Annotated in this window: 54 protein-coding genes and 1 pseudogene; 18 read left to right on the top strand and 37 right to left on the bottom strand. The window is 66.0% G+C overall.

Translation table 11 applies throughout. The annotated features are described in order from the left end of the window. Both FPZ61_RS12880 and FPZ61_RS15605 read right to left on the bottom strand, forming a co-directional pair. Positions 1 to 124 (bottom strand): annotated as a pseudogene (locus FPZ61_RS12880) (photosystem II q(b) protein); the annotation flags it as partial. A gap of 571 nt (positions 125 to 695) precedes the next feature. Next, positions 696 to 998, bottom strand: coding sequence for a hypothetical protein (locus FPZ61_RS15605; protein WP_255441604.1), 303 nt, complete (start codon positions 996 to 998; stop codon positions 696 to 698). A 15-nt stretch (positions 999 to 1,013) separates the two neighbouring features. Between FPZ61_RS15605 and FPZ61_RS15610 the strand changes: the two genes are divergently transcribed. Further along, positions 1,014 to 1,115, top strand: coding sequence for a thiamine-binding protein (locus tag FPZ61_RS15610; RefSeq protein ID WP_255441605.1), 102 nt, complete (start codon positions 1,014 to 1,016; stop codon positions 1,113 to 1,115). Positions 1,116 to 1,123: 8 nt separating this feature from the next. Here the strand turns inward: FPZ61_RS15610 and FPZ61_RS12890 are convergent, their stop codons facing one another. The 3 genes from FPZ61_RS12890 to FPZ61_RS12900 are packed head-to-tail and all read right to left on the bottom strand — an operon-like array spanning position 1,124 to position 3,097. Then, positions 1,124 to 1,525: a PPC domain-containing DNA-binding protein gene (locus FPZ61_RS12890; RefSeq protein ID WP_255441606.1), complete on the bottom strand. Its 402-nt coding sequence runs from the start codon at positions 1,523 to 1,525 to the stop codon at positions 1,124 to 1,126. 23 nt (positions 1,526 to 1,548) lie between these two features. Next, positions 1,549 to 2,715, bottom strand: coding sequence for a lipase family protein (locus FPZ61_RS12895; protein WP_255441607.1), 1,167 nt, complete (start codon positions 2,713 to 2,715; stop codon positions 1,549 to 1,551). Next, positions 2,693 to 3,097 carry a hypothetical protein gene (locus FPZ61_RS12900; RefSeq protein ID WP_185466994.1) on the bottom strand — a complete coding sequence of 135 codons (405 nt, stop codon included), beginning with the start codon at positions 3,095 to 3,097 and terminating at the stop codon, positions 2,693 to 2,695. Before FPZ61_RS12900 ends, FPZ61_RS12895 begins: the two co-directional genes overlap by 23 nt. Before the next feature lie 339 nt (positions 3,098 to 3,436). On the opposite strand from FPZ61_RS12900, the gene FPZ61_RS12905 reads away from it, so the two are divergent. Beyond that, the gene (locus tag FPZ61_RS12905; protein WP_185466995.1) at positions 3,437 to 4,492 is read left to right on the top strand and encodes an AI-2E family transporter; all 1,056 of its coding nucleotides are present in this window, start codon (positions 3,437 to 3,439) and stop codon (positions 4,490 to 4,492) included. On the opposite strand, the gene FPZ61_RS12910 is transcribed toward FPZ61_RS12905, so the two are convergent. Both FPZ61_RS12910 and FPZ61_RS12915 read right to left on the bottom strand, forming a co-directional pair. After that, complete coding sequence (locus FPZ61_RS12910) at positions 4,482 to 4,907, bottom strand: heavy metal-responsive transcriptional regulator (protein ID WP_255441608.1); 426 nt, start codon at positions 4,905 to 4,907, stop codon at positions 4,482 to 4,484. The genes FPZ61_RS12905 and FPZ61_RS12910 overlap by 11 nt on opposite strands. A gap of 151 nt (positions 4,908 to 5,058) precedes the next feature. Next, entirely contained in the window at positions 5,059 to 5,805 is a 747-nt protein-coding gene (locus FPZ61_RS12915) for a DUF305 domain-containing protein (protein WP_255441609.1), read from the bottom strand. An 89-nt stretch (positions 5,806 to 5,894) separates the two neighbouring features. Here FPZ61_RS12915 and FPZ61_RS12920 point away from each other — a divergent pair, with 89 nt between their 5' ends. After that, a complete protein-coding gene (locus FPZ61_RS12920; protein ID WP_185466997.1) occupies positions 5,895 to 7,340 on the top strand; it encodes a multicopper oxidase family protein in 1,446 nt (481 codons plus the stop codon). 21 nt (positions 7,341 to 7,361) lie between these two features. Here the strand turns inward: FPZ61_RS12920 and FPZ61_RS12925 are convergent, their stop codons facing one another. Beyond that, on the bottom strand, positions 7,362 to 8,435 hold the full coding sequence (locus FPZ61_RS12925) for a mechanosensitive ion channel family protein (RefSeq protein WP_185466998.1): 1,074 nt from the start codon (positions 8,433 to 8,435) through the stop codon (positions 7,362 to 7,364). Positions 8,436 to 8,550: 115 nt separating this feature from the next. Here FPZ61_RS12925 and FPZ61_RS12930 point away from each other — a divergent pair, with 115 nt between their 5' ends. Next, complete coding sequence (locus FPZ61_RS12930) at positions 8,551 to 8,958, top strand: hypothetical protein (protein WP_185466999.1); 408 nt, start codon at positions 8,551 to 8,553, stop codon at positions 8,956 to 8,958. An 11-nt stretch (positions 8,959 to 8,969) separates the two neighbouring features. On the opposite strand, the gene FPZ61_RS12935 is transcribed toward FPZ61_RS12930, so the two are convergent. Genes FPZ61_RS12935 through FPZ61_RS12945 form a run of 3 tightly spaced genes read right to left on the bottom strand, consistent with a single transcriptional unit; the run spans position 8,970 to position 11,199 of the window. Continuing rightward, a complete protein-coding gene (locus tag FPZ61_RS12935) occupies positions 8,970 to 10,190 on the bottom strand; it encodes an NAD(P)-binding protein (RefSeq protein WP_221630161.1) in 1,221 nt (406 codons plus the stop codon). Positions 10,191 to 10,240: 50 nt separating this feature from the next. After that, a complete protein-coding gene (locus FPZ61_RS12940) occupies positions 10,241 to 10,480 on the bottom strand; it encodes a hypothetical protein (RefSeq protein WP_185467000.1) in 240 nt (79 codons plus the stop codon). A 23-nt stretch (positions 10,481 to 10,503) separates the two neighbouring features. Further along, entirely contained in the window at positions 10,504 to 11,199 is a 696-nt protein-coding gene (locus FPZ61_RS12945; protein WP_185467037.1) for a methyltransferase domain-containing protein, read from the bottom strand. Between the two features lie 166 nt (positions 11,200 to 11,365). On the opposite strand from FPZ61_RS12945, the gene FPZ61_RS12950 reads away from it, so the two are divergent. Together FPZ61_RS12950 and FPZ61_RS12955 are read left to right on the top strand one after the other, a co-directional pair. Further along, entirely contained in the window at positions 11,366 to 11,842 is a 477-nt protein-coding gene (locus tag FPZ61_RS12950) for a LexA family transcriptional regulator (protein WP_255441610.1), read from the top strand. A gap of 8 nt (positions 11,843 to 11,850) precedes the next feature. Further along, positions 11,851 to 13,131 (top strand): Y-family DNA polymerase, encoded by a 1,281-nt coding sequence (locus FPZ61_RS12955; protein WP_185474859.1) that lies wholly within the window; start codon positions 11,851 to 11,853, stop codon positions 13,129 to 13,131. Between the two features lie 10 nt (positions 13,132 to 13,141). On the opposite strand, the gene FPZ61_RS12960 is transcribed toward FPZ61_RS12955, so the two are convergent. The 4 genes from FPZ61_RS12960 to FPZ61_RS12970 all read right to left on the bottom strand — a co-directional run bounded on the left by FPZ61_RS12960 (position 13,142) and on the right by FPZ61_RS12970 (position 16,090). Further along, positions 13,142 to 14,512, bottom strand: coding sequence for a Rieske 2Fe-2S domain-containing protein (locus FPZ61_RS12960; protein ID WP_370593458.1), 1,371 nt, complete (start codon positions 14,510 to 14,512; stop codon positions 13,142 to 13,144). Further along, on the bottom strand, positions 14,418 to 14,756 hold the full coding sequence (locus tag FPZ61_RS15615; protein WP_255441611.1) for a hypothetical protein: 339 nt from the start codon (positions 14,754 to 14,756) through the stop codon (positions 14,418 to 14,420). Before FPZ61_RS15615 ends, FPZ61_RS12960 begins: the two co-directional genes overlap by 95 nt. 140 nt (positions 14,757 to 14,896) lie before the next feature. Beyond that, a complete protein-coding gene (locus FPZ61_RS12965) occupies positions 14,897 to 15,619 on the bottom strand; it encodes a putative 2OG-Fe(II) oxygenase (protein ID WP_185467039.1) in 723 nt (240 codons plus the stop codon). Positions 15,620 to 15,676: 57 nt separating this feature from the next. Continuing rightward, complete coding sequence (locus FPZ61_RS12970) at positions 15,677 to 16,090, bottom strand: hypothetical protein (RefSeq protein WP_185467003.1); 414 nt, start codon at positions 16,088 to 16,090, stop codon at positions 15,677 to 15,679. Positions 16,091 to 16,590: 500 nt separating this feature from the next. Here FPZ61_RS12970 and FPZ61_RS12975 point away from each other — a divergent pair, with 500 nt between their 5' ends. Then, entirely contained in the window at positions 16,591 to 17,235 is a 645-nt protein-coding gene (locus FPZ61_RS12975) for a phosphoribosyltransferase (RefSeq protein ID WP_185467004.1), read from the top strand. 22 nt (positions 17,236 to 17,257) lie between these two features. On the opposite strand, the gene FPZ61_RS12980 is transcribed toward FPZ61_RS12975, so the two are convergent. Next, positions 17,258 to 17,776: a phycocyanin subunit beta gene (locus FPZ61_RS12980; RefSeq protein WP_185467005.1), complete on the bottom strand. Its 519-nt coding sequence runs from the start codon at positions 17,774 to 17,776 to the stop codon at positions 17,258 to 17,260. Between the two features lie 113 nt (positions 17,777 to 17,889). On the opposite strand from FPZ61_RS12980, the gene FPZ61_RS12985 reads away from it, so the two are divergent. Together FPZ61_RS12985 and FPZ61_RS12990 are read left to right on the top strand one after the other, a co-directional pair. Continuing rightward, positions 17,890 to 19,152, top strand: coding sequence for a glutathione S-transferase family protein (locus FPZ61_RS12985; protein ID WP_185467006.1), 1,263 nt, complete (start codon positions 17,890 to 17,892; stop codon positions 19,150 to 19,152). Continuing rightward, positions 19,149 to 19,718 carry a DUF2808 domain-containing protein gene (locus FPZ61_RS12990; protein ID WP_185467007.1) on the top strand — a complete coding sequence of 190 codons (570 nt, stop codon included), beginning with the start codon at positions 19,149 to 19,151 and terminating at the stop codon, positions 19,716 to 19,718. The genes FPZ61_RS12985 and FPZ61_RS12990 overlap by 4 nt, the downstream gene beginning before the upstream one ends. Here the strand turns inward: FPZ61_RS12990 and FPZ61_RS12995 are convergent. After that, a complete protein-coding gene (locus tag FPZ61_RS12995) occupies positions 19,712 to 20,155 on the bottom strand; it encodes a VOC family protein (protein WP_185467008.1) in 444 nt (147 codons plus the stop codon). The genes FPZ61_RS12990 and FPZ61_RS12995 overlap by 7 nt on opposite strands. A 225-nt stretch (positions 20,156 to 20,380) precedes the next feature. Then, positions 20,381 to 20,854, bottom strand: a complete 474-nt coding sequence (locus FPZ61_RS13000) for a hypothetical protein (RefSeq protein ID WP_185467009.1) — start codon at positions 20,852 to 20,854, stop codon at positions 20,381 to 20,383. A gap of 210 nt (positions 20,855 to 21,064) precedes the next feature. Between FPZ61_RS13000 and FPZ61_RS13005 the strand changes: the two genes are divergently transcribed. After that, positions 21,065 to 21,763: a BMC domain-containing protein gene (locus FPZ61_RS13005; protein ID WP_185467010.1), complete on the top strand. Its 699-nt coding sequence runs from the start codon at positions 21,065 to 21,067 to the stop codon at positions 21,761 to 21,763. A gap of 15 nt (positions 21,764 to 21,778) precedes the next feature. Here FPZ61_RS13005 and rdgB read toward each other — a convergent pair whose 3' ends face one another. From rdgB to FPZ61_RS13030, 5 genes are all read right to left on the bottom strand, one after another. Further along, a complete protein-coding gene (gene rdgB / locus FPZ61_RS13010; RefSeq protein WP_185467011.1) occupies positions 21,779 to 22,378 on the bottom strand; it encodes an RdgB/HAM1 family non-canonical purine NTP pyrophosphatase in 600 nt (199 codons plus the stop codon). Between the two features lie 3 nt (positions 22,379 to 22,381). Then, the gene (locus tag FPZ61_RS13015; protein WP_185467012.1) at positions 22,382 to 22,771 is read right to left on the bottom strand and encodes a hypothetical protein; all 390 of its coding nucleotides are present in this window, start codon (positions 22,769 to 22,771) and stop codon (positions 22,382 to 22,384) included. Positions 22,772 to 22,857: 86 nt separating this feature from the next. Further along, the gene (locus tag FPZ61_RS13020; RefSeq protein WP_185467013.1) at positions 22,858 to 23,556 is read right to left on the bottom strand and encodes an SDR family NAD(P)-dependent oxidoreductase; all 699 of its coding nucleotides are present in this window, start codon (positions 23,554 to 23,556) and stop codon (positions 22,858 to 22,860) included. Continuing rightward, positions 23,557 to 23,766, bottom strand: coding sequence for an acetyltransferase (locus FPZ61_RS13025; protein WP_185467014.1), 210 nt, complete (start codon positions 23,764 to 23,766; stop codon positions 23,557 to 23,559). Positions 23,767 to 23,851: 85 nt separating this feature from the next. Continuing rightward, entirely contained in the window at positions 23,852 to 25,435 is a 1,584-nt protein-coding gene (locus tag FPZ61_RS13030) for an NCS2 family permease (RefSeq protein ID WP_185467015.1), read from the bottom strand. Between the two features lie 108 nt (positions 25,436 to 25,543). Here FPZ61_RS13030 and FPZ61_RS15810 point away from each other — a divergent pair, with 108 nt between their 5' ends. Continuing rightward, positions 25,544 to 28,357 carry a hypothetical protein gene (locus tag FPZ61_RS15810; protein WP_185467016.1) on the top strand — a complete coding sequence of 938 codons (2,814 nt, stop codon included), beginning with the start codon at positions 25,544 to 25,546 and terminating at the stop codon, positions 28,355 to 28,357. 26 nt (positions 28,358 to 28,383) lie between these two features. Here FPZ61_RS15810 and FPZ61_RS15625 read toward each other — a convergent pair whose 3' ends face one another. Together FPZ61_RS15625 and FPZ61_RS15630 are read right to left on the bottom strand one after the other, a co-directional pair. Next, positions 28,384 to 28,659: a nitroreductase family protein gene (locus FPZ61_RS15625; protein WP_370593459.1), complete on the bottom strand. Its 276-nt coding sequence runs from the start codon at positions 28,657 to 28,659 to the stop codon at positions 28,384 to 28,386. A 14-nt stretch (positions 28,660 to 28,673) separates the two neighbouring features. Then, positions 28,674 to 29,030, bottom strand: coding sequence for a nitroreductase family protein (locus tag FPZ61_RS15630; protein WP_255441613.1), 357 nt, complete (start codon positions 29,028 to 29,030; stop codon positions 28,674 to 28,676). A gap of 159 nt (positions 29,031 to 29,189) precedes the next feature. On the opposite strand from FPZ61_RS15630, the gene FPZ61_RS13045 reads away from it, so the two are divergent. Further along, positions 29,190 to 29,399 carry a hypothetical protein gene (locus FPZ61_RS13045; protein WP_185467017.1) on the top strand — a complete coding sequence of 70 codons (210 nt, stop codon included), beginning with the start codon at positions 29,190 to 29,192 and terminating at the stop codon, positions 29,397 to 29,399. Positions 29,400 to 29,409: 10 nt separating this feature from the next. On the opposite strand, the gene FPZ61_RS13050 is transcribed toward FPZ61_RS13045, so the two are convergent. Both FPZ61_RS13050 and FPZ61_RS13055 read right to left on the bottom strand, forming a co-directional pair. Further along, on the bottom strand, positions 29,410 to 29,781 hold the full coding sequence (locus tag FPZ61_RS13050) for a hypothetical protein (protein ID WP_255441614.1): 372 nt from the start codon (positions 29,779 to 29,781) through the stop codon (positions 29,410 to 29,412). A gap of 21 nt (positions 29,782 to 29,802) precedes the next feature. After that, on the bottom strand, positions 29,803 to 30,075 hold the full coding sequence (locus tag FPZ61_RS13055; RefSeq protein WP_185467018.1) for a high light inducible protein: 273 nt from the start codon (positions 30,073 to 30,075) through the stop codon (positions 29,803 to 29,805). Positions 30,076 to 30,184: 109 nt separating this feature from the next. Here FPZ61_RS13055 and FPZ61_RS13060 point away from each other — a divergent pair, with 109 nt between their 5' ends. Beyond that, complete coding sequence (locus tag FPZ61_RS13060; RefSeq protein ID WP_185467019.1) at positions 30,185 to 31,744, top strand: NAD(P)/FAD-dependent oxidoreductase; 1,560 nt, start codon at positions 30,185 to 30,187, stop codon at positions 31,742 to 31,744. A 41-nt stretch (positions 31,745 to 31,785) separates the two neighbouring features. Then, the gene (locus FPZ61_RS13065) at positions 31,786 to 32,475 is read left to right on the top strand and encodes a hypothetical protein (protein ID WP_185467020.1); all 690 of its coding nucleotides are present in this window, start codon (positions 31,786 to 31,788) and stop codon (positions 32,473 to 32,475) included. A gap of 33 nt (positions 32,476 to 32,508) precedes the next feature. Here FPZ61_RS13065 and FPZ61_RS13070 read toward each other — a convergent pair whose 3' ends face one another. Genes FPZ61_RS13070 through FPZ61_RS15635 form a run of 5 tightly spaced genes read right to left on the bottom strand, consistent with a single transcriptional unit; the run spans position 32,509 to position 34,488 of the window. Further along, entirely contained in the window at positions 32,509 to 32,835 is a 327-nt protein-coding gene (locus FPZ61_RS13070) for a hypothetical protein (protein WP_185467021.1), read from the bottom strand. Between the two features lie 34 nt (positions 32,836 to 32,869). Beyond that, a complete protein-coding gene (locus FPZ61_RS13075; protein ID WP_185467022.1) occupies positions 32,870 to 33,091 on the bottom strand; it encodes a hypothetical protein in 222 nt (73 codons plus the stop codon). Positions 33,092 to 33,107: 16 nt separating this feature from the next. Further along, the gene (locus FPZ61_RS13080) at positions 33,108 to 33,359 is read right to left on the bottom strand and encodes a hypothetical protein (protein ID WP_185467023.1); all 252 of its coding nucleotides are present in this window, start codon (positions 33,357 to 33,359) and stop codon (positions 33,108 to 33,110) included. Positions 33,360 to 33,402: 43 nt separating this feature from the next. Further along, complete coding sequence (locus tag FPZ61_RS13085; protein ID WP_370593460.1) at positions 33,403 to 34,311, bottom strand: amino acid ABC transporter substrate-binding protein; 909 nt, start codon at positions 34,309 to 34,311, stop codon at positions 33,403 to 33,405. A 42-nt stretch (positions 34,312 to 34,353) separates the two neighbouring features. Continuing rightward, entirely contained in the window at positions 34,354 to 34,488 is a 135-nt protein-coding gene (locus FPZ61_RS15635) for a hypothetical protein (protein ID WP_255441615.1), read from the bottom strand. A gap of 194 nt (positions 34,489 to 34,682) precedes the next feature. Here FPZ61_RS15635 and gltS point away from each other — a divergent pair, with 194 nt between their 5' ends. The 3 genes from gltS to FPZ61_RS13100 all read left to right on the top strand — a co-directional run bounded on the left by gltS (position 34,683) and on the right by FPZ61_RS13100 (position 37,206). Beyond that, positions 34,683 to 35,879: a sodium/glutamate symporter gene (gltS, locus tag FPZ61_RS13090; protein WP_185467024.1), complete on the top strand. Its 1,197-nt coding sequence runs from the start codon at positions 34,683 to 34,685 to the stop codon at positions 35,877 to 35,879. A 68-nt stretch (positions 35,880 to 35,947) separates the two neighbouring features. Further along, a complete protein-coding gene (gene gap / locus FPZ61_RS13095) occupies positions 35,948 to 36,943 on the top strand; it encodes a type I glyceraldehyde-3-phosphate dehydrogenase (RefSeq protein ID WP_185467025.1) in 996 nt (331 codons plus the stop codon). Between the two features lie 65 nt (positions 36,944 to 37,008). Further along, entirely contained in the window at positions 37,009 to 37,206 is a 198-nt protein-coding gene (locus FPZ61_RS13100) for a hypothetical protein (RefSeq protein ID WP_185467026.1), read from the top strand. A 5-nt stretch (positions 37,207 to 37,211) separates the two neighbouring features. On the opposite strand, the gene FPZ61_RS13105 is transcribed toward FPZ61_RS13100, so the two are convergent. After that, on the bottom strand, positions 37,212 to 39,953 hold the full coding sequence (locus FPZ61_RS13105; protein WP_185467027.1) for a cyclic nucleotide-binding domain-containing protein: 2,742 nt from the start codon (positions 39,951 to 39,953) through the stop codon (positions 37,212 to 37,214). Positions 39,954 to 39,984: 31 nt separating this feature from the next. Between FPZ61_RS13105 and FPZ61_RS13110 the strand changes: the two genes are divergently transcribed. Next, complete coding sequence (locus FPZ61_RS13110) at positions 39,985 to 40,725, top strand: phytochelatin synthase family protein (protein ID WP_255441616.1); 741 nt, start codon at positions 39,985 to 39,987, stop codon at positions 40,723 to 40,725. Positions 40,726 to 40,769: 44 nt separating this feature from the next. Here FPZ61_RS13110 and FPZ61_RS15935 read toward each other — a convergent pair whose 3' ends face one another. The 4 genes from FPZ61_RS15935 to FPZ61_RS13130 all read right to left on the bottom strand — a co-directional run bounded on the left by FPZ61_RS15935 (position 40,770) and on the right by FPZ61_RS13130 (position 44,873). Further along, entirely contained in the window at positions 40,770 to 42,824 is a 2,055-nt protein-coding gene (locus FPZ61_RS15935) for a mechanosensitive ion channel family protein (protein ID WP_185467029.1), read from the bottom strand. Between the two features lie 266 nt (positions 42,825 to 43,090). Next, complete coding sequence (locus FPZ61_RS13120; protein ID WP_221630162.1) at positions 43,091 to 43,492, bottom strand: DM13 domain-containing protein; 402 nt, start codon at positions 43,490 to 43,492, stop codon at positions 43,091 to 43,093. A gap of 215 nt (positions 43,493 to 43,707) precedes the next feature. Next, complete coding sequence (locus FPZ61_RS13125; RefSeq protein WP_255441617.1) at positions 43,708 to 44,136, bottom strand: thermonuclease family protein; 429 nt, start codon at positions 44,134 to 44,136, stop codon at positions 43,708 to 43,710. A 59-nt stretch (positions 44,137 to 44,195) separates the two neighbouring features. Beyond that, on the bottom strand, positions 44,196 to 44,873 hold the full coding sequence (locus tag FPZ61_RS13130; RefSeq protein WP_185467032.1) for a hypothetical protein: 678 nt from the start codon (positions 44,871 to 44,873) through the stop codon (positions 44,196 to 44,198). Between the last annotated feature and the right edge of the window lie 947 nt (positions 44,874 to 45,820).

The raw sequence follows: 45,820 nt of genomic DNA on the forward strand, positions 1-45,820 counted from the left end.
GCAGGGTGGGGATCATCAGCACACCGAACCAACCGACGTAGAGACGGTTGTTGGTGGAGGTGACCCACTCGCAGAACTGGCTCCAGGCAGACGCGCCCTGGCGCTGCTGAAGGGTGGTGGTCATGAGGACGGAAATGTGTGCCCCGGAAGGAGCGGGTATGTAGGCCAGGCGATGCAGGAGGGGATCGAAATCCACCCGAGACGTCGATTGGAATTTTCATAATAGCACGAAATTGAGTTTTGTAAAGCCGTCACCGGCTCAGCAGCCCAAGACCGGTCCACCAAGGCGGATCAACCAGCTGAGCTGGGCTCACAGCCCGTGTGAGGGCGGAGGGCCCACGAAAGGGCCACGGAAAAAGCAGATTGTTTCGCAACAAACGCCATTGCGGTGGCGAGCTTTTCCTCGAATCCATCTCGAGCGGTGTCATCACCCACACGGAACTGTTCTGGCTCACCGACCAGCAGGACAATTCCTGCGTTGAAGAGGCCACGGCCCTTCGGCTCGGATGGCTTCTGGACCAGGGGTCCATCCAGCCGGGCTGCCGGCTGGACCCAGCGAAGCTTCGCCGCGACCTGTTTCGGGAACAGTGGATCGAACCCTTCGGCCGCAGACGGCCATCACTGATCCGGGCCTGCGGACGTCCATTCCGCCAATCTCCGACACTTGCGTTGTCGTCAGTTCATCAGCTGCCCTGTCACAGAACTGTTGATTGGCTTGCTGGTTGAGGACGAACGATCACGCAGCCATGGATTGCGCCGTTGACAACGGCCCTGAATCCCAAGGCGGCCAGAGAAACCAGGGTCTGCAATCCCAGCAAGCCATGCTTCGGTGAGGGGCTGGGACTGACCCGGAGCGTCAGGCCCTGATCCGATTCCAGCACCACCGTCAGCGGGAAGAGCATCCCCTCAACCAAGTTGTCGAAGGTGAACGTCGATCTCTGCGTCCTGCCGATCGAGGTGAATGGGGCCCGCTGTTCGACGCCATTGAGGCCTGCCATGGGGCGGTGCCTGCCATGGGCTGCCCCGGGACCTACACCACCGTGAAAATCAACACCCGCACCGACCGGGATCAATCGCTTGATGACAAGGTGGCCAGCATCGAGGCCATGCACTGAAGCACCCGCTACCGGCGCCTGATCTCCAGCTCCCGGAACCCTGTGGCCGGATCGATCTGGCGGCGGAAGCACCATTCCGGCAGCAATCCCACCACGATCTCGGCGGTGGTGCGCACCAGAGAACCCCCGCAGAGGTGACCACCGACCAGGCGGCCCTCGGCATCTGCGATGCTGAGATGCAGGTGAGCTCCATCCAGCGAAAGGGTTCCAGCCAACGAGATGATCTCGAGATCCCCCGTCATCCGGGTGGGCGATTCGCGTCCGGCCAGGCGCAGGCAGGCCGTCGACAGGCTGCCGATGCCGCTGATCACACACCCCGCCTGCTCTCCCCGCTCGACCAGCAGCTGCTCCAGGCCGAGGCGCAGATCAGTGCCAGGCTTCAGGCGGATCGGCACCAATGGCAGGCCCAAGCCTGCTGATGGAAGGACCGGCCTCACAGGCGAGCCTGGCGCTTCACCAGCTGTTCCTGCTCCGCCTCCACAGCATTTCGATAAGCACTGATGAAGTGGTTGGGTCCCACATCGCTGCTCATGGGAGGAAACACCCATTGCTCTCCAGCATGGACGTAGGTCAAGGATCTGGCTCTTGTCGGTGGCAGTGATGGCACCAGATCGCCGAGATTTACAACCCGATAGGTGTTGGGCAGAGTTAGGCTGAAGTGTTCAGCGAATTCGGGATCACCCAACCTGGGTCCTGCATAGCTGTAGAGGCGTATCCGATCTCTTAAAGAAGGCAGCTTCTGAGCAATATCAAGGGCTGCGAGCATCGCCAGAGGCGACCCAAGACTGTGACCAGACACATAGAGTGGCTTTGATTGATCCAATCGCTTCGCGGCAGCGATGATGGGCTTGGACAACTCAGAATAGATTGTCGCGAAGCCATGGTGAATGGCACCTTTGAAGTCGAAACGTGGAACAGCATCCGATCGAACCTGATTGGCGCGCAGCGTGTCCAGCCATTCGTTTGCGCGCTGGGTTCCCCGCAGAACCAGTATATTTCTTGTTTCACCACGAAGAATAAACCCCCAGAAGACGGGGTAACTCCACTTGATCACCAGGGCTTGGCCCGCAAGATGCTGAACCAGACTCTTGAGCCTCATTGTTCTTGCCACAAGAGGATCATTCAGGAGATTGCCATCAATATCGATGGTGCGCTTGGCTGTGACTGTGTCAGGTCCTTTGATGGAAGCCACCTGGGTATACTGATCCAGGCGAGGGCTGTGGCTTGGCAAGCCAGCGATAGTGCCATTAAAGCGCAAGTCAAACTTCCCCGTTAAATACTGCTCCGTCGCCAGGCGACTGCATTGGATCAGGATCTTTGAAACAGTGCGGTCGTAGGCCGTATTAGGCGACTGCAGGTTCAGCGATGCGTGGATCTTTTCAATTTCAGCCGAAGACTCCAGGTCACCTTCGATAGCCCGATTTACGGAATTCTGCACATAGTCTGGATTGCCAAGCAAGGTGTCTGTCAGGTTTTTCTGCTCGGCTTCCAGAAGGCGGCGACGCCGTTGCTCCTGAAGGCCGGAAAGCAACCCACCGGCGCCAAGACCTGCCAGCAGAACTTGCCGACGCGATAGTTTACTCATGACTTCTTGCGGCAAGCTTATGTGAGTTTTGCCGGATAAAGCCGAGAAAGAAAAATTGGTTCACTGCCGCTCCGAATGTCCATGTTCCGCTCATCAGGGCCCCAGATGTGGCGAAGTGGTCGACAAGTGGAATGGAAACACCCAGTACAACAAGGAGTAGCCAGGTCAGCGATCCAATCGCCAATGCTCCCAGAATGTTCAAGGCTACACCAGCAATGGTGATGGGATTAATCGAGACTGCAAACTGCCAACATCTCCCGACATGCCAGATCATGGTCAGCAGGAGACCAGCAGCGATGGTCAGAACAGGCGTCAAAAGCATAGGAGCAAGGCCTAGGATCGCAAGCCCGATGGCATAGTCCACAACCAGCCGTTGCCCGCGTTGATAACGGCGCATCAGGGTCGGAAACCCAGCCTCTGAAGAGCTTGCTGAAGGTGGCATCGCGTTCTTGATGAGAATCTGGCTTCCTGAGAATCTGGACCCAGGAAGCTTGTGTACCAGTTGCCCACTCTCGAGGGCAGTTGTCGTATTGCTGTTGAAAGGATCCTAGTGGGTCTTTCAGTCTTTGCTTCATCCAGCCGAGCAGCCAAACTGCCCAGAGGTGAGTTCTCCCCTGCTGAGGCTGGCGAACCGGAACCTTGAGCACGTTCAGACGGTGTTGCCGGCAGACCGTTGAGGTCGGTGGATGGTCTCAGTCATCATGCGCTGACCACCCCGAGTCCCAGAGGCCAGCCTTTGTCCTTTCCCTCCCGTCTGCCCCGTTCTCTGGTGCTGGGCCTGTCCTTCCCGCTCATCGTGCTGAATCTGTGGGTGGTTGCCGCGCTCTACCGGGCTTTTGAGGGCATCGCCTCCACCTTCATCCTGGCCGGGGTGATCGCCCTGATCCTCAACCTTCCGGTGCGGCTTCTGCAGCGTCGCCTGGGAATGGCCCGCAGCTGGGCAATCGGCTCGGTCTTTGCCCGCTTTCTTGGCCTTGTGGGCCTTGCGGCGGCCACCTTGCTGCCAGTTCTGGTCATTCGCTTCTTCGCGTTGACGCAGGTGGTGCCGGAATGGATCTCGACCACCGCCGACCGGCTGGCGTCAGTCACCGGCCAGGTCTCCTATCTGGGCGTACCGATCGACGAAGGAGAGATCATCCGTGGAATTGCGGGGAACCTCATTGCTCAGCTGGAGGGGCTGTTGCTGAACATTCCCGGATTCATCGCGGGGTCGCTGGGTAACTTCTTCAGTCTCTTCTTTCTGTTTGTACTCACCATCTTCTTCCTGATCTATGGCGGTGAACTGGTGCGCAACTGCCTGGTGTCTTGGCTGCCAGAGGAGAGTGGCCTGAGGGTTCTGGGTGTGCTTCGGCGCAACTTCAACAGCTACATCTTCAACCAGCTGATTCTCTCAGCGGTGCTGATCGGCGTTCTCACGCCAACCCTGTGGCTGCTGCGGGCTCCATTCCCGCTCCTCTCGGGAGTCACGATCGGTCTGATGGGATTCATCCCCTTCGGCGCCATCCTCGGCATCCTGGTGATCAGTGTGCTGTTCATGCTCAAGAGCTTCTGGCTCGGGCTGCGAATCTTCACGGTGCTGATCGTGGTGGATCAGGTGATCGAGAATGTGCTGCCGCCGCGTCTGCTGGGCAAGCTCACAGGCCTCAACCCGATCGTGATCCTCTTCTCGGTGATGGTGGGAGCCACGCTGGCTGATTTCTACGGCGTGATCACCGCTGTGCCGATCGCCGCCACCATCAAGGCCCTTGCCCTGGATCCCGCTCCGGATCGGGCCCTGGGGGTCAGAGCCTGAGATTCGGACAGATCAGATCGGCTTCCCGGGCGGGATCGCTGCGCCAGCCCGCGAGCAAGCCCTCCAACTCGGTCCTGAGTTGTCCCAGGTCGCTGATCTGTCGCTCGATGCGCTTGATCTGATGCTCGAGCATCGCCTGAATGTCCTGGCAGGGCAGCTCGCCGGCATCGTGCACCGCCAGACAGCTCTGGATCTCCTCCAGGGAGAGGCCCAGGGTCTTGAGCCGGCGGATGAACTCCAGACGCCGCAGGCTTTCTTCGGCGAACAGGCGGTAGCCACCCTCGCTGCGGCCGATTGCCGGCAGCAGTCCGAGGTCTTCGTAGTAACGGAGGGTCTTGACCGGCAGTCCGCTGCGGGCGGCCAGGGCACCGATCTTCATGGCGCTGACTGGCGTCGGGCGCAGGGTGGTCCCCATCGGCTTGACTCTCCATTTCTGTGGAGACCTTAAATCCGCCCCGGCTGCAGGGATGTCCTGCCATGGCGTGCTCTGGCCTGGTTCAGCTCATGGGGGCGGCTCCGATCATCCTCAGCGCTCCCTCCGGCTCCTTTTCCAGCCCAGGCCAGCGTCAGAGCCGGAAAAGGGCGTCGAACTTGTGATAGTCGGGCTTGCGCAATCCCTCCACCGCCAGCATGCGACGCAGCTCGATGATCTCGACCCGCTGGGCGAGAATCACCTCCCGGGCAAAGCGGAGGATGGTGGTGTTGTTGCTCTTGGCCAGGGCGTCATGGGCCATCATCAGCGCGCCGCCGTGGTGCTCCAGCATGCCCTCAAGGAACCACACCACCCGATTTTCTTTGGTGGGGCCGTTGCCCATCATCCGCATGGCATCGATCTGGGGCTGGCTCATGCGGGTCAGGCCCGAGAGGCTGTCGGGATCCCCACCTGGAGCCAACGCCACGGGGTACACCGGGGCCTCGGGATACCAGGCCTTGCGCCACAGTCCCATGGCCCGGATCTCGTCGGCCTGATCGCGCCAGATCGTCTTCCCCAGGGCCCCGACGCCGGGCTCGCCGATGCCGAAGACGAATTCACTCATGCGCAGGGCACCGGTGTGGTGCTGCACCATGCCGTCGATGAAGCGCAGGTCGTAGGTGGCACCGGCTGGGCCCAGGTCATGGTCATGGTCATGGTCATGGGCGCCTTGGTCCATCGGCTGGTTTTCTTCGGCTCCTGGTGCAGGGGAGGCCATCGGCATCGTGTGGTTGTGATGCCGGTGATCCGCGGCCGGATCCATCTGGGATCGTGCGGGCGGAGCCGTGATGGTCAGCACGCCAAGACCGATCAGGACGGTAGGGAGCAAGGGGTGGCGCATCGCCGGAAAGCGGATCGCGCCAACCGTATGGTCTCCTGCCCACTGGAGAGTCAAGCTTTCGCGCCGGTTGGAGGTTCTACGGTCAAGGAATGGACACCGACATCAGGCGCCGTCAGGTTCTCGCCCTGGGTCTTGCCGGCCTGGGCTCCACCCTTCTCGGCCGACGGCTATGCGCCCAGCAGGCGACAACCCCTGGCCTGGCGGATCTGGAGCTGGTGGCACGCCCCGTCGCGGGGAGGATCCCCGGCGGACCCAGCGCCCCGCTCACCTACAACGGTCTCACCCCAGGCCCCTTGCTGGAGCTGCAACCCGACGTTCCCCTGCGCCTGCGCCTGCGCAATGAGCTCGATCAGCCCACCAACCTGCACTTCCACGGCCTGCACATCCCCCCCAGCGGCAGCGCCGACAATGTCTTTCTCTCGGTGCTGCCGGGGGAAAGCTTCGACTACGCCTTCACCCTGCCCGCCGATCACCCGGCCGGTCTCTTCTATTACCACCCGCACCACCACGGCACCACGGCCGATCAGGTGTTTGCCGGGTTGGGCGGCGCCCTGGTGGTGCGCGGGGCGCTCGATCGAATCCCGGAGGTGGCAGCCGCCACCGAGGCCATCCTGGTGCTCAAGGATTTCGCCAGCGCCGACGCCCCCCAGGGCCAGAGCCAACGCATGGGGATGGGAATGGGAATGGGGCGTGCGCTGGGTCGCCAGGGGCCCCTGCTCACGGTCAACGGCCAGCTTCAGCCCTCCCTCGAGCTCGCCAGCGGTGGTCTGATCCGCCTGCGCCTGCTCAACGCCTCCAACGCCCGCATCTACCGTCTTGCCCTGGAGGGTCACCCCCTGGTGCTGATCGCCACCGACGGCGGTGCCATCGGCGCCCCCCAGACGCTCAAGGAGCTGGTGCTGGCACCGGGCGAGCGGGCCGATCTGCTGGTGCAGGGCAACCAGCCCCCCGGCACCTACCGCCTGCTCGACCTGTGGAGTGCTGGGCGGCCCCAGACCCTGGCGAGGGTGAACTACCGGGGATCCGTGGCGCCCCTGCCGCTGCCGACGACCCTGATCCCCGTGCCGGCCCTGCCGGAGCCCCAGCGGACCCGCCGCTTCGTGCTCTCCCATGGCATGGGGAGGGGTGGTGGCGGCATGGGCATGGGCATGGGCATGGGTGGCATGGGTGCTGGCGGCCGGATGGGCGGGATGGGGATGATCTTTCTGATCAATGGCCGGGCCTTTGCCCACGCCCGCACCGACACCCGCGTGACCCTGGGCGACACTGAAGACTGGCTGATCGTCAACGGCGACCCCCATCTCGATCATCCTTTTCACCTGCACATCAATCCGTTTCAGGTGATCAGCCGCAACGGCCGGCCAGAACCCCAGCGGCAGTGGAAGGACACGGTGCTGGTGCGTTCAGGCGAGGAGGTACGCCTGCGGGTGGCCTTCAGGGATTTCCCGGGGCGCACCGTGTACCACTGCCACAACCTCGACCATGAGGAGATGGGGATGATGGGAGTGCTTCAGATCGAGGAGGCCCGCGGCTGAGGCCCGGCTCCCAGGCCCAGCTCAGCCAACGGCGAGGGCCTCCTTCCCCTTGGTCTGAGTGGATTCCAGGAAGAGAGTCTGACTGGGATAGGCGAAGTCGATGTTGTTCTGCTGGAATGTTTCCATGATGCCGTGGTTGATCTGCTGCTGCATATCAAGAAACAGAACGATATCGGAATCGGGAATGAAATACACGAACTCGAACTCCAGAGCGCTGTCGGCAAAACGTGTGAAATGGCAGCGATCGAATTCCGCCGGTGGATTGGAGCGAATCACAGCCTCCACAAGGCCAGGAATCGCCTTGACCGTTTCCAGTGGTGTTTGATAAAGCACGCCGATGGTGGTGGCCACACGCCGCTTGGGCAGATCTCCATAGTTCTGGATCACTTTGCCCAGCAGGTCTTCATTGCTGATCACAATTCGCTCCCCACTGAGGCTGCGGATAGCCGTGGAGCGGATCCCCACCCTTTCCACGGTTCCGAGCACATCCTCAAAGCAGATGAAGTGCCCGATTCTGAACGGCTCATCGAGGAGGATGGTGAGGTAGTTCAGGAAGTTGGAGATCGGTCCCTTCAGGGCCAGGCCTACCCCGATCCCGGCACCTGCCAGGGAGGCATAAATGGCACCCATCTGAACGCCCTGGTTCTGCAGAAACACCAGCAGACCCAGAATCCACACAAATGAGCGGATCATCGGCTCAAGGCCTTGCAGCAGTGTGAGCTGGTTGTGGCGGCCGAGACGGCGCAGCGAGCGATCCAGCAAGATCAGCAGCACCCGATTGAGCAGCCGCACAATCAGCACGATGGCCAGGAACAGCGCCACGGATTCCAGAAACCGATCGATACCCTCTCCAAAGTTGAGCACTTCGACTTCCGCCACCAGCGACCGCCAGCCCCACCAGAAGACAGCGAGGTAACCGATGGGTGCAGCCGTGCTCAGCACCGAGCGAATCAGATGATCATCGGTGGAGCTGGGAGTTCTCCTGGCCAGACGCATCAACCATCGCCCGATCAACTTCAGCGACACCATCACCACGGCGCTGCCCAGCAGAACTTTCGCTGCGACAATCAGCAACGACCAACCGAATTCCGGCATAGGTAAGCGTTAATAATTTGTCAGGGTAACAAACCTTCCCCGTCACTGCGTTCGTGCCACCCCAGCAGTTGGCAGTCGCCCATACAGTTCACTGGCACAACCTGAGACTGCTGCGGTGCTGAGCCGACTCCTCGGCGTGATTGCCGCCACCGCCTGGCTGTCGAGCCCTCTGGGCCTGGCCCAGGAGAGCCCGAACTGCACGGCCCTGCAGGAGCGCCACCGGGCCCTCTCCGCCCAGGCCCTGCAGCAGGAGATTCTTCTGCTCAAGGCCGTGCGGCAGAGGCTCTGCCCCGCCATCAGCCAGCAGGCGGACAACCCTCAGCCGAACAAGGCGGCGGTGGAGCCGCTCGACTTCGACGCCCTGCTCAGCTGCCGCCATCGCGCCGAAGCCGAGCTCAAGGCCACACGCACGCCGCTTTACCGCAACCGGAAGCGCCTTGTCTTCTACACACCCCAGGGTGCGTCCCTGGCCAAGGCCGGCGATGACTGGCTGGAGCGCAAGGACCAGGCCGGCTGTCCCTGAACCAGCGGGAGTCAGCCAGGGGCTGCCCCCATGGCCGCCAGCAGCCGTGGCGCCAGCCCCTCGCCGCTGCGCAGGGCACCCTCGATCCGGCCGAAACCGGGGCCGCTGATGAAATCCCCGCAGAAGCCGATCCGGCTCTGCGGGCAGAGTGTCAACCGGCTGGGAAGCCCGGGGCCTTCGGGGAAGGCTGCCCCCCAGCGCATCAGCTGAGGCTCGGCGCCCTCCAGTGCCGGTGACGTGATCCAGGGTTTCAACACCGCCAGGAGGGCCGCGCTGAGCGCTTCGATCAGTTCCTGCTCCCGCTGAAGCGAGGGGGTGACTCCAGGCAGCCGGGCCACCGACGATCGCGACCCGATCACATCCGCATGGAGCGTGGCGACCTCGGCCGTGGAATGGGCCACCACCACGCAGCGTCCATCCTCCAGGGGCTGAATCGAGAGCCGCGAGAGACCCCAGCGCGCCTGGGCCGCTGTGTCGAAGCTCAGCAGGCGAAAGGGAAGCCGCCGCCAGGCTTCAGCCAGCGGTGGCTGGATCAGCAGCATCAGCGCGCAGCGCGGACTGCACTCGATCGAGGCGATGGCCGCAGCAGCCTGCTCCAGCAGCCCGTCCCCCAGCTGCCTGACCAGCGGCTGCAGCGGTGGTTCAGACCAGCCCAGCAGCGCCTGACAGCGGGGATGCGCCAGCAGGGTGCCATTGAGCACCAGCCAGTCGGCAACTCCCAGCCGCTGCTGCTGGTGATCGAGCAGGTCCCAGCCGCCGGCTGCGCTCCGCTCCAGATGCCGCACCAGGCAGCCGCCATTCAGCTGAAGGTCGGCGCCGCCGAGCTCCAGCATCCCCCGGCAGAGCTGGTCCATGCCGCCACGGCCCCGGTAGAGCGCCCCCTGCGTGAGCGGATCGGTGGCCCCGGCGATGAGCTGACCCTGGCCATCGAGCTGTGCCAGGGGACCTGACCACGGCTCGATCCACCCCCCCTCCAGCAAGGGAGCCAGCAGCGCCGGCTCCGTGGTCGTGGTGATCGAGAACAGCGGTGCTCCGTGATCGAAACGCAGCAGGGGGTCATGGCGGGAACGGCGGCTGCTGGCCCGCCCCCCGGGTCCCCGGCCAGATTCCCAGAGGCCGATCGGACCACGCCAGCCCAGCTGACGCACCCGGGCGGCCAGGGCACAACCACCAATCCCGGCACCGATCACCGCCAATGACGGGGCAGCCGGATCACAGCCGCGTCCCGTCATCAACTCCAACGGTCTCAGATCAGGCTCAGGTCACAGTTTCGGCCACGCTCTCAGGCGCCCTGGCCCGCCGAGGAGGCCTGCTGGTAGAGCTGCTCGAGTCGCTCACGGCTGAGGTCCACCATCATCACTTCTTCGCCGGGGCTTGGGGCCTCGGGGTGGCGCCGACGCGGAGAGGCGGTGCGCTCGCTGCTGCGCAGGTTCTGGGTCATCAGGGCGAAGGCGCCGCCCAGGATGACGGCGAAGCAGACCATATAAATCAGTGGGGCAATCACGTTGATCAGGGTGGTCATGGGTCTCAGGCGTTCAGGGCATCCTAGTGTGAAGAACTGTTAAACGTGGTTGGCTCCTCGCGGCGGCCGGGTCCCGGCTTCTGGGCGATCACTGCAAAGAACGGATCCCCGTGGCCCCCCAGCCAGCCCAGCGCCCCCTGGGCCCGGGTCGACTCGGCGACCAGCTTCGGCAGCGGCCAGCCCTGGGCCACCAGCACCCGCACCACGTACTCCAGGTGATCCCGGTCACTGCCGTCGGTCCAGATCTGGGGAGCTTTCTGCATGAACATCCGATTGGAGAAGGCCACGATCAGTTGCCCCTGCGGCCGCAGGATCCGCAGCAGCTCTGCCGCGATCGCCTCCGGTTGCTGCAGGTACTGCCATCCCGCCACGATCAGCACCGCATCCACGCTCGCGTCCGCCAGGGGCAGAACCTGGTCGCGGTTGAGGTTCTGCAGCCAGTGCTGATCCAGGCGCGGGTTCGCCTCCAGCTCCCGGGCGTTGAGGCCATGGCCGATCACCCGCTCGTAGCGGACCTCCTCGGGGAGATGGCTGACCCAGCTGCTCATCAGGTCCAGCACCACCGCGCAGGGCGGAATCCGCTCGCGGTAGAGCGCTGTCAGCCGGTCGCGGAAGCCGCCGTCGAGGTGCTGCACGAAGCGGGGCTCGGCGTAGAAGGCGGCGTCATCGGAGCGATCCAGCTTGAACCGCTCGGCCTCGCTCAGCACCTGCACCGCCATCGCCCGTCCTGCAACGTCATTGATGTGCCCCATGCTGGCCACAACAAGCGCCCCACGATCGATCAGATCGTCGGATGGGCATGGAGACCATGCCGTCATGAAGCGGCCGCCACGCAACAGGGATCAGTACACCTGAACTACTCTGGCAATTCCTGAGTGGCTGCCCATGACCACCGACCCAGCCGGCAACCCAGCCGCCATCACCGCAGGGTTCAGCGATCCGCTCACGCCCCTGCCGCTGCGTGAGCGGCGCCGGGCCCTGACGCTGCCCCTGGCCGGCGGCAGCGTGGCGGCCGGCTTCCCCAGTCCCGCCGACGACTACGTCGAAACCGGCATCGACCTCAACGAGCAGCTGATCGCCCGCCCCAGCAGCACCTTCTTCCTGCGCGTCAGTGGCGATTCGATGATCGGCGCCGGCATCCACCACGGCGACCTGCTGATCGTCGACCGCAGCGTCGAGCCCCGCCACGGCCGGGTGGTGGTGGCAGCGGTTGAGGGGGCCTTCACGCTCAAGCGCCTGGTGCGTCACCAGGGCCGGCTGCGGCTGGAAGCCGCCCATCCCGCCTACCCGCCCCTGGAGCTCAGCGATGCCGACGACACCCGCCTCTGGGGTGTGGCCATCCATGTGATCCACCCGCTCTGAGGGCGCCGATGGGCTGGGCCACCGTGCTGATCGACGGCAACAACTTCTATGCCTCCTGCGAAGCGGCGCTCGACCCGTCCCTGATCGGCCGGCCGCTGGTGGTGCTCTCCAACAACGACGGCTGCATCGTGGCCCGCAGCGCCGAGGCCCGCGCCCTGGGCATCCCGATGGGCAAGCCCTACTTCCAGGTGCGGCGGGAGCTGGAGTGCCTCGGCGTGGTGGTGCGCAGCTCCAACTACGCCCTCTACGCCGACATGAGTCAGCGGCTGATGCTCACCCTGGAGCCCTGGGTGGAGGAGCTGGAGGTGTATTCGATCGACGAGGCCTTCGGCCGGCTGCACCGGCCCGCCGCCGGCGACCTCAGCGCCTGGGGCCGCGCCCTGCGCCAGCAGGTGCGACGCCACCTGGGACTGCCGGTGGCGGTGGGCATCGCCCCCTCCAAGGTGCTCGCCAAGCTGGCCAACAAGCTGGCCAAGGGCGATCCGGCCCACGGTGGTGTGTTCGATCTGGGGGCCCTGGCTGATCCCGACCCCTGGCTGGAGGCCGTGGCGATAGAGGACGTCTGGGGCATCGGCCGCAAGCTCTCGCGCTGGTGCCGCCTGCGCGGCGTGGCCAATGCGCTCCAGCTGCGCGAGCTGGCCAGCGGAGAGCTGCGGGCCAGGGCCGGTGTGGTGGGGCTGCGCCTGCAGCAGGAACTGCGCGGCCACAGCTGCCTGCCCCTGGTGGCCGCCCCGCCCGCCAAGCAGGAAACCTGCGTGAGCCGCAGCTTCAGCGAACCGATCCGGGAACTGGGGCAGCTGCGTGAGGCGATCGCCACCTACATCAGCCGTGCCGCCGAGAAGCTGCGCCGCCAGCGCCAGCGTGCCGGCACCATCACCGTGTTCGTGCGCAGCAGCCCCTTCAACGGCACCCGCTTCTACGCCAACGCCGCCACCGCGACCTTGCCACTGGCCAGCAACGACACCGCCGTGCTGCTGGCCGCCGCCCTGCCCCTGGCCGAGCGGCTGCTGCGGCCCCACAACCCTCTGCAGAAGGCCGGTGTGCTGCTGCAGAACCTGCAGCCGCTGGAGCAGTTGCAGCCCCATCTGCTCGCCCCCCTGCCGCCGGAGCAACAACGGCGCCGGGAGGTGCTGATGGCCACCCTCGACGGCCTCAACCGCCGCTTCGGCCGCGGCACGGTGCAGTGGGCCGCCTGCGGCCTCCAGCCGGCCTGGGCGATGAAGCGCCAGCGCCTGTCGCGGGCCGCCACCACCCGCCTGAGCGACATTCCCGTGGTGCACAGCGATTGAGCTGCGGCACTCAGCTCCGGTTGCGGGGCGGCCGGTCGTTGCCGGTCAGCAGCAGGCGTTCCCACTGGCCGAGCTTCCAGAAGCCGGCGCCCGCCAGGCCGGCCACGCCCACGCCGGCGGCCAGGGCCAGGGGTGTGTGGAACCAGGCGATCGCCAGCAAGGCCAGCCAGGCCAGGGGGGGCAGCAGCGGCCGCCAGCGCCGGATCCGGCGCAGGGCGCCGGAGCAGCTGCGGCAGTGGCGTGTGTGGCTCTCGTAGCGCTCCACCAGCGCACGGCGCCCCAGGCGCGGTGGCAGCGGCTGAGCAGGGAACGGCTCGCCAGCCCCGCTCACCACCCAGTCGCGCAGGGCCTTGACGTAGGCATCGGCACCGGTGGCCAGGTGGCAGGCGCGGCTGAGGCCCTCACTGCCGCCACGGGCCTCCAGCACCCGCTCCTGCCAGTGGAGGAAGATCTGGTCGTCTTCCAGCACGGTGTGGTTGCCGATGTGCTGGAGCCACTGGGGACGCAGGCGCAGCAGCCGGCCCGGCCAGGGGGACTCGAACTGGAACGGGAAGCGGGCGAACAGCCGGCACTCGCCCGGCCGGGTCGGCGTGGCGTACACCACGGTGAGGATGCGGGCGAAACCACGGGCGGTGAGGTCGTGCCACATCAGGCCCGGAGCGAGGAAGGTGGTGAACTGGCTGCCGAGCTTGCCCCGGCGGGGGCCCTCCTCCCAGACGCCGCTGAACCCCCCGGGGCCGGCCTGCTCCAGCCGCAGGTCCACCGGGCCGGCCGTCTCGCGTCGACCCACCGTGGCGTGATGGGTGAAGGGAACGTGGCTCACATCGAGCACGTTCTCCAGCAGGGTGAGGGCGTCGTAGGGGAGGTCGCGGAAGGTGTCCTGCACCAGCCAGCCGGCCTCCGCGTCCTCCAGGATGGGAACAAGGGGAAGGGGCACCGCGGCGGCCGCCTCGGGAACTCCGGCGAACACGAACAGCATCCCCTGGCCGGTGGCGGTGGCGTAGGGGCGGCAGGAGCTGCGGCGGTCACTGGGCTGGCTGCCGGCGCTGGCCTGGGGGATGGCGGTGCAGTGGCCTTCACCGTCGAAGCTCCAGCCGTGGTACGGGCACTCCAGCTCACCGGCGCCATTGAGCCGCCCTTCGGAGAGCGGCACCAGGCGGTGGGGGCAGACATCGGCGAAGGCCCGCCACTGACCCCCTTCAGACGCGGAATCGCCTTTCCGCTCGAACCAGAGCACCAGGTCATCGCCCAGGAGGGTGAAACCCGTGGGCCGAGCTGGATCCAGATCATGCAGATAGGCCACCGGATACCAGGCGTTGCGCCAGGCCAGGCTCTGCTGAGCGGAAGCCGTGGGGAGGGTTTCGGCGCTGACGCTGCTCACAACAAGGGATGCATGCAAAGGGGATGGTGGCAGGCCTTGCCCGGCGACTGTGAAGATCCGCATCAAGAGCGGTGATGGCCTCCTGGAGATAGTCGGTGGCTTCCCGGGCCCGCTCGAGGGTCCCGGCAGACCAGAACAGGCCGGGTTGACTGGCCGTCTCGGCCACCAGCTCCTCGAGAACGCCGTGGACCTTGGCCATCACGACATAGAAGTTCAGCAGCGTCTCGCGAGGGCTCTCCCCCACCACCTGAGCAATCGGGGCCTCCCGCCAGCGCTGTCAGCCAGAGCCAGGGCCAGCGGCCGACGACGTCTGCTGCGGGGGGTCCCGAGTTCCATGGAAGTCGTTGTGACCGCTGCAGGATCTAGCCAGCGTGCCACTCGCCCTCAGGAAAAGCCCCCGGGCTTGGGGCGGCGGCTGGAGAGGGAGAGGTTCACGTTGCCGCTGGGAGTGACGTTGGTGGCGGCACCTGGAGGGCGGAGCCCAGCCGGCTGCGGCCCGGCGATCACGTTGAAGGCCAGGGACCAGCGCTCCCCCTCGCCTCGGAACGGCGGCACCGAATGGGGCTGCCAGGCGGGAAACACATAGAAATCACCCGGCACGGGATGGGCGTAGTGCACCATGCCGGTGTGGAAGCTCTGGATGTGCCACTCCTCCGGACCGTGGAAGCAGAGCTGGCCATCGAAGCTGTCGGGTCGGATCTGGGGTGGAACCTTCAGGAACACCACCCCCGAGAAGCTGCCGCCATGGGTGTGGACCGGGTTGTAATCGCCGGAGCGCTGGGCATTGAGCCAGACATCCACCAGCTGCAGGCTGTAACGCCCGGGGATCCAGGGTCCTCGACCCTGGGGGGGCTGCCGCTCGATCACATGGCGGATCCAGTGGTCACAGCCCGGCAGGATCACCGTGCTGGCCAGGCTGCTCACGGCCGGGTGCTGGGGTGGCAGCTCCCGCTGCTGGTCCAGCTGACCGGCCAGTTTGACCGAGGCATCCGGGGATGTGTCCGGATCGGCGAGCACCTGGCCGGCCAGGGTGATGAGCTGGGTGAGCAGCGCCTGCTGGAGATGCCCCTTGAGCACGTAGCGGGGGAACAGGCTCAGCATCTCCATCGAGGGGGCGTCCTGCAAACCCGTTCCAGCAGAGGTCTTGAAGCCTACGGGACCCCCTCAGAGAGCTTCGTAGCGCACGTTGAGATTCAGCTTGCCCGGACCCAGCGCCGTGGCCTGCAGCACCAGTACGGCGGTTTTGCCGGCCGGAGTGCCGTCCACGCTCGTGCCCGCCGGAGGATCGAAGACCAGATTCAGGCCCCACGGGCCTGAGACGGTGTTGATCGTGCGCTCGCTGTAGCCCTGGCTGCTGAGCGAAGCGCGCAGCTTGGCGAGCAAGCCCTCGGGCGTTCCGCCCAGCTGGCCGTTGAGGCTGATCTGCCCCACGGCGTTGGCCGCGAACAGGCTGGGCAGGCTGGCTGGGACCGGCAGCTTCAGCCCCTTGAGCAGAGAGGCGGCCGGGGCGGCGAAGGCCGCTGTGGCCCCAAGGAGCACCGCCGCGGTGGCCGTGAGCAGCATGCGCAGAAGGGTCAAGCGTGGAGGTGCGGCTTGGATCAAGCTAGGGCGGTTGGATTCAGGCACTTTTCTGCGCTGCCCTGGGCGGCATGACGGGACGGTCGCTGGGGATGTTGCCAGCTGAGCCAGCCCGAGCCGCTCAGGCAGAGCGCCATCAGCACCCCGGCAATCAGCCACCAGGGGGGGCGGGGCGAGCGGTGGTGGCGTTGGAGATCTGGCACGGGCCAACGATGCCGTCGACCTGTGGCTGTGGCGTGATCCTGGTGGCCACAGCTGTGGCTGGATGTGACTGGGGCGTTGCGCCTGATCAGCAACCACAGCTCAGCAGTCGCAGCTCAGCAGCAGAAAGGCCCTGGTTGTCCAGGGCTTTTTGCTGCACCGTTCCCGTGCTGCGGGGACTGCGGGGATGCAGACCTTCGCTCGCCGGTGCCAGTTGAGTCTCGCCCTTCTCGCTCCGAATTGGGGTGGGGTATGCCACAGGCTCAGACTGAAGCTGAATCGGAGTGAGCAGGAGTGCCATGGATCGCTCGCGCTTCGCCGACCGCAGGGAAGCAGGAGAGCAGCTGACCGTTGCCCTTCAGGCCTGGAGCGGCTGCGGCGCCAACAGCAGCGTGATCGCCCTGCCCAGGGGGGGAGTGGTGGTGGGAGCGGCGGTGGCGCAGGGCCTGCAGCTGCCGCTGCGCACCTGGGCCGTACGCAAGCTCGCCGATCCCAGGGAGCCCGAGGTGGCCATCGGTGCGATTGCCCCCGGGGGGGTGGCGCTCTGGAATGAGTCGGCCGGTGGGATGGAGCAGCTGACACCCCAGGTCAGGAAACAGGTGCTGGCCGGACAGGAGCAGGAACTGCGGCGCCGCCGCCGTCTCTACGGCGACCCGGCTCCAGAGGAGCTCAGTGGACGCCATCTGATCGTGGTGGACGACGGGATCGCCACCGGATGGACAGCCCGGGCCGCGCTCTTGTCACTGCGACAGCTGAATCCCGCGAGTCTTGTGCTGGCAGCTCCAGTCTGCGAAAGGACGCTCAGACCGGAGCTGGAGACCTTGGTGGAGCAGCTGGTGGTGCTGCGCTGGGTCCACCGGCTGCAGGCGGTGGGCCAGTGGTACGACCACTTCGAGCCCGTCGAGGATGAGCAGGTGCTGGCCCTGCTGGCCGGACGGGTCTGAGGGCCAGCCGTGGGTGTTCGGCTCAGCCGACAGCGGCGGCAGCGCGATCGAAGTAGGTGCCGATCTCGGAAGCGAGGGCGGAGCAGTCACCGGGGGTGATGCCGTTGCGGTCGTTGACGAGAGCCATGGCGGCGTCCTTCATCTTGCGGACCCCTTCGGCCACGGAAGCGCCGGGGACGCCGAGGGCGAGATAGGTTTCACGCAGGCCGTTGAGGCAGCGATCTTCCAGGACGGAAGCATCGCCGGTGAAGACGGCGTAGGTGATGTAGCGGAGGATGATCTCCATGTCGCGCAGGCAGGCAGCCATGCGGCGATGGGTGTAGGCGTTGCCACCGGGGGCGATCAGGGCCGGCTGCTGATCGAACAGATCGCGAGCTGCGTTGGTGACGATCCTGGAGGCGTTGGAGGTGATGCGGTTGACGGCATCCATCCGCTTGTTGCCGCCGGAAACGATGGCGCCGAGTGCATCGAGCTGGGCAGGGCTGAGGAATTCGCCGCGGGCATCAGCCTGGGCCACGACCTTGGTGAAGGCGTCGAACATCGGATCAGAAACGTTGTGGGTTGACGCTAGGAATCGGGGCCACCGCAGCGCGAGGCGCCCGTCATCGGCTCCTAGCCTGGCCTCACAGAGCTGATGGACCTGCGCTGGTGTGGATGGCCCCGTCGCCTGAATCGTGCGAACCCCTTGGATGGGAGCAACTGTCGGAGCTGGCACCGGCCGAACCCGATCGGGTCAACGGTCCTGGCAATGCCCAGGCCCTGCTGCGCCTGTTCGGGACCAACGAGGCGGCGGTCCGCGTCACCCTCTTCCGCGACCATCACGCCTGGTGCCCCTACTGCCAGAAGGTGTGGCTGTGGCTGGAGGAGAAACGGATCCCGTACCGGATTCGCAAGGTCACGATGTTCTGCTACGGGGAGAAGGAAAGCTGGTTTCGTCAGCTGGTGCCCTCCGGCATGCTGCCCGCCCTGCAGCTGGATGGCCGCCTGATCACCGAGAGCGACGACATCCTGCTGGCCCTGGAGCGGGCCTTCGGGCCACTGGCCCGGGGCATGACGGATCCCTCCGTGCTGCCTTTGCGGCAACTGGAGCGGCTGCTGTTCCGTGCCTGGTGCCAGTGGCTGTGCAGCCCCGGACTGAGCCCCGCCCAGGAGCAACGGGCCGGCGCCCAGTTCGATCGCGTGGCCGCCGCCGTGGATCAGGCCCTGCTCTCCACCCCAGGCCCCTACCTGCTGGAGACATTCAGCAGCGCTGATGTGGTGATCACGCCCTACATCGAGCGCATGAACGCCAGCCTCTTCTATTACAAGGGTTACAACCTGAGGGCCCGTCACTCCGCCATCGCAACCTGGTTCGAGGCAATGGAAACCCGTCCCACCTACCTGGGCACCCAGAGCGATTTCCACACCCACGCCCATGACCTGCCCCCCCAGATGGGAGGCTGCCACGCCTGGATCACGCCGGAGCAACAGGCCGCCCAGCAACGGGTGGATGAAGGTCCCTGGCCCCTGGCCAGCCCTGATCCGGAAACCACCCAGCCGGAGCCGGAAGGCTCAGGGCTGCTGGCCCTGGCGCGGGTGCTGAAGCACCGCCACGCGATTGCGGCGGTCAACCCGGATCGGCCAGAGCGCTTCGATCGGGCCCTGCGCTGCGCTCTCAGCGCCCTGGTGGGATCCTCGCTGCCTCGGCCGCCGGTGGGGGCCGCCCGAGGCCTGCGCTACCTGCGCGACCGCATCAGCGTGCCTCGGGACATGCCGCTGCACGCCGCCCGGCGGCTCCGCCAGGTGCTGGGGGCCACCATCGCGGCGGCAGAGGATCCAGGGGAACCCTCCTCCCCCCTGCCGCGTCAACACCGCCGCGACCAGGACCCCAGACCGTTTCTGCGAGAACATCCAACCCTGGAGAGGCTCTCCCGATGAAGGCAAGGGGGGATGTCTTCAAGCTGCTGGCGGCCTCGGCCACCAGCCTGGTGCTCTGGGGTGCGATGCCCCTGGTGCCCTCACCCCTTGGCGCCACCGAGCTCGACGGCCAGACCTACTTCCTGCGTGCCCCCTGGAAGCTGCGCTGGCGCACCTACTCCTCCAACGTCTTCGAGCGTGGAGGGGAGTACTACGTCACGATCGAGATGCCTGAGGAGGCAGGAGCCGGACTTGGCGCTCTGGAGATCCGTCAGATTTCAGGGGCCGACTGGCGCTTCTCCTTCGACGACTCCCGCACCCGCGCCTTCCTGGGTCAGCCCCGACGGGAGGGGCCGAGCCTGCCGGTTCAGGCCAGCTTCGACGATGCGGCTCGCCTGTTCCGCATCAGCTTCCCGGAGCCGCCCACACCCGGGCAGACCGTGACGGTGGCCCTCAAGCCCTGGCACAATCCCTCCACTGCCGATGTCTATCAATTCGCGGTGGTGGCCTACCCGGCAGGCCCAGATCCCGTAGGGCAGCAGGTGGGAATCGCCAGAATGTCGATCTACCAGCGGGTCGATTACTGATTGCCGCCGCGCTCCCCCACCTGCTGGTGATCCTCCAGGCCGGTGATCGCCTCGGGGTTCACGTAGTGCTTGAACTCCAGCCAGTTGCCGGAGGGATCGATCAGAAAAACGCTGCGGTGCTCCAGGGGGGTACCGGGGAAACGCCAACGCGGCTCACACCCCTGCCGCAGCCCCTGCTCATGGGCCCGGCGCTCCAGGGCATTGAGCTCCTGGGGGGTGGCGAACACCAGGCCGAAGTGGCGGGGGTAGATGCCCTTCTGGGCCGGGGGCAGCACCCGCTCCAGGTGAGCCACCAGCTGATGACCGCCGAGCTCCAGCACCAGGGCCTCGGCACTGCGGCGGCCCCGACGGCAGCCCAGCCCCTGCACGTACCAGCGTTCGGTGGCCTCAAGATCGCTGACGGGAAAGGCCAGATGGAACAGGGGGGAGGGCAGCATCACAGCGGGTGCAGGGGCCTGGTGGCTCAGTCTGTCCGCCCACAGAAAAGCCCCCGGTGGACACGCGGGGGCTTTTCCGGAGCCAGCCATGCAGCCTGGCGGCGCACGAGGCTCTGGGGCCGACGGGGTGGAGGGTTCGCCGGTGATTCATAGCTAGCCCTGGAGCTTCAGGCCACGCTGCTGCCGGAGACCAAACGCAACACGCCGACTTGGCGAGGCGAGGCGTCAGAGGCGACGACGGAAGCCGTCGTTGAAGCCCACCGAAGGGGTGGACCGTTCATCGCTGGCGCGGCTGAGCTGCCAGACGTTGCGACTGAGGCGCTGGGCACTGATGCCGGCACGGCGCACCGCGGCGGTTCCCGGGCGGGCCCCCAGCAGCAGGGTCACCTCCTGGGTGGTGAGGGGGGCACCGGTCTGGATGGCCAGGGAGATCGCTTCGAGGCGGCCCTTCAGGGTCGAGACAGTGGCGGATCCTTCGGTTTCGGCGTCGAGGTCGAGCAGGGGAAGCTCAGCCCCCGTGCTCGCCATGCCACGCATCAGGCCCAGTCCAACCACGGCCAGGGCCTGCTCGGGCTTGACGCCCTGCTCGATCGCCCCGCTGATCCACTCCGAGAAGGAAGCCTGGGCTTCAGAGCGGACAGAAGCTGATGGGTTGACCGTCGCGGCGGGGTTCACCGTGCTGGTGGATTTCGAAGCCACGGCACTGATTCTCAGGGGTCTTGAAGCGAAGGTATCGGCTGAGCCCGGGCGCGCAAGGGGGCAGCGGGACTGGAGCGAGAAGCGAGAAGGGGCTGAAGGGTAGGATCCGGCAGCTTCCTCGAGAACGCAGTCCCCTGGGGACGTGACCTGTTCATTCAGGTCGTCGAGCCATCCAGTCCACAGGTCGCCTTGATGCCCCGTTCGTCACGGATGGATTCCCGCCCGCCGAACGATTCAGGTCGAGGTCGTCAGGTCCGCCTCACCGGCAGCCACAGCCCCTCGGTACAGCCGCGCCAGACGATTGAGCTGCGCGCCTATGTCTTTCTCGATTCATTGCAACCCCAGCTGGCGGCCTACATGGGCACCGTGTCCCAGGGGTTTCTGCCCATTCCCGGCGACGCCTGTCTGTGGCTTGAGGTAGCCCCTGGCATGGCCGTCCACCGCCTCACCGACATCGCCCTGAAGGCCAGCACCGTGCGCCTCGGCCAGAAGGTGGTGGAGCGGGCCTTCGGATCGCTGGCCCTCTACCACCGGGATCAGAGCAGCGTGCTGCTCTCCGGTCAGGCCGTGGTGGAAGCGATGGGTACATCGGTGGAACGCCGGGGTCGCTGTGAGGTCACCTGGGATGAGATCATCCGGGCGATCACTCCCGACCATGCGGTGCTGATCAACCGCCAGAACCGACGTGGCTCGATGATCCTGGCCGGCATGAGCATGTTCATCCTCGAGACCGAACCGGCCGGCTACGTGCTGATCGCCGCCAACGAGGCGGAGAAGTCGTCGAACATCACCGTGGTGGATGTGAAAGCCGTGGGTGCCTACGGGCGACTCACCCTGGCGGGCCGAGAGGGGGACATCGATGAAGCCGCCGCCGCCGCCATGCGGGCGATCGAGATGATCAACCGCTGAAGCCCCGGCACCCCTTCAGGGGCCATTCACGTTCAGGCCCAGCACCCTGGGCAGATCGACCGCCAGAGAGCGCAGGGCCTTGGCACGGCTGCCAAGCTTCTCGAGCTGATGGGGGGGCATCTCCGCGAGGGTGCAGCCCGCTTCACGCACATGCAGCAGCCGGTTGTAGCCGTAGCCGGGGGAAGCCACGGGCTGGCTCAGGATCTCCCCCCGACAGATCCCCTCAGCTTCGAGGACGAGGCTGCCGCTGGGGTCGGCCACGGCCAGGGCGCTGACCAGGGCCGCACTGCGGTAGGGGGTGTCCCCCAGCTCCAGCAACAGGCGGGCCATGCGCTGGCTGTCGTCAGGGGCGTAGCGGGCGGAATACACCCCGGGGGCACCGCCGAGGGCATCCACCACCAGGCCGGAATCATCGGCCAGGGCCCAGTGGCCGGTGATCCGGGACACAGTCTGGGCCTTCAACCGGGCGTTCTCGGAGAACGTGCGGCCGGTTTCCTCCACCTCAAGCCCCTCGGGCTGGGCGTGCAGCTCAATCTCCAGCTCAGCCAGCAGGTCCACGATCTCGCGGATCTTGTGGCGGTTGCCGCTGGCGATCACCAGCACGGGCCGGGACATGGTTCAGCTCTGGGTTGCCAGCGGAAGAGGACGCTGCCTGGGCACGGGACCGTCGCGGTCGGAGCGGAAGATCAGATTCAGGTCGCTGGCGTGCTCCGGCAGCAGGGCAATCAGCGCGCTTAGGGCCTCCAGGGTCTGGGGTGCTCCCTTGGTCATCGTCTCGGAGCTCATCAGCACCACATCCAGCTCAGGGCCGTCGGCCTGGGGCTGCACGTCGGCGAAGAGCTGCACCACCATCCCCTGGGGGGAAACCCGCATCGAACCACTGAGATGGGACGGAGCCTGATGGTCGAACTCGGCTTCCAGGCGCTGGAGCGCGGGCATCAGCATGGGGATCAGCTCATCGCCGGTGGCTGGACCCCTGGGCTTGAGCACAATGATCAGTCGAGCCATCAGAGGCGCCCCGTTCGAGCCACGCATCCTTGCGCAGCGTCGTCCCTCAGTGCTCGCGCTGACACCTCAGTGCTCGCGCTGACACCTCAGTGCTCGCGCTGACAACTGATGGCGAGCTCGAAGGGCACGGCACTGGCCGGCAGAGCCAGCAGCAGGCTCACCTGGGCGGCCAGATCCTCGGGCTGGGTCATCGCCAGCGGGGGGATGGCCGTCACCGCTGCCGCCATCTCGGTGTTCACCCAGCTCGGACAGATGGCCGTGACCCGGATGCCCGACTCCCAGCCCTCCTGGCGCATGCTCTCGCAGAGAGCCATCAGGGCGAACTTGCTGACGGGGTAGGCGGCCAGGCTCCCCTTCACCCGCTTGCCGCTCATGGACACCAGGGTGATGATGCGACCCTCGCCGCTGCGGGCCAGCCAGGGCCAGGCCGCCCGTGTCAACCACCAGGGACCCATCAGGTTCACGTTCCAGAGCCGCTGCGGCTCTGCCGCCTCCGCCGCACTGAACAGCAGCCCGGTGCGGGAGAACACCCCAGCGCAGTGGATCAGCCCGTCGATCGCGCCGAAGCGCTCGATCGTGTCCGCCACCCAGGCTTCGGCACTGGATGGGTCGGTGGCCTCATAGGGGTGCAGCAACACCTGAGGAGAGCCCTCCAGCGCCGTGCCCGCGAGACGCTCGGGCGCGCGCACCCCCAGGCTGAGGCGGTGACCCTCAGCCGCCAGGCGCATGGCGATGGCCCGGCCGATGCCGCGGCTGGCGCCACTGATCAACAGCGTGCGCCGCATTCAGCCCTGGTGGTAGGCCGGGTCAAGCCAGCAGCGGGGCATCACCTCATCTGAGGGGAACACCAGCTCGGTCTTGCTGAATGCCTGCGGCTCCTGGAGCTCCTCGCCGGCATGGAAGCGCGCGGTCACGGAGCCGGCGAAGGGATCCATCAGCTGTTTGATGTCGAGCACCTCCACCAGGCAGCCGTCGGGACGGTATTTGAGGAACATGGGCCTTCCGGGGGATCTATCTCTGCTGTAGAGCCGCCCGGGCTGTCTGGATCATCAACGTGGTGGAGCGTCACCGAGTGGAGCGTCACCGGGTGAGCGAGCGCCGGTGCCCCCAGGCCGCCGCAGCGAACACCGCCGCCATCGCCAGGTAGCCCAGGGCCCAGTCGGCACCGGTCCCCCAGCCCAGATTCAGGGCGGTGTCGGCGGGGGTGAAACGCCAGGCGTGGATCAGCCCGAACCAGGAACCCACGCACGCCAGAGCCGCGCAGGCCGAAGCCGCCAGGAAGCGCTGCTCGATCACGTACACCAGCAGTGCTGAAAGCAGCATCGCAGCCACGATCTGCCCCTGCTCGAGGGCGAAGGCTCCCGCCGCCCAGACATCGGCCTGCTGCAAAGGGAGCAGCACCGCGGGCCCGAAGGGAGGCCCCGTTCCGCCGGTACCGCCGGCCCGCAGCCCGGCTTTGAGCAGCAGGGCACCCCAGCCCGCCAGCCCCGGCAGCATCCCAAGCACCACGGCCGGGGCGTGGGCGGCCGGGGTGGCCTGGAAGCTCTGGGCGGCGATCACGATGCCGATGTAGAGCACGATCGCCATGCCGGCCTCGATCGGCACCAACTGGCCCACCAGTCCGAACAGGCCGAACAGGCAGCCCAGGCCCATCACCATCCCGTTCAGCCAGGAGTAGCCGATTCTGGCGCCCATCCCCTTCCAGCCGGGATGGCCGATGTAGATGGTGGTGGGGAAGCAGGAGCCCAGCAGAGCCGCCGCGACCGTGCCCACGCCATTGATCAGCAGCGATCCCTTGACCGGGTAGCGGTCGCCGGCGGCCTCGGCGCTCTCCAGGTTCTGCAGCGAACCGAGGACGTTGAACAGTCCCATCGGCACGATCACACCGATCCAGGGCAGCAGCTGATCGCGGGCCTGCCAGAGCGCCCCCAGCCGGGGGCTCGGCAGGTGCCAGCCCACCTGGGTGGCATTGGCCTGCCAGCTGATCGGATCAAGGCGCAGCAGGCCGGTGGTCGCCGCCAGAGCAATCCCCAGCAGCACCGCCAGCAGGCCGCCGGGCAACGGCAGGCGCAGGTTCCCGTAGTAGGTGAGCAGGATCACAGCCAGCACTGCCAGCCCCACCACCGGCTGGGCATAGGTGCGCAGCAGAAAGCCCAGCGCGATGTAGCCCAGGGCGATGCCGGCCAGAGTGGAGAGCAGGGCTGCCCGCGGCAACCAGCGGCGGAGAGCCCCGACACACCAGGCCCCCGAGGTTTCGATCAATCCGGAGCCCAGGCAGGCCATCATCCCCGCCTGCCACGAGAGGCGCACGGCCTCCGCGTCGCTCAGGCCCTGTCCCACGGCCGTGAGCTTGACGGGCAGCATCACCAGAAACACATAGGCAAACAGGCTCACGGTGTTGATGCCGTAGGGCAGGGCGGTGCGGTCGGCGCGGCCCTCCCGTTGCCCCAGTCGATGGGCTTGCCAGGCATAGGCAGCGTTGCCCACCACCAGGCTCACGCCCGTGGCCGGCAGGATCACGCCGAAGATCAGTGCATCGGGGTAACCCAGCACGCCCCGGCAGAGGCCGAGGATCAGCAGGATCTGGATCAGGTTGTCCAGTCCGAGTCCCAGAAGCCCGTCCCAGTCGCCCGGCACCAGCCAGCGTGGTCCCGTCTCCTGCATGCCCCTGACCCTTCTCTCTCCCACCGATCCTGCAGGCACGCCCTGCGGATGCCAAGTCGCCGGGGTTCCATCCCTGAATCTCTGGGCTGGAACCCAGAGCCAGGAACCGTGATCGAGTTTGTGCTCACGCTGCTCGTCCTGATCGGGCTCACCGTTCTGCTGCCGGTGGTGGCGGTGCTCGGTCTGGGCAGGTTGCTGAGCCGAAGCCGGCGGGGGAGCCTGCGCGGGGCTGAAACGGATCAGCTGCTGCAGCGACTGGAGCGGCTCGAAGCACGTCTGGATCGGTTGGAGGGAGTGGAGCTGCCGGTGGTGGAGCGGCCTGAGGCAACTCTCGGCTCCGTCGGCTTGGCCCCAGCACCGGAGCCATCCCCTGCGCCATCGCCCGTTCCCTCTCGCCGGGGACCCTCGTTCGTGCGACGGCTGGAGCAGGGCGTCGAGAACTGGACCGGCCGGCTGGGTGCGGCGGCGGTGGTGGCCGGTGTCACCTTTCTGCTGCTGCACAGCGTCTACCGACTGGGTCCTGCCCAGCGGTTCCTGCTCACCCTGATGGCCGCTGCAGGCCTGGCAGGGCTCTCCTTCTGGCTGGCCCGCCGGCCCAGCTGGCGGGATCTCTCCGAGTGGATCCGCAGCGCGGCGGGGGCGATCACCCTGCTGGCCTGCGCTGCGGCGGGAGGGTTGCCCGGCCTCGGGCTCCAGTGGATCCAGGAGCCTCTGCCGGCCCTGGCGCTGTTGCTGCTGGGGATCGGCCTGAATCTCCTGCTGGCCTGGCGTTCGCGGCGACAGGCGCTGGCCGCAGCCCATCTGGTGCTGACGCTGGTGCCCCTGGCGATCGTGCCCCCCTCGGCGATGGCCCTGGCCATCGCCAGCGCCATCGCCCTGATCGGTCTGGGCCTGGCCCTGCGCCGCCGCTGGGATGGGGAGCTGCTGACCGTGAGTGGTGCCGCGGCGCTGCACCACCTCATCTGGTATTTCCAGACCGATCTGCCCTTTCGCAACGAGGGTCTGCGTCCTGTGGGTCTGGCCGCCGCCGTGGTGGTGTTCGGAGCCGGCGTGCTGGCGGTGCATGGGCGCGGGGACCGGCCAGCTTCACGCATGGGGTTGCCGCTGCTGGCGCTGCTCACCAACTGGCTGGCCCTGGGGCTGGCTCTGCTGGTCTATCCACCGGGTCCTCTCGGTCGGTCCCTGGGCTGCGGCCTGGCCGCTCTGGTCGTGCTGGCTCTGGCGCGCCGCTCGGACCGCGCGAGCCAGCACTGGCTGCCACTGTCCGATCGGCTGATCGGACAGGTGCTGGTGATCACCGCACTGTTCAGCCTGGGGCCACTGCTGGCGAACGGGCTGGTCCTGCTGCTGGCGGTGCTGCTGGCCTCCCTGGTGTTCCTGCGCATCGCCAGCGATGGGACCGATGGCTGGTGGGCACAGATCAGCTGGGCTCTGAGCCTGGGGTTCGGTGGCCTGCTGGCCCTGGTGGGGCTGATCCCGGCGATCGGACCCAGCAGCAGCCAGAACGCCACCATCCTGTTGCTGGGGACTGCCGCGGCTGCGGCCGCCTCAGTGGATCTGGCCCGACCGAGGCCGAGCCTGGGCTGGCTCAGCGCCGGGCTGGTGGTCAGTGCGGCGGTGCAGGCTCTGGCGGACGGGTCGATGGAGTGGCTGGCCCTGCTGGCGCTGGGGGGGTTGGTTCTGCTGGCCAGCCGGGTGCCGGCCCCGGGGGTGCTGGCGGGTGTCCAGGGCGCTGGCCTGGCGGTGCATGGGCTCTCCTGGGTGAGCCTGCTGGTGGCGGCCCCCTGGCAGGCCGGACCCGCAAGCCTGAGGCTGCTGCCCCTGCTGCTGCAGGGGTGGCTGTTGCTTCGGGCCGGGGCCCGGGGGGGTGGTCGCCAGCTGGCGATCGTGCTGCTGGCGGCGGATCTGGGGCTGGCCGCTCAGCTGCTGCTCGCTCCGCTCTCGCCGCTGCTGCCCGCCGCGGCCTGGTTGCTGATGGCGTTGCCGATGGCGGATCTGGCCGGCCGGGCGTCCGCGCGCACGGCGCAGACCCTGTTGGTGGTGGGGTCTGGATACCTGCTGGCCGTGCTGATGGTCTGGCCCGTCTGGGTACTGCCTGCCACGGAGCAGCTGGGGGGAATCCCCTGGAGATGGCCGCTGGAGTGGCTGGGCCTGGCGGTGCTGCTGCGCTGGCGGCGATCCAGCAGCAACTCTCCCCTGAACGGCTATCCCGGCTGGAAGACGCTGCGCCCGTACCTGCTGGAGGCGGTCCTGATCAATCTCAACCTGCTCCTCCTCTGGGAGCTCGCCCGCCCGGCGCGGACGCTGGCCTGGTCCCTGATGGCCCTGGGGCTGGTGGGCCAACGCTGGGGTCGATCGCTCGAGCCCCGGGCCGGGTTGTATGCGCTGCCGATCAGCTGGTTCGGCCTGCTTCAGCTGGTGCTCTCCCTGCGTCGCCTCCGCCTCGATGGGAGCGGCTGGAGTGCCGGCGATCAGCTGCAGATCGCTCTGGCGGTGCTGCTGCAGATCGCCTTCGTCGTCCTCCAGCACCGGCAGGAGCCCAGGGGAGACCTGGCGGTGCCCAGGGGACTTGCCGGGGCCACGGGTCTGCTTCAGCGGCTCGAGAGGCAGCCGCTGCTGGCCGTCGATCTACCGATGCTGGTGGGTCTCGCCCTGGCGATCTACTGGCGTTTCGATCCGGGCCTGCTGACGTTGCTCTGGTCGGCCCAGGCCTTGCTGGTGTTCGCCCTGGCGGCCTGGTTGCGCCACAATCCCCTGCGCCATCTGGCCCTGGCCGGACTTGGGGTCTGCCTGCTGCGACTGCTGGTGATCGACCTGGCCGGGGCCGACCTGGGCCTGAAGGGGGTTGTGTTCGTGGGGGTGGGGGTGCTGTTGCTGGCGATGAACGCCCTGGCGAACCGCTTCAGCGACCGCTTCCGCTGAGGGTTTGCTTGGAAGTCGCTCCCTGCTCAGCGGTGCTCGATCAGCTCGGGTCTGGGGAACCGCACCTTCGCAAGGCTGGCGTATTTGTCGTCGGGGCTGCGGTGGCCGGCGGCGCAGACCACGCAGCTGCGGTATGGGGTGCCGTCAAGGGAGAGCAGCCGGTCGTAGTCGGGCGGGGAGAAGCCTTCGATCGGGCAGGTGTCCACCCCCAGCAGAGCTGCCGCTGTCATGAAGTTGCCCAGGGCGATGTAGGTCTGATTGCTTGCCCAGGTGGCGATGTGGGCGCTGCGGGGACCCGCCACCAGGTCCTTGTGGATCAGCCGCGATAGAACGCGAGCTGCTTGGGCGATTGCTTTCGGGCCTCAGCAGTGGCGGCGATCAAACGGTCGAGATCGCTCTCCTCGATGCTGCGTCGTGCCAGGAACAGCACCAGGTGAGAAGCCTCGGTGATCTGGGCCTGGTTCCAGGAGAACGGTTGCAAGGCAGCGCGCAGGGCCGGGTCGTCGATGACCAGGAACTTCCAGGGCTGCAGGCCGTACGACGATGGGGTGAGCACCAGGGCTTGCTCGAGTGCGTCCCAGATTTCGGAGGAAATCCGCCGCTGGCTGTTGAACTTCTTGGTGGCATAGCGCCAGCCCAGAGACGCAAGCAGTTCAGGACTGGAGACGGGCATGGGCTTGCTGTATGAAGAAAGTCTTAAGGGGCAGGAATCCAGACGCCGTGCTTGTGCCAACCTTGTCAGCGTCACAGGAGCCGTATGAGCGCGGTCCGGGTTGACCGGAGCTGCCTGGCCATCGTTCCTGTCCAACCCCTCATCCGCATGTCTGCAGCGATGAAGCACTGTTCTCTCACCGGCCAACCGATCTGGTTGAAGCGCTCCAGGGTCGAAGCGCTGCGCAGCCGTCTGGAAACACTTCAGGCCTGCCTTGAAGGACAGATTCAGAGTCTGCCGTTCGGACATGAGGGCTGGCTCGACACCGAACGAGAGCTGAATGCCGCCGAGGCGGCCATGGCTCAGATGGGTGACTGGCGGCTGGGCTGAAGATCCTGTTTCAGCGGCTGCAGGAGAAGTTTTCCCTGGATCCCACCAGCAGGCTGAATCTGGGATGCTCTGGGTCGTCGACCCCCCAGAACCACTTGCCATCGGAGTAGGAGGGTGGTCCGCTGGAGTTGCTCCTGGGCAGCTGCAGGCTCAGGTCGCGCCAGCGCAACACAACAAAGGCCCCCGGGGCAGTGCCTGCGCTGGTGTTGGGAATTCCCACAGCATCAACGGCTCCGGCGTGGGCGGTTGCCACGAGTGTGTCTCCGGCGCAGAGATAACTCTGTTCCGAGACGGCCCAGGCGGCTGAACCAGAAAAGCCGCCCAGAACAAGGACGGCCAGAAGGAAACCAAGCAACGGCATGGCAACAGAAACGTCGGGCATCAGGCCCGTTTGGTATCAGGCTCAGCCGATGCCGAGCAGCCCGCGGGTGAAGGCCTCACCACCCAGGGCGAATTCAGTGGCCAGCAGCGCGATGAAACCCAGCATGGCCATCCGGCCATTCAGCTTCTCGGCACGCTCATGGAAGCCCCAGCCGCTCTCGGCGCTCACCACTTCCATGCGGGGTTCGGTGGCGAAGGCATTGAGGCGACCGCCGTCTTCGGTGGTGACGGTGGCGCCGCGGATGGTGGCGCGTTCGCTGGCGGTCACAGGAGCGGTGGCGGTGGCTTGGGCCATTGGGTCCTCGTGTTGTTGAGAGAACTGTAACACATTGTTGCGGATCATTACAAGTCTCCCTGGTTGGCACGGCTCTCCATCATCAGAATCAGCTCCCAGCGCGCTGTCCTTGGCCGCCCCCTCCTCCCGTTGTGATCTGGTCGTGATCGGCAGCGGCCTGGGCGGGCTCTGCTGCGCAGGACTGGCTGCTCTGCATGGCCTCGAGGTGATCGTGCTGGAAGCCCACGATCGAGCAGGCGGCGCGGCCCATGGCTTCGAGCGACGCGGCTTCCGGTTCGAGTCGGGACCCTCCCTCTGGAGCGGCCTGGGCCGCTGGCCCAGCACCAACCCCCTGGCCCAGGTCCTGCGGGCGCTCGGCGAAACAGTGCCGGTTGCCACATACCACGACTGGGGACTGCTGTTGCCGGAGGGACCGCTGCGGATCGGGGTGGGCCCCGATCCCTTCCGCGCCACGGTCGCCGAACTGCGGGGGGTGGCCGCCGCCGATGAATGGAGCGCCTTCATGGCCTGGCTCCAGCCCTACAGCGAAGCCGCCCTGGCCCTCCCCTTGCTGGCGATGCGCCCGGGCCTGGGTATGGCCGGCGTTCTCGGTGCCCGCCGCTCCGCCCGATTGGCCCGGCTGGCCCCGAAGCTGGCCGCCCTCGGGGGTGCCTTCGGTCCGATGGCACGCCGCCACCTGCGCGATCCCTTTCTGCTCCATTGGGTGGATCTGCTCTGTTTCCTGATCTCCGGCCTGCCGATGGATCAGACCAGCGCAGCAGCCATGGCGACCCTGTTCGCCGATTGGTTTGACCCCGGCGCCTGCCTCGAATACCCCCTCGGCGGGAGCCCAGCGGTGGTGGCGGCCCTGGTGCGGGGCCTGCAGCGCCATGGAGGAGAACTCCACACCAGCAGCGCCGTGGCCGAGATCACGCTGGAGGGAGGAGCCGCCCGGGGCGTCCGCCTCGAGGACGGGCGGCAGATCCGCGCCCGGCGGGGTGTGGTGAGTAACGCCAGCCCCTGGGACACCCTCAGCCTGCTGCCGCCCGGATCCCTCAATTCCCGCTGGCGTCAGCAGCGGGAGGCCACCCCGGCCTGCGCCAGCTTCCTGCATCTGCACATGGGCCTGCGCGGTGATGGCCTCCAGAACCTTCCCGTGCATCACGTCTGGGTGGGCGACTGGCAGCGGGGCATCGGCGCCGAGCGCAATGTGCTGGTGCTCTCGATGCCCTCGCTGCTGGATTCCTCCCTGGCTCCGGAGGGTCACCAGGTGCTCCACGGCTACACCCCGGCCAATGAACCCTGGGAGCTGTGGCGCGACCTGGAGCCGCGAACGGAGGCCTACGAGAGACTCAAGCGGGAACGCTGTGGCTTGTTCCGCCAGGTGCTCGGCACGATCGTGCCTGATCTGGAGGAACGGCTGGTGATCGAACTCCACGGCACGCCCCGCACCCATGCGCGCTTCCTGCGGGTGCATCAGGGCAGCTACGGGCCGGCCCTGGGAGCCGACCAGGGCGTCTTTCCCTCCGGATCGACTCCGATCGAGGGGCTGAGCCTCTGCGGAGCGGGGATTTTCCCCGGCATCGGTGTGCCCCCTGTGGCGGTCAGTGGGGCGATGGCCGCCCATGGCTTCGTGCCGATCGCTCGGCACAGAACCCTGCTGGAGAGCCTGAATCTGCTTGGCCGCTGAGCCAGGCCGCGTACTCTGCCTCCAGTGCGACAGATCATTGGGTGCTGAAGGGCAGCGACAACCGGGTTGACGAACTGAAGGCCCTGGGCTGGTCGGCCGAGGATCTCAGAAAGTACGAGGAGCTCTGGGAGTACCGCCAACGCTGGGGTGCGATCAACCTGGAACGGGAGGATCGGGACTTCCTGCGTCAGGCCGAGGCGGCGCTTCCCAAGAGGGCGGCCCATGGCAAGGGAGCGGGGCGCAAGACGATCCAGGACAAATCCCACTACCGCTGGCTGGCCTCCCATCTCGAGGCCATGCGCAGCAGCCCCGTCGAGATGGACCTCGAGAACGGCCGCGTCGGGGCCTGGCCGATCGTTCTGGAAGAAGAGCTCCGCGCCCTGGCCTACTACGAACCTGTGCTTGGCCTGCCCGACACCCTCAGGGCCAGGGCTCTCACGCCGGTAAGGGAGCGCTGGATCGAGGAGGCCGCCAAGGACGGCGAGACCCTGGCCTTCGATTTCCCTGCTGCTCTGGAGACCCTTCGGCAAAGCGGCAGCGCCAGCTGGAAGTCTTTGCGTTCAGAGGCGGCCGAGAACCCCATGAGCTACCCGGTGCTCGACCCCGAAGCCGCCGCAGCTTTCCGCTCCCGGGTGCGCGAGGAGGTGCTGGCACTCACCCGCAGCACGTTCCCCTCCCTGGCCGAGACCAGCAAAGTGGAACCGCCTGATGACTGGCAGCCTGCCCGTTGACGCTGGTTGGAGACCCCTGGCCAGGGTTGGGCTTCAGGGCCCGGCGCTGGCGCAGGCTTCGCTCAGGAGCCTGGTCTCGAAGCCGGCCTTGGGCTTCTCCCAGCCTTTCCAGGTCATCCCGGCACCGGTGACGTTGATCTGAGCCGCCTTGCAGTTCACCGAGAGATAAAAAAGCTGCTTCTTGGCATTGCGGCTGCGGGTCACCAGGCTGCCGTCCATCAGCTGCCAGTTGGCCCAGTCGATGGTCAGGGGGCCATACACGCGCCAATCGGCGGCTTTGGGCTGCTGCTGCGCCAGCAGGGAAGGTGTCGACACGGGGGGCACCGCCGTGATGGCCAGGGCCAGCAGCCAGGCAGACATGGGCACTCCTGAAGGCAGCTCCCATGCTGCACTCCTACGCCCGATCGCGCGACAAGGGCGCTGAAACGGTGGCGGCTGTGGGTGGGAGAGGGCGAGGCCTGGGCTCCGGGGTTGGAGCCACGATCAGGCGCACCACCACCACCGCCAGGTTCACCCCGATCAGGACGAAGGCCAGAGCCCCCACCCCGGCCAGGACACGCAGGCCCATCGGTCGCGAGGAAGCGGCCAGCTCGAGATCGTCGGGATCCTGGGGCATCGGGATGGGCGGGAACCTAAGGAGTGAGTGTCGTTGCAGGTGGGGAGGTGCTGTACTCCACGCTGCAGCGGTAGCGGAAGCTGTCGCCGGGCATCACGATCTGCTGGCAACGGCTGCCAGTGACCTTGGCTCCCTGGGGAACCTGCTGGGTTGCCTCCTGCAGGGCGCTGTCCTGGTCGATGATCGAATCGGCCGAGATCGATCCGGCGGCGGCTGGCTGGGCTCCCAGCAACAGAAGGGCACTGAAGCCGCCCAGAGCTCTCAGCATGGTCGTCAACGCAAAGAAATGGCAGAGGTGGATCGAGATCGCCTCAGGGACTGGTGGGAAGTTCCTCCTTGAAGTCAACCATCAACTGCATGGTTTCGGTGAACAGCCCGGTGACATCCTGAGTGAGGGGAGTCTTCCCCTGGGGGCCGAACCAACGATCGAAGATCCCCTTCTCCCTGGGTTGCTGGCGCAGGAACCCCTGCATGAAGCGAATCAGGGCCAGATCCACCACCCGCTGAAACGCCGAATTGTTCTGAGGCAACATGCAGGCGATCCCTTCCCTGGAGTAGGTGTCCGCCGACACCTCGAAGGGGGTCTGACCGCCCTGGCGCTGCAGCCAGGCGTAAAGGAGCATGCCGTCGTCGGCAAAGGCATCGATGCGGCCGGCTTGGAGCGCCTCGTAGCCGGCCTGGCGGTCCTTGAGCAGCACCACGGAGGCGGCAGGCTGACGACGACCCACAGCCAGGACGCTGGTGGTGCGGGGCAGGGCGCCCACCCGCTTGCCCGCCAGCGATTCCGGCGAGGAAAGACCTGAATCGCGGGGCACCAGCAACTGGGTGCCGGTGATCCCGTAACTCACCGAGAAATCCACCGTCTCATCGCGGCTCCAGGTGAAACTGCTGGCGTCGCAGACCAGGTTGACCTCTCCCGACACCAGGCTGGGGAGGCGCTGATCGGTCTCGAGGGGCACCAGCTTCAGGGTGATCGGTCGACCTGTCTGGCGCTCGATCTCCTCCCTGATCAGGTTCATCATGTCGATCGAGTAGCCCACCAACTCGCCCGACTCGTTCTGGTAGGCAAAGGGAAAGGCATCCCGGCTGGTGCCCCCCACCAGAACACCCGAGGCGGCCACCGAGTCGAGCAGGGAGGCTGACGCCGGTGCGGCCAGGGTCAGACCGGCAAGCAGCTGAAGCAGCGGGAGCAGACGTTTCACCGACAAAACTGGACTCACCAACAGGATTCCTCAGAAATCAGCATAGCTTGGATGCACAATTCATAGGTCCTGAAAGTAAAGACCTCCCGCCAGAATCACAGAGGCCACCAGGAGCAGAACCCCTTCCAGCCAGCCTGAGCGGCCATCGAGCCTGAACAGATTGCTCACCAGCTCCGCCGTGATCAGGGCCTCCAAGCCCGGAGCTCGATGCTCAGGTCAAGGGGATCTCACAGCAGCTGACTGGGTCCACACCAGCAGAGCCACCGAGGGGAGCCGCCCGCAGGGCCAGGGCGAAGGGCCATCGGCTGGTCATCGGGCGGAGTCTTGTCGCGCCATTTTGAGCCGGTCCCCACCGATAGGCTTCCCCGCTCAGGGCATGGTTGATCAGGTTGGAGATCGGAAGTTTCGCCACGTTCAACATCGCCATCGTGGTGCTGGCGATCGGCCGCTGGCTGAACCAGCGCTTTGTTGTGCTGCGGCAGTTCAACATTCCGGAACCGGTCAGCAGTGGCCTGCTGGTGTGCGTGCTGCTGGCCCTGGTGCATGCCGTGAGTGGCCTGGAGATCAACTTCAACCTCGCCACCAGGGATTTCCTTCTGCTCTATTTCTTCGCGACGATCGGCCTCAACGCCGACGTCAAGACCCTGCTGGCCGGTGGTCGGCCGCTCCTGGTGCTGGTGGTCCTGACCGTGGCCTTCATGATCCTGCAGAACCTCACCGGTGTCGGCGTCGCCAGCCTGCTGGGAGGCGACCCCCTGAAGGGACTGCTGGGGGGGTCGGTGTCTTTGCTGGGGGGTCACGGCACGGCCATCGCCTGGGCGCCCCGCTTCGCCACGGATTACGGCATCGGCAACGCCATGGAGATCGGCATCGCCTGCGCCACCCTGGGCCTGGTGCTGGCGTCGTTGATGGGAGGCCCTGTGGCCCGCTTCCTGATCCGCCGCCATCAGCTGCGCTCCACTCCCGCCAGCGGGCTCGGCGAGCGGGCCGACACGCCTGTCGATCCGCGGCCGGTGGATTTCTTCAGCCTGCTGCGCACCCTGTTCTGGCTGAACATGAGCCTGGCTCTGGGGGAGGCGCTGCATGAGGCCCTGAAAGCGATGGGCAGCAACCTGCCCCTGTTCGTCTGCGCCCTGTTCAGCGCGATCCTGCTCACCAACATGGTGCCGCGGCTGATCCCCCGCCTGATCTGGCCAGCGCAGAGCCGTTCGCTGGGGCTGATGTCGGAGATGTCCCTGGGGATCTTTCTGACCATGTCGCTGATGAGCCTTCAGCTCTGGACGATCGCCGAGCTGGCGGGACCGATCCTGATCATTCTGGCCGCCCAGTTCCTGGTGGCCCTGCTGTTCGCGGTGATGGTGGTGTTCCCCGCCATGGGCGGCAGCTACGACGCCGCAGTGATCTGCTCCGGCTTCGGCGGGTTCTCCCTGGGGGCCACCCCCACCGCCATGGCGAACATGGCGGCGGTGAGTCACCGCTATGGAGCATCTCCCCAGGCGTTCATCATCGTGCCGCTGGTGTCGGGCTTCTTCGTGGACATCAGCAACGCCGTGGTGATCCAGCGCTTCCTCAACTGGCTGGGCTGAAGCCGGAGCTCTCCAGGGGGCAGCCGGTAGGGTGAACGGCTGCAGCACAACCAATCAGGGGAGCCGAGATGGCGATTGCACTGGGGATCAACGGATTCGGACGGATCGGTCGGCTGGTGTTTCGCCGCAGCTTCGAGATCGAGGGGATCGATGTGGTGGCGATCAACGATCTGATCGAGCTGGATTACATCGCCTACATGCTCCGCCACGATTCCACCCACGGCCGCTTCCGCGGCGAGGTGGAAACGCGCGACGGCCAGCTGATCGTCAACGGCAAGACGATCCGGGTGACCTCCGAGCGGGATCCGGCGGCCCTGAACTGGGGAGCTGTGGGCGCCGAGGTGGTGCTCGAATCCACCGGCCTGTTTCTCACCGCCGCCACCGCCAGGGCCCATCTCGAGGCGGGCGCCAAGAAGGTGGTGCTCTCGGCCCCCTCCAAGGACGACACACCGATGTTCGTGATGGGGGTCAACCACCACGCCTACGCCGGCGAAGAGATCGTCTCGAACGCCTCCTGCACCACCAACTGCCTGGCTCCGATCGCCAAGGTGCTCCACGACAGCTTCGGCATCCGCGACGGGCTGATGACCACCGTTCATGCGACGACAGCCACCCAGAAGACCGTGGATGGCCCCTCCGCCAAGGACTGGCGTGGCGGTCGGGGTGCCGGCCAGAACATCATTCCCTCCTCCACGGGCGCCGCGAAGGCCGTGGGCAAGGTGATCCCTTCCCTCAACGGCAAGCTCACGGGCATGGCCTTTCGGGTGCCCACCCCGGACGTGTCGGTGGTGGATCTCACCGTGAATCTGGAGAGCCCCACCAGCTACGAGGCCATCAAGGCCGCCATGAAGGCCGCCGCCGAGGGCCCCATGGCCGGCGTGCTGGGCTACACCGAAGCCGAGGTGGTCTCCTCAGACTTTCTCGGCGAAACCTGCACCTCGGTGTTCGACGCCGGCGCCGGCATCGCCCTCACCGACACCTTTGTGAAGGTGGTGGCCTGGTACGACAACGAATGGGGCTACTCCTGCAAATGCCTCGACCTGATCCGTCACATCTGCTCCTGAGGGGCTGGCCGATGCGGGGATCTGCGGTTGATTGAGGCTCGGCAGGTTCCCGTGACAACAACTTGATGGAGTTTCCCACCCTGCTGGTCCGCCGCATGAGCCGCGCCCCTGGCCATGACCGGGCACTGCTGCTGCGGGACCGCAAGGGTGGGGTGACCGGCGGCTACCACCAGGCCAAGCTGCTGAATTCAGAGCAGGCCCTGGCCCTGCTGGCCCGGCACCACTGGGATGTGGTTCCTCCCGCCGATGGACGCCGCGACTGACTCCCTCAACTTTGCAGGGAGCGCATCAGGCTCTGCAGGTGACGACTCTCCAGCTGCAGCACACGCCGGGCGAAGTCTGGGTCACGCTCCAGCACCGCATCGAAGCCATCCACCGGAACCGCCAGCAGCCGGGTGCCCTCCTCTTCCGCCACGATCGTGTTCTCCGAGGCGCTGTGGCTCAGCACCTCCAGCTCATCCAGCACCTGGCCGGGTTTGAGCGGATCAAGGCGGATGCCACCGGCTTCCTGATACTGCACGGCTGCTTTGCCACTGATCAGCAGCAGCAGTTCGCGGCAGGTGTCGCCGGTTTCTGTGATCAGCTCCCCGGCGCCGAAGCGGCGCAGCTCCGAGACTGCCGCCAGCTGCTCCAGGCTGGCGTGGCTGGTGCCGCGGAAGAAATCGCTGGCGGCCAGGTGCGCGCGCATCTCCAGCTCAGGCAGGTCGTGGAGCTCAGGAAGCGGCGCCGACGGCTCTGCCAGGGCCCTGAGCACTTCGCTCAGAGGAACCGGAGCAGCGCTGGGCTCGAGGTCACTGACCAGGAAACGGGCCCGACCGGGATCAAGCCGTGCCAGCAGGAAAAGGGCGCCGGCCCGCAGCAGGGGGGTGCGCTCCTGCAGCAGGCCTTCAAGGCTGGCCAGGGTGTCAGCTCGCGACAATGAGGTAGGACCAACGGAGCCGCCATTCGGCTTCTGCTGCAGGATCGCCAGCACGGGAGCAGAGAGTTGCTCTTCCCAGCCGTCCTCCGCCAGCACCAGGAGCAGATTGACTGGTCTGAGGGCCTGCAGCCGGGCCGCCCATTCAAGGGCTTCCGGCTGATCCTTGAGCTCGCAGAGCACGCCGAGCATGGCGCGCACACTGAGGTCCTGCCGCTGCAGCAGGGACTCGGCCAGCAGATCTCGCACCAGCGGCTGGTCTGCCAGCGAGGGCTGCAGCAGGCTCCGGCGGGCCTTGCGGAGTTCTGAGAACCGCGGCAGCATCGCCTCCAGCTTCTGCAGCCCGTCGGTTGGTGGGGCGAGTCCTTCGAGCACGCTGGCTTCCTCCTCCGGGGTGATGGAGTATTGGTTGCGCAGGTGGCGGATCGTCTCCGGGTCCGCCTGACGGCTCTTGAGCGTCATCAGCCGCTCCAGAGATTTGCTGTAGCCACTCAGGCGGATCTGATCCTCGAGGCTGCGGCGTCCGTCGGGATCGAGCAGGTCCGGGTTCTCCACCCCCACGGTTTCGAGCAGGAGGCCGTGCTCTTCGTCGGTGATGCCGATCTCCCGTCGCATCTGCCGCAGCACCTCCAGGCTGCTGGAGGCATTGGTGTAACCCTCCTGCAGGGCCTCACGCACCACCCCCTTGTAGACCTGCTGGCGCTTCTCGCGAGTGAAGCTCGGCAGCACCTTGGCGAGCACATACACCTCATGGGGACTGAGGTCGGCCAGCTGCCGTCCATCGAGGTAGCGCCCCACATCGAGGTCGAGCTTCTGCAACTGGCGGCGGAAGCGGCTGGCCAGGTTCTCACGCTGGTGCAGATCGGCACTGCGCTCCCAGGAGCGGTAGAGCCAGAGACTGCTCACCCCCACCACCACGGCATCGAAAAGGGTCTGCACCCAGCCGGGAAGCAGCAGCAGCAGGGGGCGACCGGAGAACAGAAAAAAGAAGTTGAAGACCAGAAAGGTGGCCAGAACGAAGATCTGATGCCGTTCCATGCGGCTGTCGCGCTCGATCCAGCGGCCCACACGCACCCCCAGCCAGGTGAAGAACCCGAGCACAAGCGGAACCGCCACCAGCCGTGGCACGTTCACGCTCTGGCCGAAGAGAAACAGACCGGGCCGCAGGAGCAGCGACAACTGATCGCTCTGGCGCACCCAGGCGCCTGAGAAGTAGTACTCCCAGCTGCCGGCATAGAGGTAGTAGTAGAGGAAATAGCCCACCACCAGGCCCACGTAGGCATAGCGCTCGAAGCTGAACTCCCGGGTGCCCAGCCGCGACCAGTACATGCGCTCGGCGTCGATGTCGATGCAGGGCTGCTGGCAGGCCACGCAGGCGCTCTGTTCACTGCCGTCGGCCAGCACGGTGCGGCACATCGACTGGGTGATCGGCTTCTCGCTCAGGTGGGCCTTGCTGCCCAGCAGGCCGGCCGGGGTGGAATAGACGCTCTGCACCGGCGCCATCGGGCAGAAGTACTGGCACCAGGCCTTGCCGCCGTAGAGCCAGCCCACGCCGATGGCGGCGGCGATCGTGAACAGCAGCCAGCCGGCCAGCACCAGGCGGTCAGCATTGAAGAAGAGGATCCGCCCGCACAGGCCCACGAACAGCCAGCCGAACTGCAGCTGGGAGTAATGACGAGCCAGCCAGGAGTCGCCCGACACCTTGGCCAGCTGCTGGCGGCGCTCTCCCGTGCGCGGGTTGACCTTGGTGCGCTGGCGCTGCCAGCCCAGCGCCCGGGGAATCTGGGAAAGAAAGGAGAGGGGGCAGATCCGCCGCCAGAGTTCATGGCCGAACAGCAGCAGGATCAGTACCGCCGCCGGCACCACCACACCCCAGAACACGGTGGTGCCCAGGGGGTAAGGGGTCTCCCTCAGGCAGACGCCCTGCACGTCCACGCAGCCATCGCCCAGCCGCAGGGGGCTCCAGGGGTGGTCAGCTTCGGTGAAGCGGGGCGTCCAGGGGTCGTAGAAGAGGGAGACGATGATCAGCAGCCAGGCACTGGTGAGAATCCAGCGGATGCCATGCATCCGTGCCTCAGATACCTCAAAGGCCATCAAGGGGGGCCACACTGGCGCGAACCTTAGGTTGCTCGCCCTGGCTCTGCCTGCATCCCGCCCCTGCACTGCCCTGCCGGCTGTTCTGGGCCTGGCACTGCTGGCTCTACCGCCGCCCGGTGCCCTGGCCCAAGCAGCGGCGGCCACGATCCCCCTGCCGGAACCCCGAGGCCAGACTCTGTTGCTCCAGAGCGTCGATCGCGCCGACTACGGACCGCTGGCGGAGCAGTTCCTCACCCAGGCCAACCTCGCCTATTGCGGCGTGGCCAGCATGGTGATGGTGCTCAACAGCCTGGCGGTGCCGGCTCCGGCGGCAGCCGGCTACGGCAGCTACCGGTTCTGGACCCAGGAGAACGTGTTCGAAGCCGCCGACACCCGGGCTGTGCTCAGCCCCGAAGTGGTGGCCCGCCAGGGGATGACCCTGCAGGAGCTGGGGGCCCTGCTGACCAGTCTTGGGGTGCAGGCCCGGGCCATCCACGGCGATCGGCTGAGCCTGGCCCAGTTCCGACTTCTGGTGCGCAGCAACCTCAGCCAGAGTGGCGATCGCCTGCTCGTGAACTATCACCGCAAGGCCGTGGGGCAGGCCGGCGGCGGCCACATCTCCCCGCTGGCTGCTTACCACGCCATGACGGATCGGGTGCTGATCCTTGATGTGGCCCGTTACCGCTATCCGTCGGTCTGGGTGCCCCTGGCCGATCTCTGGCAGGCGATCCGCACCACCGACAGCAGCACCGGCCTCAGCCGCGGCGTGGTGGTGGTGCGGCGGATCTGAGGACGGGCATCAGCTCCGGCGACATCCGCCAGGCGCGGGCGGCTTCAACCGATGTCCCGGGTTCCCTGAACCATGTCGATCCGACGGTGCGGCATCCCCAGTTCAATGCCATGGGCCTTGAAGGCCTGCTTGATACGCAGCCGGAACTCCCGCCCCACAAGCCATTGCTTCAGGGGCTTGGTCATGATCCAGACGCGCAGTTGGCTGCCGGAATGCTCGATCCGGTCAAACCCGAGAATCTCGATCGGCTGGAGAATCAGCTCCTTCCAGTCGGGTTCTGCAGCAAGCTGGTCTGCAACGTCTTTCACCACCTCAAGGACATGGCGGAGATCCGCTGACGCGGAAACATCCACCTCAAAGTTCACCCTCGACCAGTCTTTGGAAAGATTGGCTACGGTGAGGATCTCACGGTTGGGTATGGTGATCAGCTCTCCATCGGCCGAGCGCAACTGGGTGGCCGACAGGTTCATGTTTTCCACAAATCCGCCAGAGGGACCAACGTTGATCACATCCCCGATGGCAAATCGATCCGTGGCGAGGATCAGGATTCCATTGATTGTATCTCCGAGCAGGTCTCTTGAAAGAAAGCCGATGGCCACGGCGATCAATCCGGCCCCTGCCAGCACACTGGGATCGACCCCAAGGGCCATCATGGTGATGTAGATTCCCGACACGATACAGAGCATTCTGCCAATACCCTTTGACACCTTGGCGTAGGTGGTGGCGCGCAACTGATAGCGGTTGGAGGATGGATCTTGAACCAATGAATCCTTAACCCACTTGTTCAAGGAGTGATCGATGCTGAGGTCGATCAACAGTTCCGCTAGCGAGACCCCGATCCAGATGATCGGAATCAGCACGGCCTGTTGCGCCAGTGCCAGGGCGAAGATACGAAAATCAGGCTTGATCAGAACGATGACGAGGATTCCAGCAATGATCATGCTGAAGCGCAATAATTGCAGCATTTGAACCAAAACTCTCATGCCGCTCTGAACCTGTCGCAGCAAGATCCGCTGATCAATTTCCAGCCTTGACAACCGATGGGTCAGTAGATCTTTCCTCCTCGTCAAAGTATTGATGGCAAGCGGGATCTTGCTGCCGAGGTCCTCAGCACGCCAAGGCTTGGCCGTCAGCGTTTGCTTGCTGTCCTGGCAATCCTCCTCGGGTTGATCGACATGGGTAGGAATCGGAGAAGCTTGGTCAGGGAAATCGGAGCTTGCCATCGCCGCACGTTTCGCCAGATCATCCAGCTCATTGAGTCGGGCCTGGATGGCTCGAAGCCACTGGCTGAAGAATCTCCGTAGGCTCGTGAGCAGGAACACCGTGATGAAGCTGACCGCCAGAATCGCGAGCACCAGCAAGGGCCTGGCAAAGGGGAAAGCTCTGTTGAACTCGAGTCCCCACACCGCCGAATTGAATGACGACTGAAAGGTCTGCTTCCATCGTGTTGCCAAATCTTCTTTGGGCAATCCTGCGTGCTGGGCATCGGTGTCGGTGACTGTGGCGAGGATCTGCTGGGAGAGTTCCAACTCCTCATCTGCCAGGACAAAGATCACAGTGGCGTTGTTCAGTTTTCCAATGTCGATCTTCGGGATGAGCGGATGCAATGGCTTGGGAGTGTTGGCCAGCCAGAACCAGAGCGAATGCTCCTGTTGCATGTCCAGCTTTGACCAGTCGATTGCATTCGACTGGCTGAACCTGCCCAGGCTTCGTCTCAGCTGGTTGAGCACGGCGTCGAAGCTTTCCACGATCGTCTCGGATCGTTGCTCCACGGTTCGAGTCAAATCGGATTCCGCTACATTTGTCTCAGCAGCGATAGCCACCACAATATCTTTGTTTTCTCCATCAAAAGTGAAATAGGGGATCAAGACCTGGCTGCACCACAGGCGTCCACAGCGTTCGGCCTGTGCGGGATCCCACCAGGGTTTCGTTCTGGGGGCAGAGGCTGAAGTGTCGCTGGAGGCAAAGGGGATCTGGGCTTGGACGGCCGGAGTCACCACAATCAGGGTGCAGGTGAGCATCACCAGCACCAATGACAGCCAACCCCGCAGGCCTCTGGGCCGACGCCTTCCTTCAATGTGCATGCGCTTGGCCTTCACGTAGTTGCTGCCCGCTCTGGATGCGGCCTGCAACCAGCATGTCTCTACGGTGAAACCGTTGCCAGGCCAAGCCCTTGTTGATCCCCCAGGAGTCACTGTCAGCACCGCCACTGGGGTGAGAGCCCCTCAAGCCTTGGAACTGCACACGGCATCGATGGTCGGCTGCACAGGTGAGTGCCAACGGTCTTTCAGCGGCGGCGCCGCGCGGGATCACACCCTCTGGAGACAGCGCAGTTCCGCCTGGGGAGTTGCGGCACTCCATTGAATCAGGGTGCTGAGCCCCCATCGGAATTGGCCACAAGCCTGGCGGCAGCGAAGGTGGCATTGAACCGCCTGCACCAGATCACAGCTGATTCGAAGTCATCGGTCTGGATCTCTGGAGGAACGGCATAGCTCTGGGCGCCGCTGTAGCTCTGCAACGGCGCCACCACCACGTAATCCCCCTCGTTGATCGGGAACGCCGGAGGTGTGGTGGATCCGATCACATCGCCGGAGCGATGCAGGGCCACCACCAGATCGGGACCGCTGGTCGAGGTGCTGAAGGCCCCATCCAGCTCGAGTGTCGTGGTGCCGCCCTGCTTCAGCAGCCGAACTGTTCCGGTGGTGGGATGCTCGCCATCAACGAAGGCTCCGGAGCGCAGCACCACCCCCTGCTGCTCAGCCTGCATGCCGGCGGAATCGGCGGCGGTTGCGGGCGGGCTGCTCGGCGCAGTTGATTCCTTTTGCTTGCTGCAGCCAGGCAGCACAGCACTTGCCAGAGCCAGAGCGAGCAGGCAACCAAGGGCGGACCCTCGCCGAATCATGATCCGATTGCGCTGAGCACCCATGAAGGCGATGGACCACTGAAGTCCCAGAATCACTGTATGCCTGCCGGAGTCACAACTCAGCGGCGACCCCGCCTGAACTCCCAGGGCCTCGTCATCCCTCCGGGCACCTGCCAGACGCCGTAACGCCGCCGGCTGGCCCGGAACTCCGCGCCCAGATACTCCTTCTCGTCGCACTGGCCCAGGTACTTCCGGTAGGCAAAGGCCTGGCCGTCTTCCACCATCGCCAGGCCCAGGTTGATCTCGCCGATCACCTCAGCCACGGTGCGGCCGAAGCGGTCCGTGGCTTTGATGGCCAGCATCACCGGTGTGCCGATCGGCAGCCGAGTCTGCAGATACTCGCGGGCCTTCTGGCCGTAGGGGGCCTGGGCCAGCTCCGGTGCATCGATGCAGGCCAGCCGCAGCGTGATCGTTCGGCCCGCCTGCCTGACGCGGATCGTGTCGCCATCCCCGATTGAGAGCACCGTGGCTGTTCGTATCTGCCCCATTGCCGGCCACGGCAGCAGGGCCCCAACAGAAATGAGCCCAACGAGGAAGGCTCCCCGCATCAGGGGCGGATGGACTCCGCAGGAGCAGTGCGCTGCAGAAGCAGTTCCAGCTTGCGATCCTGTCGCTCCAGCACGGCCAGGAACCCGGCAACGGTGATGCCCAGCACGACCAGCCAAACCAATGAAGTGCAGCCCACCACCTGCCAGCGGTTGGGGCCAACTGCAGGCATTGTCGAGGCCGTTGGAGGCATTCCCTCAGGTGCCGGTTCCGGCCGCAACGATCGGCTGGTCATCACCTGCTGATGCGGCTTCATGTCGAGCATCAGCTGCAGCACGGCTTCCGGTGTGGCCGGCACGAGAACGGGGATGGCCTCGGCATCACTGACCCGATCAGCAAGGAGCTCACGGCAGCGCTGCAGCCCCCCGCCGGCCCAGAACAGTCCCCAGGCACGCTTGTCCATCTGCAAGGCCACCCAACGGTGCGGGCGGGCGTCGGTGCGGATCAGCTGAGCGGCCTTGGCCAGCGTCCAGCTGCGTCCTGCCGCCACCGAGGTCTGCGCCTCCAGCAGCAGGCGGCCCTGCGGATCTCTGCTGTATCCCGTGGCCACCTGCAGGGAGAACACGTCGATGATCTGCACCCGGCTGCTGTACCGCCGAGGTTGCTGGTCTGGCGCCCAGAACACCAAGGCACCACGCTCTGTTCTGAGGCAGGCGTCGGTCTTGTTGTTGGTGGGCATCGTGCTCGCAGGCGGAGGGCCGCAGCTGAGACCTGGTGGTCTGCAGCCATTCAAGGGCACGCTTTGGGTGGCACGACCATTCCTGCAGAAACGGTTGTCCGTGGCTTCCACTGAGGACCTGATGGTGGGACCGCTTTGGTCTGGGGCACCTTCCGTTTGGTGTCCGTCTCAGGTGTTCCCTGGCCTGGCGCGCTCAAGCAACAGCACGCGTATTTCCTAGAGAGGGGCCATCACCCGGTTGTCCGGCAGCCCACCGCTCCTGAGGCTGGGGAGGTAGGCGTCAAATCGGCTGCAGGGACGGGTTCGAGCACGGTGATCTGCTTTCCCTTCACCCCTGCGTAAACCACCACGATCTCGGCGGGTTCCGTGCCGTTGTTGGTTCAGTAGTGAGGCTGATTCACCATCTCGATCAACCCGTCTCCCGCTATCAGCTGCAAGCTGGGGCCCGCCTCGTTGATCACCAACAGCTGCCCGCGTGCTTGCCAGCAGCAGGCCGCCACCAAGCAGAAACAGGGCCAGCCAGCATTGACGGGTCTTGAGCCTTGTCGCGGGAAAGAAGAAGGACATGGGACGTGTGCGAATGAAGGGAAGTCTGGGCGGGCCGGCGCAGATGTATTGCGGTGTTAGCGGGGGAGCGGCTTCAAGAGAGTGGGTGGCGCTCCACGCAGAGGAGCTGGCGTGGCTCCTGGGATCGCTCCAGGGTGAATGACAGTCCTCAGCAGGCCAGACTGGGTTGTGGACATCGCCATCTAGTGAATCCGCCACACACCCGAGCAGATCAACCGCAAGCTCAAGGCCCCCTGCGTCAGGAAAGAAGTCCGCTCGGTCTGACCCATCCACCAGGGGGCCAAACCGAGGACCATGAAACCGATCTATGACCAGGCCATGCGGGCCGAGATCCGCAATCGCATGAGCCCGCCCAACCGGGAGAGCGTGGCCGAGATCGC

Origin of the sequence: Synechococcus sp. BSA11S, from assembly GCF_014224355.1 — a bacterium.
Taxonomy (GTDB): Bacteria; Cyanobacteriota; Cyanobacteriia; order PCC-6307; family Cyanobiaceae; genus Regnicoccus_A.

Bases quoted from the DNA above. Each gene is read 5' to 3' on its own strand.
- FPZ61_RS13005 (WP_185467010.1), top strand. From the start codon at position 21,065: ATGGATTCCCGCCCGCCGAACGATTCAGGTCGAGGTCGTCAGGTCCGC.
- FPZ61_RS12900 (WP_185466994.1), bottom strand. From the start codon at position 3,097: ATGCGCCGTTATCAACGCGGGCAACGGCTGGTTGTGGACTATGCCATC.
- FPZ61_RS12915 (WP_255441609.1), bottom strand. From the start codon at position 5,805: ATGCGCCACCCCTTGCTCCCTACCGTCCTGATCGGTCTTGGCGTGCTG.
- FPZ61_RS13025 (WP_185467014.1), bottom strand. From the start codon at position 23,766: ATGTTCCTCAAATACCGTCCCGACGGCTGCCTGGTGGAGGTGCTCGAC.
- FPZ61_RS13070 (WP_185467021.1), bottom strand. From the start codon at position 32,835: ATGTCTGCCTGGCTGCTGGCCCTGGCCATCACGGCGGTGCCCCCCGTG.
- FPZ61_RS12975 (WP_185467004.1), top strand. From the start codon at position 16,591: ATGGATCGCTCGCGCTTCGCCGACCGCAGGGAAGCAGGAGAGCAGCTG.
- FPZ61_RS12940 (WP_185467000.1), bottom strand. From the start codon at position 10,480: ATGACCACCCTGATCAACGTGATTGCCCCACTGATTTATATGGTCTGC.
- FPZ61_RS12950 (WP_255441610.1), top strand. From the start codon at position 11,366: ATGACCACCGACCCAGCCGGCAACCCAGCCGCCATCACCGCAGGGTTC.
- rdgB (WP_185467011.1), bottom strand. From the start codon at position 22,378: ATGTCCCGGCCCGTGCTGGTGATCGCCAGCGGCAACCGCCACAAGATC.
- FPZ61_RS12995 (WP_185467008.1), bottom strand. From the start codon at position 20,155: ATGCTGCCCTCCCCCCTGTTCCATCTGGCCTTTCCCGTCAGCGATCTT.
- FPZ61_RS13015 (WP_185467012.1), bottom strand. From the start codon at position 22,771: ATGGCTCGACTGATCATTGTGCTCAAGCCCAGGGGTCCAGCCACCGGC.
- FPZ61_RS12935 (WP_221630161.1), bottom strand. From the start codon at position 10,190: ATGACGGGACGCGGCTGTGATCCGGCTGCCCCGTCATTGGCGGTGATC.
- FPZ61_RS15605 (WP_255441604.1), bottom strand. From the start codon at position 998: ATGGCAGGCCTCAATGGCGTCGAACAGCGGGCCCCATTCACCTCGATC.
- FPZ61_RS13125 (WP_255441617.1), bottom strand. From the start codon at position 44,136: ATGGGGCAGATACGAACAGCCACGGTGCTCTCAATCGGGGATGGCGAC.
- FPZ61_RS13030 (WP_185467015.1), bottom strand. From the start codon at position 25,435: ATGCAGGAGACGGGACCACGCTGGCTGGTGCCGGGCGACTGGGACGGG.
- FPZ61_RS13055 (WP_185467018.1), bottom strand. From the start codon at position 30,075: ATGGCCCAAGCCACCGCCACCGCTCCTGTGACCGCCAGCGAACGCGCC.
- FPZ61_RS13045 (WP_185467017.1), top strand. From the start codon at position 29,190: ATGAAGCACTGTTCTCTCACCGGCCAACCGATCTGGTTGAAGCGCTCC.
- FPZ61_RS12920 (WP_185466997.1), top strand. From the start codon at position 5,895: ATGGACACCGACATCAGGCGCCGTCAGGTTCTCGCCCTGGGTCTTGCC.
- FPZ61_RS13100 (WP_185467026.1), top strand. From the start codon at position 37,009: ATGGAGTTTCCCACCCTGCTGGTCCGCCGCATGAGCCGCGCCCCTGGC.
- FPZ61_RS13080 (WP_185467023.1), bottom strand. From the start codon at position 33,359: ATGCTGAGAGCTCTGGGCGGCTTCAGTGCCCTTCTGTTGCTGGGAGCC.
- FPZ61_RS13130 (WP_185467032.1), bottom strand. From the start codon at position 44,873: ATGCCCACCAACAACAAGACCGACGCCTGCCTCAGAACAGAGCGTGGT.
- gap (WP_185467025.1), top strand. From the start codon at position 35,948: ATGGCGATTGCACTGGGGATCAACGGATTCGGACGGATCGGTCGGCTG.
- FPZ61_RS12990 (WP_185467007.1), top strand. From the start codon at position 19,149: ATGAAGGCAAGGGGGGATGTCTTCAAGCTGCTGGCGGCCTCGGCCACC.
- FPZ61_RS15610 (WP_255441605.1), top strand. From the start codon at position 1,014: ATGGGCTGCCCCGGGACCTACACCACCGTGAAAATCAACACCCGCACC.
- FPZ61_RS12965 (WP_185467039.1), bottom strand. From the start codon at position 15,619: ATGGAGATGCTGAGCCTGTTCCCCCGCTACGTGCTCAAGGGGCATCTC.
- FPZ61_RS12955 (WP_185474859.1), top strand. From the start codon at position 11,851: ATGGGCTGGGCCACCGTGCTGATCGACGGCAACAACTTCTATGCCTCC.
- FPZ61_RS12925 (WP_185466998.1), bottom strand. From the start codon at position 8,435: ATGCCGGAATTCGGTTGGTCGTTGCTGATTGTCGCAGCGAAAGTTCTG.
- FPZ61_RS12985 (WP_185467006.1), top strand. From the start codon at position 17,890: ATGGCCCCGTCGCCTGAATCGTGCGAACCCCTTGGATGGGAGCAACTG.
- FPZ61_RS12980 (WP_185467005.1), bottom strand. From the start codon at position 17,776: ATGTTCGACGCCTTCACCAAGGTCGTGGCCCAGGCTGATGCCCGCGGC.
- FPZ61_RS13120 (WP_221630162.1), bottom strand. From the start codon at position 43,492: ATGCAGGCTGAGCAGCAGGGGGTGGTGCTGCGCTCCGGAGCCTTCGTT.
- FPZ61_RS12910 (WP_255441608.1), bottom strand. From the start codon at position 4,907: ATGGGGACCACCCTGCGCCCGACGCCAGTCAGCGCCATGAAGATCGGT.
- FPZ61_RS13020 (WP_185467013.1), bottom strand. From the start codon at position 23,556: ATGCGGCGCACGCTGTTGATCAGTGGCGCCAGCCGCGGCATCGGCCGG.
- FPZ61_RS13105 (WP_185467027.1), bottom strand. From the start codon at position 39,953: ATGGCCTTTGAGGTATCTGAGGCACGGATGCATGGCATCCGCTGGATT.
- FPZ61_RS13050 (WP_255441614.1), bottom strand. From the start codon at position 29,781: ATGCCCGACGTTTCTGTTGCCATGCCGTTGCTTGGTTTCCTTCTGGCC.
- FPZ61_RS12945 (WP_185467037.1), bottom strand. From the start codon at position 11,199: ATGGCGGTGCAGGTGCTGAGCGAGGCCGAGCGGTTCAAGCTGGATCGC.
- FPZ61_RS13075 (WP_185467022.1), bottom strand. From the start codon at position 33,091: ATGCCCCAGGATCCCGACGATCTCGAGCTGGCCGCTTCCTCGCGACCG.
- FPZ61_RS15630 (WP_255441613.1), bottom strand. From the start codon at position 29,030: ATGCCCGTCTCCAGTCCTGAACTGCTTGCGTCTCTGGGCTGGCGCTAT.